This window comes from Paraburkholderia sediminicola (assembly GCF_046026855.1).
Taxonomy (GTDB): domain Bacteria; phylum Pseudomonadota; class Gammaproteobacteria; order Burkholderiales; family Burkholderiaceae; genus Paraburkholderia; species Paraburkholderia sediminicola_A.
Genome location: NZ_JAQQET010000035.1, coordinates 1 through 56,998 on the forward strand (window position 1 = coordinate 1; position 56,998 = coordinate 56,998).

The window sequence follows — 56,998 nt, forward strand, 5'->3', positions numbered from 1 at the left end:
GCGACGCTATCTTCTCGCGAACAACCTCTTTCTTTATTTGGTACCGGCTGATGGCGAACGATCCAAAAATTGCTCCGACCGTCCCAAATGCCTGCGCCCATCCTGCCGCCGAACTGCTGTCAGTCGGCGGAAATCTTACGAGCCACCCCAAACACCCCCCGGCAATAAAAGCCACGGCAAGCAGTGTTCTGGAATTCAAGCGCTCCATCTTCGATCCCCCGTTCCGTGTCCTTGTTGTGCGTGCAATTCTAGCCAATAGTCTGCAATGCTCGCGGTACGTGACCGACACCTCGCCGGTCATTGGTAAATAATCGGTCGGTTTCTTGCCGCTGCAAAACGCACTGTAAAAGTGGAAATAAAGTCCTTGTTCCCGAATTGATTTCCATGTGATATTATTTCCACGTTATCTTTCCATTTGAGCGCGACATGTCCAAGACATTTCTTTACGCCCGCGTGAGTACCGGCGATCAGACGCCAGCGAACCAGATCATGCTTGCTGAAAAGGCGGGGTATGTCGTCGCACCTCGTCACGTGTACGCGGAAACGATCAGTGGTACGGTCGCGGCGATGGAACGTCCGATGTTCGCCAAGCTGGTTGGGAAGCTGGACGAGGGGGACAAACTGGTTGTTTCAAAATTGGACCGACTCGGACGCGGCGCGAGAGATATCGATGCGACGGTCACGATGTTGCGGGATATGAAAGTTGCAGTGATTGTGCTGGACCTGCCGGTAATGGAAGTGACAAGCGCGGCAGGGGATTTGGTTATGCGCATGTTCGCCGCCTTCGCACAGTTCGAACGCGATCAACTGGTCGAGCGTACCTACGCCGGTCTGGCACGCGCAAAGGCGGAAGGGAAGATTGCCGGTCGTCCATTGTCGCTGACGGCAGCGCAGCGGGCAGAAATTAAAGCGAAGCTGGCAGCGGGAGCAACAGCGAGAGGGCTTGCAAAAGAGTATGGGGTGTCGCATCCGACTATCAGCAAGGCCGCAGCGGAAGCCGTCTGAGTTCGGTAGCGTTAGAGTGTTGGTCGCGATCAAACCAGCAATCCAAGCAGGACGGGCTACGTTGATTAGTTGGAGACGAGGGTGATGGGTCGTTCCACCAAGAATCAGAAAAAGCAAGAGCAGGAACGAGCCGTGTTCGAAATGTTCGCTCGCGAATTCGAGTTGCCTGCGGGTGCAATCGTCTACGGCGACAAGCCCGATGTGGTTATTGACGGAACGCGTAAGATCGGCATCGAAATTACGGATTTGTACCTTTCCGATGGTGACGATCCAGACAGCGAGCAGGTGCAGCGACGGCACCGCGACGCAGTACTCCAGCGAGCACAAACATTGCATCGCGAGGCGGGCGGGCGCGCGATAGAGCTTCATTTCGCCTTCGATTTCGAGAAGCCCATACGAAAAATCGGGCCGCTTGCAAAGGCCATCGCGGACCTAGGGCTTCGCGTCGAAAATGAGCCGTCCGGTAGTATCCCCGACTATACGTTTGAACACATTCCGGAACTGAGTTGGGCGTACTGGAACGGTCGAGAATATCCCGACGCCAGATGGCGGGTGACGCAAAGCTATGCCACGCCCTTGCTCTCGTTACCACGCATCGAAAAAGCCATAGCTGACAAGACGGAGCTAGTGAAGAAATACCGCGTCTTCGAGGCGTACTGGTTGCTGATGGTCGTCAATTTTTGGAATCCGGCTTCCGATCAGGATGTTTCTTGGCCGGAAGGAGAAACCGTCCATGCCGGGGCCTTCGAGCGAATATTTCTCTACAGAACGCACTTTGCTCCTTTCGAAGTGCCGACGCGGCGATAATCAGAATAACGTGCCGCCGCGACCGTAAGGGGGATTTGTGACGCCTGAAACTTACAAGGGAATCCTCGTCGAATATGATGCGCTGGTTTCTCATGCCTTCGCGCTTTGCAACCGACTGACTGGTCACGCCATTGATGGGCAGCACTTGGCGTACGTCGATACGATCTTCACGAAGCTGATTTGTCACGGCATCAGCTTGCGACGACTTTCCCCGACGCTCGATGCCAGCGTCCCACAAGAACTTTGGGACTTGCCGTCCGCTTGTGCCGTGGGGCGCTCGTTGATCGAAGCCTACGACGCCTTAGCGTATATCGGCGCGCCGCAAGTTAGCCCGTCCGAACGTGAATTTCGAATCTTGCTCTGGGATGCGCACGACCAAGCACGCCGCCTGACGATGCTCGAAAAAATCGGCTCGGTCGATGCTCGTGTTGATGAGATTCGCCAGAGGTCCGCCGTGCTCTCCGAACAGATCAAATCGCATGATTGCTTCGCGAATGCACCGAAGGACTGGCAAGGGCGCGTGGGTAAAGGCGACCCGTTTCGCCCCATTTACCTTACCCAGAAAGAGCTAAATGTAGCGCACGGGATCGATCACGATTTTTATGTGACTGCCGAAATGTTCCTGTCTCAGTACATACATACGTTTCCGTTCTCGATACATCAACTGATGCATGCGAGGGCAGGAGAGCCGGGCGCAATTCAACTTGCGTCGATGCCGTTGCGATACGCAATGCCGTTCATCGTGAAGGCTATCGACAACATGAATGCTATCTGGCCAGATGCGCAGGGCACGCTGACCGATGATTTAGACCGGCTCATGCGCCAGTGGCGGCATGTCGCGGAGCATGGGGTGAAAGACACGGACCAGTAGGAACGCGTCAGTACTGTCGTTTGCCGCTGCGGAGATATTCCCAGCACGGACAAAGCTGGGCTTATACGGCTGAGTGTGGCACCGCTGTTGACTGGTCGTAACGTAGCTCGGTGTCCGCTCCTGACCAGACTTGGCCTGACACTGGACGAGCGGCCCGACGCGAGTCGTCCAGCTTCTTCGTGAGGAATTGCGTGTGCAGTTCGAGTCTCAGACCGGAGTAGCTAGCTCCCTATGACAGATCAAAACCTTCGAATCCTGCAAGTATGCTACGGCTGACACTTGATACGAATGCCATTGTCGCAATCGAAGAGAACCGCCCTGCTGCTACGGCGATTCGTCAGTTGGTCGATACACATGCACAGGGGCGAATTGACGTCGCACTGGTCGCGATCAGCGCTTCGGAAAGACAACGTTCGGGGGAAATCGAGAACTTCGACACTTTCCGTGAACGTCTTGCACGGCTGAAACTAGATCACCTGTCTTTGCTCAGGCCAATTGCTTACTTCGATCTGACTTTTTGGGATTGGTGTTTGTGGTCGGACGAGACGATGATCGAGCTAGAGACGAAAATCCATAACGTGCTGTTTCCAAATCGAGCATCACTGCCACCGGCAGGCACACCTCAACTTCCACACGATCAACGCCCAGACGAGTACTGGAAATGGCGAAACCGAAAATGTGATGTACTGGCGCTTTGGAGCCACATTTACGCAGGCCGCGACGTGTTCCTAACGAGTGACGGTAACTTCCGCAAGGTGACCAAGCTACCGGCGCTGATAACACTTGGTGCCGGTAGGATCGAAGATCTTGCTGGCGCGAGCGCGCTGATTGCGAACTTTTGAGCGTGCCTTCACTCGCTGATTTCGGTGAACCAAACTCGCGTTGAGGGCTCCGAACGTTGCTTTGCGGTCGAACCCGGTACGACGCGGACCTCGACTGATCGCTGATCACAGCAAATATGCGGCAGGCATAAACCGACTCAATGCGCTTAATCGGACCATGCCACTTCAAAAACGGGCACCAAAAGAGGTGCGGACGTTCGCCGCTGGACTCAAATGACGGAAGGAAGAACGTGCAACATCACACGATCAACGTGACCGACCTAGATATGCTTCACAAGGTCTTTCGCGGTTTCAGAAGCCACGACGGTGTGGGGTACGTGTTCAGGGGACACGCTCAAGCGGCTTGGGAATTGCTTCCGAAGGCCGGTCGGCCGGAATTTTATCTGCCGGATAACAGAGACCTTGGACGGTTCTACGCATGGAGCAAAAGGGCCGTTGCATACAGTTCATTGTCGTCAAGCTATCTCGAACAACTAGCGTTGGCGCAACATCACGGCCTTGCGACACGCCTTCTCGACTGGTCGATGAACCCGCTGGTTGCGTGCTATTTCGCGTGTTCAGACCATGCCGATAAGGACGGCGCGGTTTGGATGTACGAGATGGGTGATGCAATCCTGACCGACGAGAATACTCGCGACACGTTGAAGGAGAGGAAAGGCGTATTCGGATATCTTCCGAAAGCGGTCTTTCCGCGAGTGATCAGTCAGAAGGGTCTGTTCACGGTTCACTGCGATGCAGCGCATGGGATTGACGTAAGGGCATCTCGTCTTGGTGGCGAATGCCCCAATCTGATACAACTTCATATCCCCGCGAACCTGAAGCCTGACATCTTGGACCTCCTTGCCGATTACGGCATTGATCACTCGTATCTGTTTCCTGATCTCGACGGGCTTTCCGCACACGTCAATGCGGATACGGCACGAATCCCGAAGCTCCGTACAGATGACTAGAATCTACAAAGGCCACGCGTTCATGCTGCCTGAAGTTGAGCGTATAAACCTAACGAAACCGGTTTAAATGGGTATTCGAAAGGTTTGCGCCGTGTGGGGTAAAAAGCCAGGAAAACCCGTCAGCAAAGGTGAGGCTCAGGTTTTAAAAGGGTTTTCCAAAGACGAATACCCTTACGGATAGGCGGCCAGCAGACAGAGCCATTTTTGCGCGCAAGTGGCAAAAATCGGTACATATTTTTTGATGCAAAAAGTATATATATGGGTGGGGCGGGAATATCGAAAAATTTCAGGTATCCGGATTCAGCGGCGGATGTTCGTCATGCACGTTGTATTGCGAACATCAGCATCGTAGAAATCTGCGGAACATCCGGCGGTTGCCGACTCGGTCCTGTCACTCGGAGAACTCGAAAGTGGCAGCTTGCGGGATGTATTCGCCGCGCAATTAGTGAGAAACTGCTGCGTCTGCGTCGCTCTCAACGATGGATGCTACGCGCAACAGTTTCTAACTCTCAAGCTATGCCCCAACTGTCGTGCCATGCTGCATCGCAGCGACCGGCTATCGACAGTGACGCACTGAAGCCGATGCTGGCAAGGCGTGGGGTTGATATTCGAACGATGTAGCGAGGGCACTGATTGGCTGATCTCGGGGAAAGCCGGATGGACTGGAAGCAAACGCGGCGGTTCATGCGTCGGTGGCTTTGGTACGCGATTCACGATGCGTTCGCGCAGACATTCGGATGGCTTACGCTGTTCGGGACTTCCTTCGGCGGCTTCCTGCTCGCGAAGCTCAAAGTTCCGGCGACCACAGACCCTATGACAAACAACGTTATCGGAGGGGTCGGCGGCTTTGTGATTGGCGTGTGCGTTTACGCGGTAGTCGGTTTCTTCAAGACCCGGCGGTACATGCAGCCACTTGCACTGGCGATCACGGACGACATGCGGACACCAGATTTCACGTTCAACGATCAGGTGCGCGGGTACAGTGTGGCAACTATCGTGCAGAACCGGTCGGACGTACATTTAAATGGCTGCACCGCGCACGTGATGAACGCCCCGCTGTACGACGGATCGACCGGCCCGCGTTTCGTGGAGAAGTTCGACCTTCCGCCGAAGTCGAAGATGACGGTGTACATCGCCTACTGGTTTTCGCGCGAACTACCTAACCCCGATGACCAAGACATCGGCCTAACGGGTCCTGTTGCCGCTTGCTGGGGTGGCAACGTGTGCCGGGTTCCGGGTAATGGGGCGAATCTTCACATTCGGATTCGTCTGCAGGACGCGGACAGCAAGGACGTTCACTGCCGGGTGTGGATCGATACGGTCGCCCGTAGGCTGAGAGCGGAACAGGTGTCTGACTGATTCAGTTTTGATCCTCATGGCCAATTATTCAAAGAATCTGGCAGAACGGTTCTCGAACCGTGTGCCTAAAATTGGTTACTGCGCGATACGCCGCGAACACGGTCCTTTGACGGCAGATCATGTGCCGCCGAAGAACTGTGGAAACATCAACGACTCTAGCTGTCCTCTGCCTTCGGAGTCGGCGATTGCTCCACGCGGCGATTATTGCGCCGCACAAGTAGAAAACAGCCGCAGAATCCGAACCCCGAAAGGTCCAACACCTTCGGGCTTGAATACAGCCCCTTAGGGGCTTGTCGGTGGCGCGGCGATTGCGCGCGAGCCGGGAAAATACAAGGGGCGCGCACGATCCTATGACTACGCGGCAATCAAGGCATGGCGCGAAGAATAGGGCGCTTCGATAATTTTGACAGCGGAACACTTCGGCATAAGTCCCGCGACAGTTAAGCGGGCGTGTGCGTTGGCATAAGTTACTCAGGCACACCCCATAAAGTATTTTATAGACCATTATTGAATTATAGGGAGTTCATCAAATCCCTTGAATGCCCCGCCAGGCGGGGAGTGCGAATAATATTACAGACTTATAGAAGTACGTTATACGGGGCAACTGCGTACGTTATTCAGCCCGTATGGCGGTCATTAGGGATATCTCTTTGAGGGGCAATGCTTGCCCGAAAAATGTACCGGCACACTTTTTCAAGTGGTTGCCGGTATTTTTTTGCCAAAACCCGGTTTCAGACCTAGAAAAGGCCAATTTATATTTGAGTGAGCGAATCACTCACTTTCCGAAATCGAGGAGTAAATATGTTTCGGAATCAATTGAGCCTGCGTGAGAGCACACGTATCTATGGGGATGAAAGGGCGGCTCACCCTGCCGTGCCGTGTCACGGCTAGTCCCCACCACACATTTATTTGCACGGAAGTAGAAGTATGAACAACGTTATCGAACTAGAAGACACCCCCGCGTGCAGCCACTTCGAACGCAGGGTTTCGGCGTACGACAAGATTGCTAACGCCAGCATGGCATCAGACCGCGAAGAGGCTAAACGCAACAAAGCGCACCAGTCGTTTGACGAAGACGATGAGGAAGACGACATGCCGCGCCCACGCGACCCACAGAAGGCGCGTGAAGCGCTTGGGGTTGTGATGTTCGAAGATATGGGCAGCGACTTCGAAGCGCCTGAGGAACTGATTGAAGGCTTTCTAACCAAGGGTGCGGGTTCGATCCTGTACGGCGATTCGAACAGCGGCAAGACGTTCTTGGCTATTGATATCGCATGTGCCGTGGCGCGGGGTGAACCGTGGATGGATCGGCGCGTAGAACAGGGACTGGTTATCTATGTCGCGTCCGAGTCTCCAGCATCCGTGCGCAGTCGTGTCCAAGCGTACGCCAAGCATCACAAATGCAAGGTCCCCAACCTTGCTATTGTTGAGAAGCCGGTGAATCTGTGGAGCAGCGAAGATGACGCGCGCAACCTGATTGCCGCTATCAAGTCGGTTGAAGCGCAGACCGGGCAGAAGGCCGCGCTGATTATCGGTGACACGTTGGCGCGTATGTCAGCGGGTGCCAACGAAAATTCAGGTGAGGATATGGGGTTGGTCGTTAGCAGATTCGATCTTATTCGAGCTGAGACGGGCGCGCACTTCCTGTTGATCCACCACAGCGGAAAGGATGCAACGAAGGGCGCACGCGGTCACTCATGCCTGCGCGCGGCAATTGATACAGAGGTAGAGGTTCGGGACACGGCAGAAGGGAAATTTGCAACCGTCACCAAGCAACGAGATTTGGCCGGCAAGGGGAATCGTATTGGATTCTCACTGAAGGTCTTGGAAATGGGTAGGAACCAATGGGGGTCGCCTGCCACTTCGTGCGTGGTTGAGCAGGAAGACTGCGTAGCGCCGCTAGGACCGATTAAGAAGGTGAAGGTGAACACGAAGGAAGTCGCCATTCTGGATTTTCTCCAAGGGGAAAACGGGAATGGGGAAAAGGGGAAAACGCGGAGGGAAATTGTTGAGCATCTAGCGGGAACGCTCGCACAGTCCAAGGTCTACGAACTGGTAAGCCGTCTATCAGCAGAAGGGAAAATTGAACTGAAGGACGGGAAGCTATTCCCCGCGAACCCTTACCAGGAGGGCGATTGAGAGATTTCCCTTTTTCCCTTTCCCTTTTCCCCCAAATGAGAATTCCCTTTTTCCCTCTTTTCCCCCTCTCTCTATAGAGGGGGGAAAAGGGGAAAGAATCTGGATGGTGGATAGATGCTTAGGTTTTTACCGAATAATGTTCCGCCTTTCGGGACGGGAATCTGTTCACCGCAAATCACGCAACACACTGGACCTACCTACTATGACTAATCCACAAATCGAAGCACTCAAAGCCAAGCTTGCGCCGCGCCCGTCTGACGAACTCGTTCGCGTGAATATTGAAGTCGCCCCACTACTGCGCGAAGACCTGAAGGCGTATGCGCGGGCGAATAACGCGACCATTGCCAAGGTATTGCGCGCGATGCTTGAACTGCACCTTTACCCCGACAGTGGCTCAGCGAATGCTGGTGCAACGTCAGTAAGCCGATAGCCTCTCAGGATCGAAGCCAAGGCGGTCACACAGACCGTAGAAGCAGCATTCAACAGGTCGCGCGTAAGCAGGAATACTGCGGTAGGGATCGGGGAGCCATAGGCGAAGGGCTGCGTCCATCGAGCGGGTATAGGTTGGTACCAAGGTCATTTTCTCGCTGTCTCCGAATCGGGCGAGGATCACTGATTCGCCATTGCACGTGTCCTTGAAAACTGGATCGCGAAACCCCACATGGGGCGCGATGTATCCGTCAAGACTTGCAGAACCGTTGCCGTCGTTGCGGAAAATCCCTTCGCCAATGACGGCCCCCTTAACTCTTCGGATCACTTCGCGTTCACGTTTGCGCCAGTAGCGTTCCGCACCGCTGTCCATGAGTCGTTCCATCCAGGCTTGGGCACCTCCGCTGAAGGGGTACGCCCACTGCAAATCAATCCCGAGAAGCAAAACCAATGCATTCTTGGACTTTTGCGTTCCTTCGAACCATTCAAACCCGATAGCAAAATCAGCCATCTGGATATGAACCCATTCCTCGAAATGTCCCGCATCTGGAAAAGTGGCGATCAGAGACACCTTGCAGCGAGCAGCCTTCTGGACTTCTACCATTCGGCGTTCGGGGTTCTCGCTATGTCCGATCTTGACGATTCCATGCTCATTTTGCATGACATAAAGAAACAGGCCCCGAGTTGCTGGGAGACGCAGCGAGGCGAGTTCGCTGTTAGCGGTCAGTTCAATCAGGCGCTTCATTGATAGGTGATAACACGCGGGTGTGATTTGCCAAGTGCAGTTCCGTAGTCCCGCTTCATACGGAACTCATTCCTCCTATTGCCCCAGCAGGGCAATGGCAAGCGTGTTGCGCACGCGACTGGCCTAGTCAGTCTTGGTTATCTTTCGCAAGGGGACGAAATGCTCGCCATCATATGCATTGGTGAGGGCGTGGCCGTCGCTCTTTCGAATCCGCATGAAGAAGAGCGTTGGAGACGTGTTGGTTGCTCCCCCGCATTCCGGCGAGTGGTTCTCACGCACGCGCACCTCAAAGCTTTTGCCTTTATCGAACGTATCGAAAAACAGGCATTCGGTTTTGTCCGTGGAGAGCCGGTACCTATTAACCAGCTTGGATGCCCATAATGCTGCGGAGTTGTCGTCTGGCACTGCCAGCGGTTTTGCGCAGGCGGACGCGCAGGTAATCAGCAACGCGATTGCAACCATCCACCTGGTCATTGCGATTGCCCCGTGTCGTATTGGTCAAGATTGTGCGCGCGGATGATCGCATTCAGTTTCGCAGCATAATGCTTGTCGGTCGCATAGCCGTTGTGTTGAAGCGCAACTGCGCACTTGCTGGCACTTCGTTGCGTGTAACAAACCCTGAATTTCGGGTCACCGCTGACCGTCCGCGCGTAATCATCTGCGGCGTCGTCAAAACCCGTGTACGCGCGGAACGTCCCCTGTATCTGTACGGACGTGCCGTTGACGATTTCATGAGTGGTGAACGTCGCTGAACTGCCGTCCGGCGCGTGACCCTTCACGCCGAAATATGCGTTTCCAACTACGCGGCGTCCCCAGTTCGTTTCCAGCGCGGATTGCGCGATCACAATTCCTGCCGGGATGCCATATTGTCGCTGGATCGCTTGTGCCTTGGCAATATGGTCGGCAATAAACGTCGTCACGTAAGCCGGTGAAGGCGCTGCCGCCTTGGCTTTATGGGCATGGTGTTCAGGCATTAGCAATCTCGCTGGAAAACGAATCATACGAAGAATGTAGCAGAGCGTTCGGCCTAACGAAACCACGTTAGAGATTTGAGACGCAGTTAATGCGTGATGAGTGGCTGGGCGCGAGCGGCGGGCGTTTTTATTGGGCCTACGTCAGCGCGAACAAGCGCCGTCTACGATCCATTCTTGCGGTGCGCCATTCGCGGATACGCGCAGATAGATCGTGGAGCGTTCAAAGACCGTGAGCGAATCGCCCTTGTGATAGTGCTTCACGATGTTGCCCGGCCCAGCTTCGTCATACGAGGTGCAGACGTTCGCGGTTACAGGCATCGTTGCGCCTACAGCGACCGCAACAGGTTTCTTAGGGTGCGCGTATTCGTATTCGCGGTTAAGCCGATCTAGGCCCGCCTGTAGCGCGTTGCGGGCATTGTTGGACTTCAATTCTGCTCGGTTGACCTGTCCGAATGGCATCGTGGTTTCAACCGACTCGTACGCCGTCACATGAACGGATGAGCCGTTCGAATCGAGGATAAAGCGGATTCTGTCCACCGGCGTAGTGCTGTACGAATTGCCCAGGAGCAATTGGGCGAGTACGGCTTGTTGGCCTTCCAGTGTCCTGCTGCAAACGACCGTGTTTGAATTCGTGTCCGTCACCATCCCACCAAGCTGGGAGCATCGGCCAATCAACAAATTTTGCACGTCCTGGAGACTTGCGCCTTCGAAAATCGTTTCCGGATAGCCAGACTGGGTATCCGTCATCAATGCTTGCTGTGTGGCGCAGCCAAACAGAAAGGGAAGTGTTGCAATAGCCAGCTTCAGTTTCATGTGTTCCCCGTTTATTGTGGTGGTTTCATTCTGGCACCACGATTTACCATTGTTTGCGGTAGATAGCCAGTAGAACCTTAGTCATGTTCTCAGTGCAGTATCCGAAACGTCCGCAACTCAGGCTGATTAAAATTGCCCCAGGCGGGCAAAGCGTGGTTTTGCGGAAATTTTTTCACCCGACATATAAAGAAGTGATCTCTCGTTGCCGTAATAACGGAAACGACGCCAGGCCGGTTCAGTCAACTTAAAAAAAGCCATAAACCGAGGATCACATAGAAGCTATGAACGACATTACTCCGCAAGCCATTGGGGACCACGCGTTCCATCGCAATCTTCACCAAGCGCAGACCCGCTCTGGATTCGCTGCGTTTTTGCTCTGGTTCTTCCTGGGCAGCTTCGGCGCACATTTGATGTACCTGCGCCGCTGGATCATGCTCATTTTTCACTACTTGATGGCGGTTCTGACCGTGGTGGCGATTGTCATGGTGTTCCGCAATAACAATATCCACAGTCTTGGCGTTGGTCTGGCTGCTTTGTGGATGGCGTTCGTTCCTGTTGGAATCTACAACTTCGGCAGTCTTTGCATCCTGTTCGCGCAGGTGAATTACTGCAACGAAGATTCTGCGCTAAAACTGGCGGGACATAAAACGGAACGCACGCGGATGCCCGAGAGGCTTTTGATCCTTGTGTCGGGTGGCGCACTTGCGATTTTCATTGGAGCGATGTCGACCAGTCCAACTGCGAACTATTCCACATCGTCCACGACTCCGAATGCGACTGTGCCAACGCCTGCGGTACGGCAAGCGAATCCCGAGAGCACTAGCAGCGCGCCTGCTGCGAACGTCGAGCAGGGCAACGTGCAGCCCCAAGCCAATGCGGCGGAAGCATCTTCGCAAGTAGCGACGGTGGCAGATGCCGCGCCAGCACAAGACCAGCAAGCACCGGCACCGACGGAGGCACAATCTACGCAGGCCAGTGCTACTCAACCGGCAGACCCCGCTACGGATTTGAACACAAACCCAAATCAGGTCTACGGAACAAGTTTTGATTGCGGGAAAAGCCATTCGCAGAATGAGTATTTGATTTGCCACACGCCAGCACTCGCTAACGCAGATGTGAAACTCGCGAACTCCGTAACCGCAGCCAAGAACGCAATTGCCGCCCCAGATTTGGATGCTCTTAAGGAAAGGATGCGCGGACAGTGGAATTTCCGGGAGAAGCACTGTAACGATGTCGCCTGTTTGAATGCGTGGTATGCGTATCAGACCAATACGATGGCACTCATTGAGCAAACCCGGAACGTGGCGGCTCGCTTAGATACCCCACAAAACTGATACTTCAAGCAGAATTAACTGGAGGCGAGATGTACACCATATTCCGGCAGGGGCCCACGACGGGAGTCAGTGTAGGGCTTTATGATTTTGAAAGGGATTTCAAAAATATTTGTCGCGAGCACATGCGGGAGAAGCGCGCGCGGGCCTTTGCCTTCATATTTTACAATATGAGCAGCGGGCCAGTCCGGAAGGCTTTAAAGACGGATGGGTTCAAAGTGCTAAATGATGCCTCCGGCAAAGATGTGACCATATACTATTTGCACGAAGGTGCTGAATTCCAGATGAATCAGTTCAATCGGCAATTTCTGCGTGTTCTAAACATCAGGGAGCAGGCTTCGCCTCCATGTATGGCATTTTTCCGCGTGAATGGTGAGAATATTGAAGACGTGGATATAAGGACCATAGAGCCTAGCCTGCTTGATTCACACATAATTGTGCAGCAAATGGAGCAGCACATACGCGACTATATAAAAGCTTTGAATAGAGAAGGCGACCTTACGGGCATAACTCCCGTTCCGCTTCCGGCGTTGTTCAGGCTGATGGGGATGATGAGTCACGCCACTCCGTAATAAGCGAATCTTTGCCGCGCTACGAGCGCCCCGACAATAAGAAACCCCGCCTAGGCGGGGTTTCTTCGTTTGGGAATTATCAGGCAATCAGGAACTGAGTTTCATCCTTGCCTTTGATCCAGGCGGGAGGCCTACCGCGCCCGCTCCAAGTTTGCCCAGTCGCTGGGTCGCGGTATTTGGCCGCAACCGGGCCGCGCGGGCCACTTCTGCCGCGCTGGCCGCGTGCGTGCGTGAACCGGACTTCATCATGCAAGCCGTAATCATCGACAAGTTGTCGAATCTGTTCCAAGACGCCCGCAACTTCTTCTTCCCGCGCTGCCTTGATCTTTTCTTCAAGTGCCGCACGCTGCGCGAGCAGATCGCGGTAATTGGTCGAACTATTTTCAACCAGTCGTCCTGCCGTGCCCTTGTCAAAAAGAGCGTCTGTCTGTTCCACTGCATTCTTCTTGGCGGTTGTCATCATCTTTTCCGGTGGGTGGAAATCAAGGAACCCCGCTACACGGAGTTCGGGGTTTCGGCTGGACACGATCGCTCAAGATTATAGGTACCGGGTTGCCTGCTGTGAATCCGCTGGAAGCCGCCGGTATAGACCTCATAACCCCCTGCACAGAATATCTACAATGCGCAGACCTTCACAGTTACCTGCCTCGCAAAGAATTTGGCCCCGCTCCTGGCAATCAGCTAGGGCGGGGCCTTGTCTTTTGTTCGACTCAATTCACGGTGTTACACGCGCAATACCTACTGCATTCTCGCTAAAGCGGTTTGGCAGTTACTTGCATCGCCACGGTTCATGAGAACAGGGGTGATCATGCCGCCCATGTCGCCGATGATTTTCGCTTTTACGTCGTGAGAGGCACAGTGCTGGGCAACGGCGAGTGCCCCTTTCTCCTTCACCGACTGTCGAAGGCCTGCTCTCAGATGTGCAATGTTTGTCTGCATGCTCTCACGGAGTTTGGCTGCGCCCGCCGGATCATTGTAATCACCCCAATTGGCGAGATCGGCAGTGCATGCCTCCATCGTGCGCGCAAGCTGCTCACATGCCGGAGGTATTTCCTGTCCATCTGCCGCACCACAAAGCGCGGATACAAGGCAGAAAGCGACGGCTACGCGGATCGGATTTTTCGTTCTCGACTGCATATTGTTCCCCGTTTCATTGGTCGGATGTGGTGAACTTGCCTTTCTCGACGTACGTTTTTTCGAGCGCTCGTACGTCGTCCTGCCACGAACCCATAATGAGTGGGTGGTCGCTGTCGGAGCCAGGCCCGAAGCTGTACACGTCGATGCCGTAGCCGTGATTGCCCGGATTCGTAAGCTGGTAGGGTCTGCCCCACGGATCGTTTGGAAGGTGTGTCAGATAGCCGCCTTCCTTCCAGTTGCCAGGAATTGGCTCGATGGTCGGTTTCTCGATTAGTGCCCGCAGCCCTTGCGCTTGCGTCGGATACGCGCCGTTGTCGAGGTGGTAAAGCTTCAACGCGATCATGATGACCGCCACATCTTGTCCAGCGGCGATTCGCTTGATTTGGTACGTCCGATCCTCTTCCGCGGCAGCACCAACGTGTGATGCAGTGGAGTTCACGCAGTTGGGATCAGCTTGCAGTTCGCCGGGATTAGCGCTACAGGCCGCCAGCGCCCTTTGCCGCAGCCCAATATCCTCGGTGAATTCGTTTACGCTGTAGACACGGTCTAAATCAGCGACTTTCGTTGCGGGTTTGCAAGCTGTAAGCGCGACGGCAAGCGGCAGTACCGCGAGTCCCCGGATGATGTTTTTGGTTTTCAATTTGTGTCCTAGTGTGTGCGGGCGTGGGTCACCGTCAGCCCGTTGAAATCGATCCTCTGTCGGCGCTGATACGCACTCGTTTTTACGCGAGGATTTTTACTCGCGCTGTTGGATCAACCGGGCTTCCATTGCGAGCAGTTGCTGCGAGCGCTTTTTGAGGAAGCGAGCGGGCGCACCTGCATAAATCCCCCAAGGCGCAAGACTTTTTGTCACCAGCGACATAGCGCCGATTGAGCTTCCTTCGCCGATGTTGCAGCCAGGCAAGATGACGGAGCCGGACCCAACAATTACGTGCCGACCGAGCCGCACAGGTGCGATTTCGACGTTGAGGAATTCGCGCGGGATCGTCGGGTTCGTGAGGCTTTGGCCGGAGTAGTCGTCGCTCGCGCTGTAGACGCGCACGCCTTGCGACAAGCCCGAGAAATCTTCCAGATCAATGCCGCCTGCTCCCGTCAGGAAGCACATGCCACCGATATGAATGTAGCTGCCGATGCGGATGTATCCGTTTCCGGCCGACAGCACACTTAACCCGTCAATTCGAACGTGGTCACCGATATGAATATTCTGCATCCCGACGATGGTGCAGTTTTTTGCGATCCGGACGTTGCGGCCTATGCTGCCGAATCCGGCAGACGTTAAATCGAAGTCCGTCCAATAGCCCGGATTTAACAGGTCGGAGGGTGGGCCGGAAGCTGCGCCGTGCGCAAGAGATTGTTCGTTCATTGGTCGGTCCGTAGTGGTATCACCGGGCAGCCGAGGTTCCCGAGCCATCCCGGATAAATGTTTTCTAGTTGAATTCAACATAATATGTTGTTAGCAACATTTTAAGATGTTATCTCGTACGGGGCGGTCGAGTCACTATCGATGTCGAAATTTTGTTGTTTTCGACACGGAGTGTTGGTATGAGAGTATCCGCGACACAGGAAGAAGCGTTCGCAAAGCGGATCGGTCAGGCGTTAGCCCGCGCGCGTCTCGATGCGGATATGACGCAGGAACAGGTATCGGAAGCGCTGGGGGTGAATACGGAAACGATCAGTCGGTTTGAACGCGGTCACACCGCGCCGCCACTGTTTCGTTTGTTTGAGCTTGCCGAGGTCTACGGTGTGCCGCCCGAGACATTGATTGCCGGTGGCGAGGGGCGTTCTCTCGATCCGGCCTGTGACGTTACCGCTCTGATGGGAAATCTGTCGCATGGAGATCGAGAATTTGTTCGCGAATGGGTTGCGGCGATGTGCGAGCGTCTTGCAAAGGCCAAGCCGGGACCGACTAAACGATAGCGCCCGCAAACAACCGGGTCGTGAGTGTGGGTCGGCCGACAGGCCCACGCATGGTTGGGTCAAGTTCGGCAGCACGGGGCCACGGCATGGTGGCACCGACCGCCAAATCGATGCACGGTTCAAGCTGCACTGGCGCGTGCGGGGGCGTGATCCTAGAGGGTGTCCACCTTGTGACCAAGTCGTGACCGCGCATATAGTGCGCAGATCGAAGAACCTCTAAATACCTAGCAACAGTCACAGTTTCGAGTTTGACCGGCGCGAAACTATCAGTTAAAAATCAAGAGCTTACGTGCTGCTTCTGAAGCGTGTGTAGGGTAGGCTATCGCAACCGTTTTCATCATCCGAACGCGGGCGTGTTCGAGCGCTACAACGCCCGGCACATCGAGCTTGCACGCAGCGATGCGGACGGCGCGGTGCGGGTCGATGTCAGCCCGGATGTCAGCCCGGATGTCAGCCCGGATCCCGATCCGAACACCGGACCGGAGGGAAGCACGGGAGTCAGTGCGGGGCTGAGCGGCGCAGCACTGACGCTCGAGCGCTATCGCGACACGCAGCGCCGCTACTGGATGGATCGTTGATGGATCGCCGGCCGTACAGATAGAACAAATGCGCCGCTGGATTCGGAGCCGGCACAAAAAGCCAGGCCCGGAGCCCGCGCGTCAAAACAGAACGGAGATAGCCGCAGTTGAAAAACATCATCCACTTCTCGCACGCGAACGGTTTCCCGGCGTCGACGTACCGGACGATCTTCGCCGAACTCGCCGACGACTACGAATTGCGCTCCATCGAGCGCATCGGCCACGACGCGCGTTATCCGGTCACGCAGGACTGGCCGCATCTGGTCGAGCAATTGCTCGACGATGTCGGTCGTACCTACGAGCGGCCGGTATGGTTGGTCGGCCATTCGCTGGGTGGCTATCTGTCACTGATGGCCGCGCTGAAAAAGCCGCAGTGGGTAAAGGGCGTGGTGATGCTCGATTCACCTGTGATCGCCGGTTGGCGCAGCAGCATGTTGCGGGTGTCGCAATGGACCGGACTCGACGAGCGGCTTTCGCCCGCGGCCGCCACCCGCGCGCGGCGCACGCAGTGGGCGAGCCGCGACGAGGCGTGGCGGCACTTTCATTCGAAGCCGGCGTTCGCGCGCTGGGACGAGCGGATGCTGTCCGATTACATCGACTTCGGCATTCCGCAGAGCGCGCCTGACGGCGGCCGGTCGCTCGCTTTCGACCGGCGCACTGAGTACCAGATCTATAAAACCTTGCCGCATACGCTTGGGCCCCGCCTTGCGCGCGGCGCCCCGGTGCCGGTGGGGTTCATTGCCGGCACGCATTCAAAGGAGGTGCGCCAGGCGGGTCTGGACGCCACCCGCCGCGCGACTGGCGGTCATGTGGAATGGATCGAAGGCAGCCATCTGTATCCGATGGAAAAACCGCTCGAAACCGCGCGCGCGGTACAGCGGATGTTGCGCGAACTGGAGCGGGGGGCTTAGGGCCACGGGCTGCGCGGCGCGCGAGTTCATCGGCGCGGCGGGCTGCTTATAAGCGGCACCGCCGTGGCAGCGGTGGCAGCGCGGCCTGCTCAAGCGGTTGGGCGCCGGCGCGAAAACGGTGCATGATCGGCGCACGGCGATTGCCGCCGCCGTAGCGTCGGCGCGTGCAGATGTCGCTCGGATTTTGCTGGGTTGAGACCCTGCTTTACGGTATAATCCGTTTTTCCCGCGAGCATCCAGCGATGACCAAATATGTTTTCGTCACCGGCGGCGTAGTATCTTCCCTCGGCAAGGGTATTGCCGCCGCTTCCCTCGCCGCGATCCTCGAATCGCGCGGTCTTAGAGTCACCCTCCTCAAGCTCGATCCCTACATCAACGTCGACCCCGGCACGATGAGCCCGTTTCAACACGGCGAAGTGTTCGTAACGGAAGACGGAGCGGAGACTGACCTCGACCTCGGCCACTATGAGCGCTTCATCAGCACGAAGATGCGCAAGGCCAACAACTTCACCACAGGCCAGATTTACGAATCGGTGATCCGCAAGGAACGCCGCGGCGATTATCTCGGCAAGACGGTGCAGGTCATTCCGCACATTACCAACGAAATCCAGGCGTTCATCGAACGCGGCGCAGCTTCTGCGACGTGCGGTGAGCCAGATGTCGCGATCGTAGAAGTGGGCGGCACCGTAGGCGACATCGAATCGCTGCCGTTCCTCGAGGCCGCGCGTCAGATGAGCCTGCGCATGGGCCGCAACAGCGCGTGCTTCGTGCACCTTACGCTGGTGCCTTGGGTCGCCACCGCAGGCGAGCTGAAAACCAAACCTACGCAACACAGCGTGCAGAAGCTGCGCGAAATCGGGATCTCGCCGCACGTTCTGCTGTGCCGCGCCGACCGCCCCATTCCGGACGACGAGCGCGCGAAGATTTCGATGTTCTCGAACGTGCCCGAAGACGCGGTGATTTCCGTGTGGGACGCCGACAGCATCTACAAGATTCCGCAGATGCTGCACGACCAGGGTCTGGACGCGATCATTTGCGAAGAGCTCAAGCTCACGCCGAAGCCGGCCGATCTGTCGATGTGGTCGAGCCTCGTCGAGAAGCTCGAGCATCCGCAGCACGAAGTCACAATCGGCATGGTCGGCAAGTATGTCGATCTGACCGAGTCGTACAAGTCGCTGATCGAAGCGCTGCGCCATGCGTCGATGCATACATCGACCAAGGTCAACATTCAGTACATCGATTCGGAAGAGGTCGAGACGCAAGGCGTCGACAGCCTCAAGCATCTCGATGCGGTGCTCGTGCCGGGCGGCTTCGGCCGTCGTGGCACCGAAGGCAAGATCGCCGCGATCCGCTATGCGCGTGAAGCGAAGGTGCCGTATCTGGGCATCTGCCTCGGCATGCAGCTGGCCGTGATCGAATTTGCCCGCGACGTGGTCGGCCTGAAGAATGCGAACAGCACCGAGTTCGATCAGGAAACCGAGAACCGCGTGGTCGCACTGATCACCGAGTGGTACGACCGCGAAGGAAAGGTCGAGAAGCGCACTGAAGAATCGGATCTGGGCGGCACGATGCGCCTCGGTTCGCAACGTTGCCCGATCAAGCCCGGCACGATGGCCGAAGAGATCTATGGCAAGGATGTGAACGAACGCCATCGCCACCGTTATGAAGTCAATAACCGCTTCGTGCCCCAACTCGAAGCCGGTGGCCTTATCATCAGCGCCCGTACCCCGAGTGAAGATCTGCCGGAAATGATGGAATTGCCGCGCAGCATGCACCCGTGGTTCGTCGGCGTGCAGTTCCACCCGGAATTCACGTCCACGCCGCGTGACGGCCATCCGCTGTTCAAGTCGTTCGTCGAAGCGGCGCTTGCGCATCAGCAGTCGCACACGGTGAACGAAGTCGGGGAGAAAGCATGAAACTGGGCGATTTCGAAATCGGGCTCGACAAGCCGTTTTTCCTGATCGCCGGCACCTGTGTCGTCGAATCCGAACAGATGACGATCGACACGGCAGGCCGGCTGAAGGAAATCTGCGCGAAGCTGAACATTCCGTTCATCTACAAATCGTCGTACGACAAGGCCAACCGCAGCAGCGGCAAGTCGTTCCGCGGTCTGGGCATGGACGAAGGCTTGCGCATCCTGTCGGAAGTGAAGCGTCAGCTCGGTTTGCCGGTGCTGACCGACGTACATGCCGAGCACGAGATCGAGCAGGTTGCGTCGGTGGTCGACGTCCTGCAAACGCCTGCTTTCCTGTGTCGTCAAACCGACTTCATCCATGCTTGCGCGCGTTCGGGCAAACCGGTCAACATCAAGAAAGGCCAGTTTCTCGCACCGCACGACATGAAGAACGTGATCGACAAGGCGCGTGATGCGGCGCGTGAAGCAGGTCTCTCGGAAGACCGCTTCATGGCATGCGAACGCGGCGTGTCGTTCGGCTATAACAACCTCGTGTCGGACATGCGTTCGCTTGCGATCATGCGCGAAACCAATGCGCCGGTCGTGTTCGACGCCACCCACTCGGTGCAGTTGCCGGGCGGGCAGGGCACGAGCTCGGGCGGTCAGCGCGAATTCGTGCCGGTGCTGGCGCGTGCCGCAGTGGCAACGGGGGTGGCGGGTCTCTTCATGGAAACCCATCCGAAGCCTTCGGAAGCCAAGTCGGACGGTCCGAACGCGGTGCCGTTGCATCGCATGGCCGATCTGCTCGAAACGCTTGTTACGCTCGATCAGGCCGTCAAGCGCGCGCCGTTCCTCGAAAGCGATTTCAACTGATTCAGGCGTTCGCGGCGTGTCATGATTGGGCTGCACAATGGGCTCAGTCGGTATCATCGGCACGCGGCGAATGCACGCAATGGTCGTCGAAAGCATCGGGGTGTGCGTAGTGTGCTGGGGAGACCAGTGCTCTGCATGGGACCGGATCGACAAAGCGCTAAAGCGCTAACTCCGGATCGACACGCCTGATGCAGTTTCACAGTAAAGAATTCAACGTCATTTCTTGAGGAAACCATGAGTGCTATCGTAGATATCATCGGTCGAGAGATTCTCGATTCGCGAGGCAACCCCACCGTCGAATGCGACGTGCTGCTCGAATCGGGCACGATGGGCCGCGCTGCGGTGCCGTCTGGTGCGTCGACGGGTTCGCGCGAAGCGATCGAACTGCGCGACGGCGAAGCCGGCCGTTACGGCGGCAAGGGCGTGCTGAAGGCCGTCGAGCACATCAACACCGAAATCTCCGAAGCGATCATGGGCCTCGACGCTTCCGAGCAGGCCTTCCTCGACAAGACCCTGCTAGAACTCGACGGCACCGACAACAAGTCGCGCCTCGGCGCGAACGCGATGCTGGCCGTCTCGATGGCCGTCGCCAAGGCTGCTGCTGAAGAAGCCGGTCTGCCGCTGTACCGCTACTTCGGCGGTTCGGGCGCGATGCAACTGCCGGTCCCGATGATGAACATCGTCAACGGCGGCGCGCACGCGAACAACAGCCTGGACATCCAGGAATTCATGATCGTGCCGGTCAGCCAGCCGACCTTCCGCGAAGCACTGCGCTGTGGCGCCGAAGTGTTCCACGCGCTGAAGAAGATCCTGTCGGATCGCGGCATGAGCACGGCAGTGGGCGACGAAGGTGGTTTTGCGCCGAACTTCGGCAGCAACGACGAATGCCTGTCGACCATCCTGCAAGCTATTGAAAAGGCCGGCTACCGCGCCGGTGAAGACGTACTGCTGGCACTCGACTGCGCAGCGAGCGAGTTCTACCACGACGGCAAGTACCAGTTGGCGGGCGAAGGCCTGCAACTGTCGTCGACCGAATTCGCCGATTACCTGGCGAACCTGGCCGACAAGTTCCCGATCGTCTCGATCGAAGACGGCATGCACGAAAGCGATTGGGCCGGCTGGAAGATCCTGACCGACAAGCTCGGCAAGAAGATCCAACTGGTGGGCGACGACCTGTTCGTCACCAACACGCGCATCCTGAAGGAAGGCATCGAGAAGGGCATCGCCAACTCGATCCTGATCAAGATCAACCAGATCGGTACGCTGACGGAAACCTTCGCGGCGATCGAAATGGCGAAGCGCGCCGGCTATACGGCTGTGATCTCGCACCGCTCGGGCGAAACCGAAGATTCGACGATTGCGGATATCGCAGTCGGCTTGAACGCCGGTCAGATCAAGACGGGTTCGCTGTCGCGTTCGGACCGCATCTCGAAGTACAACCAGTTGCTGCGCATCGAAGAAGACCTCGGTGATATCGCCAGCTACCCGGGCAAGTCGGCGTTCTACAATCTGCGCTAATGGCCTGGCTGCCAGCGCCGACCGATGACCCGGTTATCCTTCGTTTCTGATTGACCCCGCAGCCCTGCGTATAGCGCAGGGCTGCGTGTATTTATTGTGCTTACTTCATGCGGCTTGTCACTGCTGTCCTGATCGTTCTACTGGCGCTGATCCAGTACCCGCTCTGGTGGGGACACGGCGGCTGGTTGCGCGTGCACGAGTTGCAGCAGCAACTGGCGCAGCAACTGCAGAAGAACACCGATTCGAAGCTGCGCAATGAGCGTATCCAGGGCGAAGTTCAGGATTTGCAGAACGGTACGGCCGCAGTGGAAGAGCGGGCGCGTTACGAAATGGGCATGGTGAAGGACAGCGAAGTGTTCGTGCAGTTCGTTGCGCCGAACGCGCCGTTGCCGGCTGCAAACACGCCTTCGGTTACCACATCTACGCGCGGTGTGGTGTCGGCGGCGCCGCTGCATATGGTGCCGAATCCGGAGTCGCGCGCGAAGCCGGAGCGCAAGCATGGCGGTAAGGTGGCGAGTGACAAGAAAGCCGCGCACTGAGTTTATTCAGGTTGGTTGAACTCGCAGACGAACGCAAAAACGAATGTAAAAGCTCGCAGGAACATGAAAAAAGCCGCTGATCCACAAGGTCAGCGGCTTTTTTGTTTACCTGTGATGCCAGTCTCTCCGTCTGGTCGCCGTATCGGCATACCTATTGTTCAGGAGTGCCCGCTTCGGCTTACCAGCCCCAATACGGCGAATAGCCTAAGCCGACACCCGTGCCCCAGCCGTGCCCCCAACCGCCACCGTAGTAACTTCCGTACACGCTGACGGGCGGCGAGTAATAACGTGAGTACGCTTGAGCAGCGTTTTCGGCGGCAATGGCCTGATTCTGATCGGACAGCACCTGACGGTCGATCGCATCGTAGCGCTCGCGCTCTTCGGGTGTGAGCGGCCGGGCGGTACTGGCCATGCCCGACTGGTCAGCCGGCAGCCGGCTATAAATCGGCGATGGGCCTGGCGGGTCCATCACGCAACCCGCCAGCGCAGCGCTGCCGCCGACGACCGTCAGCACGGCGACCGTACGCATGCAATGCTTCAACGAAGTAGGGATGTTCATTTTTATCTCCATCGGTCGGATGCCTAAGCAAAACATGCGCAGCGCGCACCCCCCGACGATCCAGCGCAATGATCGACGATAACGCGTCACCCGAGCCCGAAAAGGCAGCGGGCGGCGCGTTATCTTATTGCCGTAATGCCGGCGTAATGAACCGCCGCCTGGCTGCTTCAGTGCCGCTGGTCGGCTGCTGGGGTCACGCCTTGTGAGAGCGCATTAGCGACAAAAAGTTGCGCTACGTCGACCGGATCGAATTCGTACCGTTGATTACAGAATTCGCAATGAATCTCAACGTGGCCGCGCTCTTCGATCACGCTGTCCACTTCCTCACGGCCCAGCATTTTCAACATGGCGCCGACTTTTTCGCGCGAACAACTGCATTCGAAACGCGTCGTGGCCGGCTCGAAATGCTGCACATTCTCCTGCCAGAAGAGACGGCGGAAAATCGTTTCCGGTTCTTCCTTCAACAGTTCGTCTTGCGACATCGTGCCGCCGAGCGTGCAGACGCGCTCCCAGGTGTCCGCGTCCAGGTCGCCCGGATGCGGGACGATACCGCCGTCACCCGGCAGTTTTTGCAGCAGCATGCCGACTGCGCGCTCGGTGTTTGCTGCAAGCCACAGGCGCGTGTCGAGCTGCTCCGAGTGATGCATGTAGTGCTCGAGCACTTCGGACATCGACTTGAGCGGGCCGTCCACACCCGAGAGCGGGACGATACTTTGATACGGCTGCTGGCCGGGCTGCTTGTCACGCGGGTCGAGCGTGATCACGCAGCGGCCATGACCGCTTGCGTTGACCAGTTCGATCATGGAGGTGGTGTCGTCGATCGTATTGGCCGCTTCGCCGGAGAGCTTGGCGGTGGCGCGCATCGACAGGTCGGAGCTGCACTGCACCACCAGCATCTTGGCCGGTCCGTCACCAAAAATCTGCATGACGAGCGTGCCGTCGAACTTGAGGTTCGCCGAAAGCAGCGCGCACGCGGCCATCATCTCGCCCAGAATCGTCCGTACGGGCGCCGGATAGTCCCGGCGCGTCAGCACTTCCTGCCACGTATTGCGCAGCGAAACGATCTCGCCGCGCACGGGCGCCGCGCTGAACATGAATTTTTGCAACTGGTCGCTCACAACTTTTCCTCGGTCGAATGACGCAGCCTGATGCTGCGCCTTGCGCGCCGCGCGCCCGGCTGATTAGCCGATGCGCACGAGCTGCGCCTTGAAATATTCGCGGCGCTCGGCATAACTTGCCGTGCCGCGCTGCATATTGGCGATATCCGTCTCGGTCAGTTCGCGCACCACTTTGGCGGGCGCACCGAGAATCAGCGAATTGTCGGGAAACACTTTGCCTTCCGTGACGATGGCGCCCGCTCCGACCAGACAGTTGCGGCCGATTACCGCACCATTCAAGACCACCGCCTGAATTCCAATCAGCGATCCTTCCTTGATCGTGCAGCCGTGCAGCATGACCTGGTGGCCGATCGTTACATTCGGCTCGATCTTCAGCGGGAAGCCGGGGTCAGTGTGCAGCACCGCGTTTTCCTGGACGTTGCTGCCGGCGCCGAGGGTGATCGGCTCGTTATCGCCGCGAAGCGTCGCGCCGAACCAGACGCTCGAATTTTCCTCGAGCGTCACATTGCCGATAATGTTCGCGGAATCCGCGACGAACACGCTTTCATGGATGGTCGGGGCTGCTTCGCCAAGCTTATAAATTGTCACGGAGTCTCCTCTTGATCGGTCGCTGCGCGCTACGCGGGGTGGCCGGGGCTTCGAAACGGGCTGCAAAGCGGAGCGGCGAAACACCGGAAAACGCCCGAAACGCCTTGATGAGCCGGGTTGTCCCGCCGGCCCTGCGCAACAGGCGCGCTAGATTGTCGAATCGAGTATTGTAAACGGTTGTGTGCTTAGGTCGGTTGGTGTCGGCGCACGCTGTCCGGTGCTCATCGGCCTCAGCGCCCGCCGCGCCCCCCGTCTTGCCTGCTGCCGTGCCCTTTGCGAACCTGGTTGCCATGAATTCCGCTGCTCCGTCCGTTTCTCCCGCTCTGCCCGCTCTGCCGATATCGAATCCTGAGCATTGTTCGAATCGCGCGAATTGTGCGCGCACCGCGGCGCTGGCCGCATTACGCGAATTCGACCCGGCAACCAAGGCAGCCGCGGCCCGCGCGTTATACGCCGCGGCACTCGACGGCAGCCTCGCGTGCCCAGCAGACCTCGAACTCGCCGAGCCGGCCGACCTGCCGGGCCGTCCCGCGCGCCCCGAACTGGTCGATCCGCGCAAACTGAAACGCCGCAGCATGCAATCGCCCGAGGGGCGGGCTGTCTTGCTGCATGCGCTGGCACACATCGAATTCAACGCCATCAATCTCGCGCTCGACGCCGTCTGGCGTTTTGCCGGCATGCCCGCCGCGTTCTACACCGATTGGCTCAAAGTCGCCGCCGAAGAGGCGCATCACTTCTCGCTGCTGGCCGCGCGGCTTGCGGAATTCGGCCATGCGTACGGTGATTTTCCCGCACACGATGGCCTTTGGGACATGTGCGAGCGCACGCGCGCCGACGTGCTGGCGCGCATGGCGTTGGTGCCACGCACCCTCGAAGCGCGTGGCCTCGACGCCTCGCCGCCGATCCGGGCGCGCTTGCAGCAGGCGGGAGACCAGGCATCCGCAGCGATTCTCGACGTGATCCTGCGCGATGAAATCGGCCATGTGCTGATCGGCAACCGGTGGTTCCGTCATCTCTGCGACGCGGGCGGCCTCGATCCGCACGGCACCTACGCGCGCCTCGCCGACCAGTATCACGCACCGAAATTACGCGGTCCGTTCAATTTCGAGGCGCGCCGTGACGCAGGTTTCGACGAAACCGAGCTGGCCGCGCTCGTCGCCCTGGCCGGCCTCAACGCTGAGCCTCCGGCCCCTCCGGCCACGAGCGACTGAAGCCTTCTTCCATAGCCGGACCCCACGCATCGTCCGACTATCTCGTTATAATCGAACGACCATTCTTTTTTCGGGCGAGCCGTTCATGAATACCTCCAAGTCTGAATTCGTCGCCGTGCACGGCATCCGTCTGCATGTGCGGCGCTGGGGCAATCCGGATGCGCCGATGCTGTTCATGCTGCATGGCTGGATGGACGTGGCGGCATCGTTCCAGTTCGTCGTCGATGCATTGGGCGGCGACTGGCAGGTGATCGCGCCCGATATGCGCGGCTTCGGCCTGTCGGACTGGCCGGTCGCCGAGCGCGGCGGCGGCAACTACTGGATTCATGACTATCTCGGCGATCTGGACGCGCTGCTCGATCACTATGCACCGACCGGCGAAGTCAATCTGGTCGGCCACAGCATGGGCGCGAACATAGCCTGCCTGTATGCGGGCGTGCGGCCGGCGCGGGTGCGCTGCGTGGTCGATCTGGAAGGTTTTGGGCTCGCGCCGTCGCACTCGGCGCAAGCGCCTAAGCGGCTCTCCAACTGGCTCGACGAGTTGCGCGATCCGCCCCAATTGAAACGCTACGCGTCGCTGGATGATGTTGCCGCTCGCCTGATCAAGACCAACCCGCGCCTCGATCCTCAGCGCGCGCAGTTCCTCGCGGAACATTGGTCGAAGCCGGACGGAGAAGGGCGCTTCATGCTGCTCGCCGATCCGGCGCACAAACTGCGCGGGCCGACGCTGTACCGCCTCGACGAAGTGATGGCCGTGTGGCGCAAGGCAAGCGCCAAAGTGCTGCACGTCGAAGCCGCCAACTCGCCCACACTCGCACAGATCGCCGGCGAGATTCCGCTCGACGAATTCAAGGCGCGTTTCCAGGCATTTCCGAACTGGCGCGAGAAGGTCATCGATGAAGCGGGACACATGGTGCATCACGACCAACCGGAGCAGGTGGCCGCGCTGATCGAGGGCTTTTGCGCCTGAACCTTGCAAAAAGGTTTCGATGCGAGGCCCGCTATCGCGAGATAGCTCTGCGGCCATTTACTGCGTTGCAGTAAAATGAGTGCAGAACCTTCTCAAGACAAAGATGAACGCCGACCTCCACTGCCATTCCACCGTTTCCGACGGCCAGTTCGCGCCGGCCGATGTCGCGCGCCGCGCGCACGCGGGAGGGGTGACGCTGTGGGCGTTGACCGACCACGACGAACTGGGCGGCCAGCACGAAGCGCGCAGCACCGCTGAGGCGCTTGGCATGGGCTACGTGAGCGGCGTGGAGATCTCGGTGACGTGGGCTTCGCGTACTGTGCACATCGTCGGGCTGGGCGTCGATCCGACCAGCACAACGCTGATCGACGGCCTCGCGCGCACTCGCAACGGCCGCGCGGCGCGCGCCGAAGCAATCGGCGAACAGTTGGCCACGCTCGGCATTCCCGACGCCTATCAAGGCGCGCTCAAATACGTCTCGAACCCCGACATGATTTCGCGCACGCACTTCGCGCGCTTCATGGTCGAAAGCGGCTACGCCAGTTCGACGCAGGACGTGTTCAATCGCTATCTCGGCGACGGCAAGCCCGGCTACGTGTCGCATCGCTGGGCGAAACTGGCGGACGCGGTTGGCTGGATCCAGGCGGCGGGCGGCGAGGCGATCATCGCGCACCCGGGTCGCTATGCGTACTCGCCGGTTGAATTCGACGCGTTTTTCGCTGAATTCATCGACCTCGGCGGCAAGGCGATCGAAGTGGTGACGGGTAGTCACACGCCGGATCAGTACCGCGAATATGCTGACGTCGCGCGCCGCTTCGGCTTCGAGGCCTCGCGCGGTTCTGACTTCCATGCACCCGGCGAAGGCCGCATCGACCTCGGCACGCTGCCGCCACTGCCTTCCGACCTCAAGCCCGTTTGGGAACGCTGGCTGTGATCGCGCCGTGCCACGGCGGCACGATCTGCGCGACAGCCCTCGAACGAGGGCTTGTTTTCGCCCGATCTGCTGTCCGACTTGCCACTTTTCGCCCAACTTCCATCCGCAGCTACCTGTAGCCACCGTTAGTCAAAATGTCCCAATACTTTCGGCTTCATCCGGATAACCCGCAGCCGCGCCTCGTCAAACAGGCCGTGCAGATCATCAATGACGGCGGGGTCGTCGCCTTGCCGACGGATTCGAGCTATGCGCTTGCCTGTCATCTCGACGACAAGGACGCGGTCGAGCGCTTGCGGCGCATTCGCGGGCTCGACGAGAAGGCACTGCTGTCGCTGCTGGTGCGCGATCTATCGGAGTTGTCGAACTTCGCGATGGTCGACAACCGGCAATACCGCCTGATCAAATCGGTCACGCCGGGTCCTTACGTTTTTGTGTTGCAGGCCACCAAAGAGGTGCCGCGCCGCCTGTCGCATCCGTCGCGCAAAACCATCGGCCTGCGGGTACCGGAGCACGCGATCACGCTAGCCATTCTCGAAGAACTCGGCCAGCCGCTGCTCGGCTCCACGCTGATCATGCCGGGCGAAACCCAGCCGCTGAACGATCCGGAAGAAATCCGCGAGCGGCTCGAAAAACAATTGGACCTGGTGATCGACGGCGGCCCGTGCGTATGCGAACCATCCACCGTGATCGATTTGACCGGTGCTGAGCCGGTGCTGGTGCGGGCAGGGCGCGGTTCTCTCGCGCCATTCGGTCTCGAAGAGACAGCATGAGCGAAAGCGGACAGACGCACGCAATCGCGTTGTTACAATAGCGAGTTATGGATTCTTCCCTGATACAAACCATTGCGGTTTACGCGTTGCCAGTGATTTTCGCCATCACGCTGCATGAAGCCGCGCATGGCTACGTCGCGCGCTGGCTCGGCGACAACACCGCATATGTGCTCGGCCGCGTCTCCATCAATCCGATGCGGCATATCGATCCGCTCGGCACGATCGCGATTCCCTTGCTGCTGTACTTCGCCACGAGCGGCGCGTTCATGTTCGGTTACGCGAAGCCTGTGCCGGTCGCCTTTGGCAACCTGCGCAATCCGCGCTGGGGCAGCCTGTGGGTCGCGGCTGCCGGGCCGGCCTGCAATTTTGTGCAGGCGCTGGTGTGGGGCCTGGTTGGTGTCGCGCTCGCGGTGGGGGGCGTCGAAGAGCCCTTCTTCACGCGCATGGCGGCCGCCGGCGTCGGCGTGAACCTGGTGCTCGGCGTGCTCAACCTGTTTCCGCTGCCCCCGCTCGACGGCGGCCGCGTGCTGATGGCGCTGTTGCCGCCGCGGCAATCGATCGCGCTGTCGCGGCTCGAACCGTACGGCTTTTTCATCGTGATGGCGCTGGTCATGACGGGCACGCTTACGCGTTATTGGCTCAGCCCGCTCGTGACGCTCGGCTACGGTGCGATTACCGCAATTCTGACTCCACTTGTTTCGCTTTTCTAAATAACCATGTTCCCAGACCGTATCTTCTCCGGCATGCGGCCCACCGGGTCGCTGCACCTCGGCCACTATCACGGCGTGCTGAAAAACTGGGTACGGCTGCAGTCCGAATACCCGTGTTTCTTCTGCGTAGTCGACTGGCACGCACTGACGACGCACTACGAAACGCCCGAAGTGATCGAAAAGAACGTGTGGGACGTGCTGATCGACTGGCTCGCCTCGGGCATCGATCCGGCGCAGGCTACGCTCTTCATCCAGAGCAAGGTGCCCGAACATGCGGAACTGGCGCTGCTGCTCGGCATGAGCACGCCGCTCGGCTGGCTCGAACGCGTGCCGACCTACAAGGAACAGCAGGAGAAGCTGAAGGACAAGGACTTGTCCACCTACGGCTTCCTCGGCTATCCGGTGCTGATGGCGGCGGACATTCTGCTGTATCGCGGTTCGCTCGTGCCGGTCGGCGAAGACCAGGTGCCGCACGTCGAAATGACGCGAGAAATCGCGCGCCGCTTCAACTACCTGTACGGTCGCGAACCGGGCTTCGAAGAGAAGGCCAACGAAGCCGCGAAGAAGCTGGGCGGCAAGCGCGCCAAGCTTTATCACGAGCTGCGCAACGCCTATCAGCAGGAAGGCGACGACGAAGCACTCGAACAGGCGCGTGCGATGTTGCAGGAATCGCAGAGCCTCTCGATGAGCGACCGCGAGCGTCTGTTCGGCTACCTGGAAGGTTCGCGCAAGATCATTCTGGTCGAGCCGCAGGCCATGCTGACCGAAGCGTCGCGGATGCCGGGTCTCGACGGTCAGAAGATGTCGAAGTCGTACGGCAACACGATCGGCCTGCGCGAAGACGCGGAAACGATCACGAAGAAGGTTCGCACCATGCCGACCGATCCGGCACGCGTGCGCCGCACCGATCCGGGCGATCCGGACAAGTGTCCGGTGTGGCAGTTGCACCAGGTCTACACAGACGAAGCCACGCACGAATGGGCGCAGAAGGGCTGCCGAACTGCGGGAATCGGTTGTCTCGAATGTAAGCAGCCGGTGATCGAAGGCATTCTGCGCGAGCAGCAGCCGATGCTGGAGCGCGCGCAAAAATACATGGACGATCCGTCGCTGCTGCGCGCAATCGTCGCCGACGGCTGCGACAAGGCCCGCAGGTTCGCCACGGAAACGATGCGTGACGTGCGCGAGGCGATGGGCCTGTCGTACAACTGATCGCCGCGCCGAAGCGATGAGCACTCCCGTTGCTGCCATGCCGAACGGTTCCTCGCACGGAAACGGCGAACCGTCGTGCTGGGTGCGCCACTGGGCGCATCTGGTCGAGGCGGGCGGCGCAGTGCTTGATGTGGCGTCGGGGGCAGGCCGGCATGCGCGGTTCTTCGCGTCGCTGGGCCATTCAGTGACCGCGCTCGACCGCGATGCGGCTGCGCTGAATGCCATGCGTGACGAGCGACTCGTCACCACGCTCCAGGCCGATATCGAAGGCGCAGCATGGCCGGTGCCCGCCGACGTGAAATTCGCCGGGATCGTGGTCACGAACTACCTGCACCGGCCGCTATTTCCGCAGTTGTTACGCTCACTCGCGCCTGGCGGCGTACTGGTTTACGAGACCTTCGCGCAAGGCAACGAAAGGGTCGGCAAACCGTCTAACCCGGCGTTTTTGCTTGCACCCGGCGAGCTGCTCGAGGTGGTGCGCGGCCACCTCCGCGTGGTCGCATTTCAAGACGGATTTCTCGCGCAGCCGCGCCCGGCTTACGTCCAGCGGATATGCGCAATTAAGGAGGCGGATCGCTCAGCCGAGCCTGCAGATGCGGCACCCCCGCGTTGTTACGAGCTGGCTGGCTAATCCGCTACAATCGCGGTTTACCTGATCAAATTCATGGCGTTTCATGACTAACGGCAATCAAAGCAGCACTGGCGGCGTTCAGATTCGCGGCAGCATCCCTGCCATCATTACTCCGATGCTCGAAGACGGCGGCCTCGATCTGCCGGCGTTTCGCAAACTGATCGACTGGCACATTGCAGAGGGCACGAACGCGCTGGTCGTGGTGGGTACGAGCGGCGAGTCGGCCACGCTGACGGTCGAAGAACACGTGCTGATGGTCAAAACCGCGGTCGAGCACACAGCGGGCCGGATTCCGGTGATCGCGGGCTCGGGCGGCAACTCCACCGCTGAGGCCATCGAGCTCACGCAGCGGGCCAAAGAGGTCGGCGCGGACGCCACGCTGCAGGTCGTGCCGTACTACAACAAGCCGACCCAGGAAGGCATCTATCGTCACTTCACGAAGATCGCTGAAACCGTCGATCTGCCGGTGATCCTGTACAACGTGCCGGGCCGTACGGTCGCGGACATGAGCAACGAAACAATTCTGCGTTGCGCGCAGGTGCCGGGCATCATCGGGGTGAAGGAAGCGACGGGCAACATCGATCGCGCCGCACACCTGATCAAGTCGGCCCCCGCGCATTTTGGCATCTACAGCGGTGACGATCCTACGGCGATCGCGCTGATGCTGCTTGGCGGCCACGGCAATATTTCGGTCACCGCGAACGTCGCGCCGCGCGCAATGAGCGATCTGTGCAAAGCCGCACTTGCCGCGGATGCGAAGACCGCTCGTGAGATTCACCTGAAACTCCTGTCGCTGCATAAGAACATGTTCATCGAATCCAATCCGATTCCGGCGAAATGGGCGTTGCAGCAACTGGGTCGTGTGCAGGGCGGAATCCGCCTGCCGCTCACGCCGCTCGACGCGCAATACCACGAAGTGGTGCGCGGCGCGCTGCGCGAAGCGGGCCTGCTGGGCTAAGCGGGCTCAACCCGGCACGCCCAGCGCTAACGAAAGCCTGTTACCGGCACTCCCTTAACCGACGTCGATCCAGCCCACGTTCCCGGCACTCAGAACCAGGCACCGCGTTCCAGCATCACGAAGGACCTCATGAAACGTTCCGCACTTTCCCTCCACGCAACCCGCATGGCGGCGCTGGCGCTTGCCCTGGTGACGCTCGCCGGCTGTGACTCGCTGAACGACTGGTTTGCTTCCGACCGCGTCAACTACAAGGGCGCGGGCAGCGCGCCGCCGCTCGCCGTTCCGGGCGATCTGACCACCACGCCGACCGATCAGCGCTACGTTGCGCCGCCGGCCAATCTGGCGCTGGGCGGCTCGCCGCAACGCGCGATTACCGCAGCGGGTAACGCCACCGAAGGCCAGCCGAATGCGCAAGACCCGCTGGGTATGCACATTGAGCGTGACGGCGATCGTCGCTGGCTGGTAGTCGACGGCCGCACGCCGGAACAACTGTGGCCGCAGTTGCAGGAGTTCTGGCAGGAAAACGGCTTCGCACTGAAAACCGATGCGCCGGCCACCGGCATCATGACCACCGACTGGGCTGAAAACCGCGCCAATATTCCGGACGACTGGTTCCGCCGCACGGTCGGCAAGGTGATCGACTTCGCGTACTCATCGGGCACCCGTGACAGCTTCCGCACGCTCGTTTCGCGCGGTCCGGCTGGCGCTACAGACATCTCGATCACGCATAGCGCGATGGAAGAAATGCTGACAGGCCAGGACAAGACGTCGTCGCGCTGGGAAGAGCGTCCGCGCGATCCGGCGCTGGAAGCGTTGTTCCTGACCAAGCTGATGCAGAAGTTCGGCCTGACCGACGCGCAATCCAGGCAACTCCTGACCGACGCGCGCCCGGCCAGTGCTCCGGCCACGATCGACCAGAGCGCGGGCGCATCAACGCTCGACTTGCAGGAATCGTTCGACCGCGCCTGGCTGCGCGTGGGTCTCGCGCTTGACCGCACCAACTTCACCGTCGACAACCGCGATCGTTCGAAGGGTATCTACTACGTGCGTTACGCGGACTCGATGCAGGAGTTGAAGAAGGAAGGGCTCTTCGGCAAGCTGTTCTACAGCGGTAATTCGTCGAAGAAGCCGGGTCAGGAATTCCTGGTCAATGTGCGCTCGAAGGGCGACACCGTGACGCAGGTGGCGGTGCTGGACGCGAACGGGCAAGTGGATAACTCGTCCGACGCGCAACGCATCGTGACGCTGTTGCACGCACAACTGAACTAAGCGGGCTGTGCGCTTCGCCAGTCTCGGCAGCGGCAGTGAGGGCAATGCCATGCTGGTGGAAGCGCAAAGCGGCGCGACCACCACCCGCGTTCTGCTTGATTGCGGCTTTTCGGCCAAGGAAGTCGAGCGGCGTTTAACGCGGCTCGGAGCGGGCGTCGAAGGTCTCGACGCTATTCTGATTACGCATGAACACAGCGATCACATTGGCAGCGCGCTGACGCTGGCGCGCAAGTGGTCGATTCCGTTGTATATGAGCTGGGGCACCGCCCGTGCGGTGGGTGCTGACGAGGCCGACGTCGACCTGCAGGTGCTATGGGGCGACGAAGCGGTGGCGATCGGCGACCTCAGCATTCTCCCTTATACCGTTCCGCACGACGCCCGCGAGCCGCTGCAATACGTGCTGTCCAACGGGGCAAGCCGACTTGGCGTGCTGACCGATGTTGGCACCTCCACGCCGCACATCAGCGCGGTGCTGAGCGGCTGCGACGCGCTGGTGCTCGAATGCAATCACGATGTGCGGATGTTGGCGGGAAGCCGGTATCCGCAATCGCTGAAGGCGCGCATCGGTGGCAATCATGGGCATCTGAACAACGAAGCCGCGGCTGAAATCCTGGCCTCGCTCGACCGTTCGCGCTTGCGCCATCTGGTGGCCGCCCATCTGAGCCAGCAGAACAACTCGCCGGAACTGGCGCGGGCTGCCATGGCGGGTGTGCTGGGTGCAGCGCCGACCGAAGTGGTGGTCGCTTCTCAGGATGAAGGCTTCGCCTGGCTGAGCTTGTGAGCCATCCCTGATTACCTGGTATTTCTGCGTGCAGCTGCGACCGGCGGCCGGGCGCAACGGCGATGCAATGAAAAAAGCCCATGACGATTGCTCGCCATGGGCTTTTTCCTTCAAGGCCGGCGTTTCGGGCGCCGCGCCTTGCGTCAGACTTAATTGCGGTTGCCGCCGAAGATGCCGAGCAGCGCGAGCAGGTTGACGAATACGTTGTACAGATCCAGATAGATGGCGAGGGTAGCGGTGATGTAGTTCGTCTCGCCGCCGTTCACGACGCGCTGGACGTCGAACAGCATATAGGCCGAGAAGATCACGATTGCCAGCACCGACACCGTCAGCATTAACGCCGGCAGGTGCAGGAATACGTTCGCGACCGAAGCCAGCAGCAGCACGACCACGCCCATGAACAGCCACTTGCCGAGACCTGAGAAGTCGCGCTTGCTGACCGTGGCGATCGTTGCCATGGACGCGAAGATCACACCAGTGCCACCGAAGGCGAGCATGATCAGCGACGGGCCGTTCGAAAAACCGAGCACGAAGCTCAGGATGCGCGACAGCATCAGGCCCATGAAGAACGTGAAGCCAAGCAGCACGAACACGCCGATGGCGCTGTCTTTAGTTTTCTGGATAGCAAACATGAAGCCGAAGGCGATCGCGAAGAACGCCAGCATGCTCATGCCAGGGCTGGTGGCGGCGAATAGCGAGAAACCGGTTGCCACGCCCACCCACGCGCCGAGCACTGTCGGGATCATTGACAGTGCCAGCAGCCAATAGGTGTTCCGCAGCACGCGGTTGCGTGTTTCGACCGTGCTGACGGCGCCATTGCGGCCAAAGCTATACGGATGATCGTTCATGGTCTCTCCTTACCTCAGAAGCGTGTTGCGTAATGGTGGTGTAGCGGGTTGTGCTGCGCCGGGCGGGATTTTTTGGCGCCAGTCGCAGCGTGTCCATCCCTAAGATTGATGCGGTGGCACAGAGTTTCAATGCCTGGAAAATGTCCACACGCCTACGCTACCAGCATTCAGAAACTCCTGCTTGGAGTCTTTCAATACTGTAAGGGTTCAATCGCAATCATACACGGGAACATGCTACAATAGCGGATTCATTTGAATCTGTAACCTCTTAATTTTTTGGAGTTTTTATGGCGATCGAACGCACCCTGTCGATTATCAAGCCGGACGCAGTGGCCAAGAACGTGATCGGTCAGATCTACAGCCGTTTCGAAAACGCTGGCCTGAAGATCGTGGCTTCGCGCATGGTTCACCTGTCGCGCGCTGACGCGGAGAAGTTCTACGCTGTGCACGCTGCCCGCCCGTTCTTCAAGGACCTGGTCGATTTCATGATCTCGGGCCCGGTAGTCGTGCAGGCGCTGGAAGGCGAAAACGCGATCCTGAAGCACCGCGACCTGATGGGCGCGACGGATCCGAAGAAGGCAGAAAAGGGCACGATTCGCGCTGATTTCGCCGACAGCATTGACGCTAACGCGGTGCACGGTTCGGACGCCGCTGAAACGGCTGCCGTTGAAATTGCGTTCTTCTTCCCGCAAGTGAACGTCTATTCGCGTTAAGCGGATTCGGGCAGGTTTGAGCGGGTTTCGTGCGCAGCCGTTGGATTTGTCGCACGAATCCGCACGAACAGTTCGGCAAAGTAGTAAGGTAAAGCAGCAGGAATGGGCGCGAACGGCATTGCGTTCATGCAGCTTGTTGCATGAATGTAGTCTCGCACTGAAATGGCAGGATTCGATATGACGAGCAGTTCCACCGTCAACCTTCTCGACCTCGACGCCCAAGGGCTTGTCGCCTACTGCGACAGTCTGGGCGAGAAGCCGTTTCGCGCCAAGCAATTGCAGCGCTGGATCCACCAATACAATGCTGCCGACTTCGACGGCATGACCGATCTGGCTAAGTCCTTGCGCGAAAAGCTCAAAGGGCGCGCAACAATCACGATGCCGGGCATCGTCAGTGACAATATTTCGACCGACGGCACACGCAAGTGGCTGATCGACGTCGGCAACAGCAACGCAGTTGAAACCGTCTACATCCCCGAGGAAACGCGCGGCACACTGTGCGTGTCGTCGCAGGCCGGGTGTGCGGTCAACTGCCGGTTCTGTTCGACCGGCAAACAGGGTTTCTCCCGTAATCTCACCACCGGCGAAATCATCGGCCAGCTGCGAATGGCCGAGTTCGCGCTGCGCGCGACGCGCGGCACGGACGGTGGGCGCGCCACGGGCGGGGACGGCAAGGGCGAGCGCGTCGTCACGAACGTCGTGATGATGGGCATGGGCGAGCCGCTGCTCAACTACGACGCGGTCGTGCCCGCCATGCGTCTCATGCTGGACGACAACGCATACGGCCTATCGCGCCGGCGCGTCACGCTGTCCACCTCGGGCGTGGTGCCGATGATGGACCGGCTCGGCGCCGATCTGCCGGTGGCGCTCGCGGTATCGTTGCATGCGCCGAGCGACCCGCTGCGCGACATGCTGGTGCCGCTGAACAAGAAATATCCGCTGCGCGAATTGATGGCCGCCTGCCAGCGCTATCTGAAAGTTGCGCCGCGCGATTTCATTACGTTTGAATATTGCATGCTCGACGGCGTGAACGACAGTGAAGCGCAAGCGCGGGAATTGCTGGCCGTTACGCGCGACGTGCCGTGCAAGTTCAACCTGATTCCGTTCAATCCGTTCCCCGAGTCGGGCCTCATCCGCTCGAAACCGGAGCAGATCAAGCGGTTTGCACAAGTGTTGATGGACGCAGGCGTCGTCACCACGGTGCGTAAAACACGCGGCGATGATATCGACGCTGCCTGCGGTCAGTTGGCGGGTGCGGTGAAAGATCGCACGCGCCTCGCTGAGCGCACCGGGAAGGCGGCGAAAGTTATCGAGGTTCGCGCCGTGTAATCGTGCGGGGGCAGGGCGCGAGCGTTCGGAGGAAGACACCCGCGCGCGAAAACGCTCTGTGCCATCCGCGATTGAAAAGAAAGTTTGCAGAAGCGATCGGAAGCGGCACACAAGGCCGCGCATTTTGTTATAAACGGTCTGCGATTCGGGTGTGAGGCTTAGGTCCATCCGGGTCGCACAAGTGAAAAAGAATCGACGCGAAAGGATTTGGGATGAGTGAGCCGCAGCACCCGCAGCCGCAGGACACAGACGCAAACGAAGGCCATCCGGCGCCGGTCGCGCGGGCGGTGGTGCAGCCTGTTGTGCAGCCGGACCTGACGGGTCTGGACTCGTTGGCAGCGGTTGGCGCGCGCTTGACCCAATTGCGTGAATCGAAGGGCTGGACGATCGAAGATGTCTCGGCGCGCCTGAAGGTATCCGTCGCCAAGTTGCGTGCGCTCGAATCGGGTGACATCAGCCATTTGCCGGACACGACCTTCGCGCTCGGCGTGGTGCGAAGCTATGCGAAAATGCTCGGCGCCGATCCTACGCCGTTCACGCAGGCTTTGCGTCGCGAGAAGGGTGTGCCTGCGCCGGATCTGTCAATGCCGGCTTCGTCCGGCAAGGATTTGCCGCGCGGCCGCGTATCGCTGTCGCTTGGCGGCAGCGGGCAAAAGAGCCGCTCATGGTTATGGGGCATTGCGGCGGTGGTCGTCGCCGTGATCGCGCTCGGCATGTGGCATACCAATGGCGGCGAGTCGTCGGCATGGCTCGCACGGTTGAAGGCGAGCGCCAACGGCGCCGCGGGTGGCGCGACCGGAGCATCGGGCGCGGTGGCGCAAGGTCAGGCGACAGGTTCCGAGGCAGCGGCAGAAGACGCTGCTTCCGCGCCGGAAACGCAGGCCGCGGCGGATAACGCAGCGTCGGCTACGCCGATGCCCGCGCCGCTGGCGACCGGTACGGCGCCTTCTTCCGCGCCGGCTGTCACGGCAGCAGCGGTCGCGCCGAAGGCCGGTCCGCAGGCCCAGGCCGCGATGCAAGGCGCGAGCGCGCCGGTTGTCGCCGCGATAGGCGCGCCGGACACGGCAACGGCGGCGCCGGCTGCAGGTGAGGCGATTGTCGCGTTGCGCGTGACGCAAGATAGCTGGTTCAGCGTGCGTAGCAAGGACGGCAAGGAGGTGTTCTCCGGCCTTGTGCGTGCGGGCGATACGAAGGAAGTGACGGGCGCGGCTCCTTTCAAGGTCACGGTCGGCAACAAGGCGGGTCTCGAGTCGCTTACGCTCGATGGCCAGCCAGTCGATCCGTCGAAATATTCGGCAGCCAAGGGCAATGTTGCGCGCTTCGCATTGCCTTGATAGATACGGTATGCGTCGCGGCCAACCGGGTCGCGGCGCTTTTTCAATTCAGGCGCTACGTCTTTGTGTAGCGCATGCGGCGTAAATGGGTTTTTCGATGCAATCCGAAGCTCAATCCCAATCCAGTAGCAAGATCGTTTCAAATGAGCCGGTGTTCGGCGGCCACGCGGCGCGGCGCAAGTCGCACGCGGTCGACGTTCGCTGGGGCGGCCAGCTTGTCACCATCGGTGGCGATGCGCCGGTGCGCGTGCAGTCGATGACCAACACCGACACCGCGGACGCGATCGGCACGGCGATCCAGATCAAGGAACTTGCGCAAGCCGGTTCGGAACTGGTGCGTATCACGGTCAACACGCCGGAAGCGGCAGCAGCCGTGCCGGCTGTTCGCGAGCAGCTCGACCGCATGGGCGTTTCGGTGCCGCTGGTCGGCGATTTTCATTACAACGGCCATTTGCTGCTGCGCGATTACCCCGCGTGTGCGGAGTCGCTGTCGAAGTACCGGATCAATCCGGGCAATGTCGGCCACGGCGCGAAGCGCGACACGCAGTTCGCACAAATGATCGAAGCGGCGGTGAAGTACGACAAGCCGGTGCGGATCGGCGTCAACTGGGGCAGCCTCGACCAGGATCTGCTCGCGAAAATGATGGACGAAAACGCGGCGCGCTCCACGCCGTGGGAAGCGCAGAGTGTGATGTACGAAGCGCTGATTCAGTCGGCGATCGGCTCGGCTGAGCGTGCGGTCGAAATCGGCCTCCCGCGCAACAAGATCATTCTGTCGTGCAAGGTCAGCGGCGTGCAGGATCTGATCGCTGTCTATGGCGAGCTGGCGCGCCGTTGCGAATTTGCGCTGCATCTCGGCTTGACCGAAGCAGGCATGGGTTCGAAGGGCATCGTGGCGTCGACCGCCGCGTTGTCGGTGCTGCTGCAGCAAGGCATTGGCGACACGATCCGTATCTCGCTGACGCCGGAACCGGGTGGCCCGCGGACGGGCGAAGTGATCGTCGGTCAGGAAATTCTGCAGACCATGGGCCTGCGTTCGTTCACGCCAATGGTGATCGCGTGCCCGGGTTGCGGCCGCACCACCAGCACGTTGTTCCAGGAACTGGCATCGCAAATCCAGACCTATCTGCGCACGCAGATGCCGATGTGGCGCGATCAGTATCCTGGCGTCGAGAAGATGCACGTTGCGGTGATGGGCTGCATTGTCAACGGTCCGGGCGAATCGAAGCAGGCGAATATCGGCATCAGCTTGCCGGGTTCGGGCGAGAATCCGGCTGCGCCAGTGTTCATCGACGGCGAGAAGGTCAAGACGCTGCGCGGCGATAACATTGCGCAAGAATTCCAGCAAATCGTGAGTGATTACGTCGAGCGCCGCTATGGCCGCGCCGAAGCACTCAACTAAAAACCGTCAATCGAAGACAGATGACTGAACAGAAGAAAAAGCTCGAAAAGTTGTCCGGCGTGAAGGGCATGAACGACATCCTTCCGCAGGAAGCCGGGTTGTGGGAATTTTTTGAAGCGACCGTCAAGTCGATGCTGCGTTCGTACGGATACCAGAATATCCGTACGCCGATCATCGAGCATACGCAGTTGTTCAAGCGCGGTATCGGTGAGGTGACCGATATCGTTGAGAAAGAAATGTACAGTTTCACCGACGCGTTGAACGGCGAAAATCTGACGATGCGCCCGGAAAACACGGCGGCTGTCGTGCGCGCGACGATCGAGCACAACATGTTGTACGACGGTCCGAAGCGGCTGTGGTACATCGGTCCGATGTTCCGTCACGAGCGCCCGCAGCGCGGCCGTTATCGGCAGTTCCATCAGGTCGGTGTGGAAGCTTTGGGCTTCGCCGGTCCGGATACCGACGCTGAAATCATCATGATGTGCCAGCGTTTGTGGGACGACCTCGGCTTGATCGGTATCAAGCTCGAACTTAATTCGCTGGGTCTCGTAGAAGAACGCGCGGCGCACCGCGTCGAGTTGATCGCTTACCTCGAAAAGCACATGGACGTGCTCGACGAAGAGGCGAAGCGCCGTCTGTACACGAACCCGCTGCGCGTGCTCGATACGAAGAATCCGGCGATGCAGGAAGTCGCGCAGAACGCGCCCAGGCTGATCGATTTTCTCGGCGAAGAGTCGCGCGCGCACTTCGAAGGCCTGCAGCGCATTCTGAAGGCGAACAACATTCCGTTCACGATCAATCCGCGTCTCGTGCGCGGTCTCGATTATTACAATCTGACCGTGTTCGAATGGGTGACCGACAAGCTTGGCGCGCAAGGCACGGTCGCGGCAGGCGGCCGTTACGACCCGCTGATCGAACAGCTCGGTGGTAAGCCGACGGGCGCTTGTGGCTGGGCAATGGGCGTTGAGCGTATCCTCGAGTTGCTGAAAGAAGAACAACTCGTGCCGGAAGACGAAGGTTGCGACGTGTACGTGGTCCATCAGGGCGACGCCGCACGCGAACAAGCCTTTATCATCGCAGAGCGTTTGCGCGATACGGGTCTCGACGTGATTCTGCATTGCAGCGCGGACGGCCAGACGGCGAGCTTCAAGTCGCAGATGAAGCGTGCTGACTCGAGCGGCGCGGCATTCGCGGTGATTCTCGGCGAAGACGAGATCGCCAACGGCACGGTCGGCGTCAAGCCGCTGCGCGACGCAGGCGCTAACGGCGGTAAAAACGAGCAACATAACGTGCCCGCCGAAGACTTGACCGAATTTCTAATCAATGCGATGGTTGCAACCGCCGAAGACGGCGACGACTGATCGCGATGTCGTCGGGCCCCCTGGCTCGACACGCACACGTATCAAGAAAGAGGAAATCGCCGGGCGATGAGTTACCACGACGAACAAGAATCGATTGAAAGTCTGAAGGCATGGTGGACACAGTGGGGCAATGCCGCCACGTGGATTGTGCTGGTGGCATTGGTCGCTGCAGCGGGCTGGAACGGCTGGAATTTCTGGCAGCGGCGCCAGGCGGCGGAAGCCGCCGTGCTGTATGACCAGGTGCAGCAAGCGGTGGCATCGGGCGACAAGGCGAAGATCATGCGTGTCGCCGCCGATATGGAAGACAAGTTCAGCCGCACCGCGTATGCGCAGATGACCGCGCTGGGCGCTGCCAAGGCGCTGTACGCCGCAGGCGACGAAGCCGCCGCGAAGGCCCAGTTGCAATGGACCATCGATCACGCGAAAGACGACGAGTTCAAGCAGATCGCCAGGTTACGTCTGGCTTCGCTGCTGCTCGACGACAAAGCGTACGATCAGGGCCTCGCACTGCTCGCCGAACCGCAGTCCGATGCGTTCAAGGGCATTGTGGCGAACGGCCGCGGTGACCTGCTTGCTGCTCAAGGCAAGCGTGACGATGCGCGCGCGGCCTACAAGCTCGCGCTTGACTCGCTGTCGAAAAACGATAGCTCGGCTCGCCAGTTGATACAGTTCAAGCTGGACGCGCTGGGCGGCTAATCGCCGCATGCAGTGCGCCGCATGTAACGACCAACCGGTCTCCTTTAATTAATTTCCTGAATGCTTCGTCCACCGATGAATCTGCTGAAACGTTACGCTGTGCCCGTTGCCTGTGCGATGACCGTCCTCACCATGGCGGCTTGCTCATCCGCGAAAGACGAGCGCCGCGTGCCGACGCCGCTCACCGAGTTCAAACCCGTGCTCGACGTGCAGCAGGCGTGGAAGACAAGCGTGGGCAAGGCGGGTCGCTACCTGTTTTCGCCGGTCGCCGTCGGCAACGCGGTGTACGCGGCCGGCGCGAACGGCTCGGTTGCGAAGATTGACGCGCAGACCGGCAAAGACATCTGGCGCGTCAAGCTGCATGACGATCTGTCCGCGGGTGTCGGCAGCGACGGCACGCTCGCGGCGGTCGGCGGCCTGAAGGGCGATGTCTACGTGCTCGGCGCGGACGGCAAGCAATTGTGGACTGCCAAGGCGCCTGGCGAAATCATCTCGCCGCCGCTGGTCGGCAACGGCCTCGTGGTCGTGCGCACGGTCGACGGTCAGATCGTCGCGTTCAATGCGCAAACTGGCGAGCAGAAGTGGAATTACCGCAACCGCGCGGTGCCGCTCAATCTGCGCGTCTCGTCGGGCATGACGTTCGCGGGCGACGCGGCTGTGCTTGCAGGTTTCCCGGGTGGTGCGTTCGCCGCGATCAACGTGCAGACCGGCGACAACTACTGGCAAACGCCGGTGTCGTATCCGAAGGGCGTGACGGAAGTGGAGCGCATCAATGACGTGACGGGGCCGCCCACGCTGGTCGGGTCGGAAACCTGCGCGGTGACGTTCCAGGGTCAGATTGGCTGCTTCGATGCGAACTCGGGCCGTGCGCTGTGGGAAAAAGCGTTCTCGAGCACGAGCGGCCTGGCGCAGGATGACCGCGCCGTGGTGGCGGCCGACGACTGGTCGGTGGTGTCTGCGTTTGACGTCAGCAATGGCGCACCGCTGTGGAAGAACGACAAGCTGAAGAATCGCGATCTCGGCGTCCCGTTCATCCTGGGTCACGCCGCCGTGCTGGGCGACTATCAGGGTTACGTGCATTTTCTGTCGCGCGACGACGGCACACTCGTGGCCCGTGTGAAGACCGACGGCACCCCGATTACCGCAGCGCCGGTGCTGGCCGGCGAGACGCTGGTTGTGCAGACGCACGACGGCGACCTGTACGGCTACCGCCCGCGCTAATCGCGTAGGCCATAATAGGTAGTCAAGCGTGCAGGCCGGCTTTGCCGGCCGCACGCGTTTTTGTAGTGCAATAGAGTAACCAGAAATATTCCGCCGGACTGGCTGGTCCGGCGAGTCGGATCAGAAACGGCCCATGTGGCCATCGGTGGCTGCTTGCGGCGCCACCTTCGACGCCAATCCTGGTCGATACCGCAGAGAATCGTATCGAGCTGGCGTGCGAGCCGTTGAGCAAGAAAGACTGAACCTGGCGGCCCATAGGCGCCGCCCCATACAGCCAAACCCCCGTCCGCCCGGGTGCGCATATTGACAGCACATCCGGGGCTGGCCGAATTCGTGATAATTTTCGTCAAACGCTGCCGTGTAGCGGCCGCATGGCGTCGCTACGCGGGCGGTCGATTTCGATCCCGCGTTTCACCGTGAACAACATCTGATGAAACCCGTTATTGCCCTGGTTGGGCGCCCCAATGTGGGGAAATCCACGCTATTCAACCGCCTCACGCGTACGCGTGATGCGCTGGTTGCCGACCTGCCCGGTCTCACCCGCGATCGCCACTACGGCGAGGGGCGCGCCGGTGACCGGCCGTATCTGGTCGTCGATACCGGCGGCTTCGAGCCGGTCGCGAAAGAAGGCATCCTGCACGAGATGGCGCGTCAAACCCGCCAGGCGGTCGAGGAATCGGATGTCGTCGTGTTCATCGTCGACGGCCGCAACGGTCTCGCGCCGCAAGACAAGACGATCGCCGACTATCTGCGCAAGGTCGGCCGGCCGATCTTCCTCGTCGTCAACAAGGCGGAGGGGATGAAGTACGGCATGGTGGCCGCTGATTTCTACGAACTCGGTCTCGGCGACCCACGCGCGATTTCCGCCGCGCACGGTGACGGCGTCACCGAAATGATCAATGAGGCGCTCGAAGTCGCGTACGCCGGGCAGCCGGAAGAAAGCGACGAGGAAAAAGAAACGCGCGGTGTGAAGATCGCGATCGTCGGCCGGCCGAACGTCGGCAAGTCGACCTTGATCAATGCGCTGGTGGGCGAAGAGCGCGTGATCGCGTTCGACATGCCCGGCACCACGCGCGATTCGATCTATGTCGACTTTGAACGGCAGGGCAAGCCGTACACACTGATCGACACGGCCGGTTTGCGTCGCCGTGGCAAGGTGTTCGAAGCGATCGAGAAATTCTCGGTGGTGAAAACGCTGCAGTCGATCTCGGACGCGAATGTCGTGATTCTGCTGCTCGACGCACAGCAGGACATCTCGGAACAGGATGCCCACATCGCCGGCTTCGTGGTGGAGCAGGGCCGCGCGCTGGTGGTGGGCGTGAACAAATGGGACGGTCTCGATCCGCATGTGCGCGAGCGCACCAAGGCAGACCTCGAGCGCAAACTAAAATTTCTCGACTTCGCCAAATTCCATTTCATTTCCGCTGCGGAAAAAACCGGAATCGGCCCGCTGATGCGCTCGGTCGACGACGCCTACGCCGCGGCTATGGCCAAGCTGCCGACGCCGAAGCTCACGCGTGCGCTGATCGAGGCAGTGGAATTCCAGCAGCCGCGCCGACGCGGTCCGGTGCGCCCGAAACTGCGTTACGCGCACCAGGGCGGACAGAACCCGCCGATCATCGTGATTCACGGTAACGCGCTCGATGCGATCACCGAAACGTACAAACGCTACCTCGAAAACCGCTTCCGGGAAACTTTCAAGCTGATCGGGACTCCATTGCGCATAGAGTTCAGATCGTCGACGAACCCTTACGCGGACAAAGGCTAAACCCAGGCTGAAACCCGCGTGTGTGTTGGGTTTGGCCGTCAGGCCCGCCCTCTCGCGCAAAAATGAAAATCGGCTATAGTGTAGCGGTTGACGGCGGATCTCTTTTTCTTCGTCGTCAATTTAGTCAACCTGCAAAAAAATACGGAGTTTGCTATGAGCAACAAAGGGCAATTGTTACAAGACCCGTTTTTGAACGCACTGCGTAAAGAGCATGTGCCGGTGTCGATCTACTTGGTCAACGGCATCAAGCTTCAAGGGAACATCGAATCGTTCGACCAGTACGTCGTGTTGCTCCGGAATACGGTCACCCAGATGGTCTACAAGCACGCAATTTCTACTGTCGTGCCGGCCCGCCCGGTGAATTTCCACCCGGATTCCGAACAGTCCTAACCCCCGTCCGCGGCCGGCGTAGCGTCGCCCGTTGGCGATTACTCCCGGCCGCCTCATTTTGATACCCTCCAATTTGATCAATGCAGCGCTTGTCGGCATCGACTTCGGTAAGATCGATTTCGAAGCCAGCCTCGAAGAACTCAGCCTGCTCGCGCAAAGCGCGGGCGCGAATCCCTTAGTCACCCTCACGGGGCGCCGGTCCAGTCCCGATGCCAAGATGTTCGTCGGCAGCGGCAAGGCCGAGGAATTGCGTCTTGCCTGTGAGACGAACGACATCGAACTCGTCATTTTCAATCACGCTCTGGCACCTGCGCAGCAGCGCAATCTGGAGCAGGCGCTTAATCGCCGCGTGATTGATCGCACCAGTCTCATTCTCGATATTTTTGCGCAACGCGCCCGCAGCCATGAAGGCAAGCTGCAGGTGGAGCTCGCGCAGTTGCAGTACTTATCGACGCGACTAATCCGCGCATGGACCCACCTTGAACGCCAGAAAGGCGGTATTGGTTTGCGTGGTCCTGGCGAAACGCAGCTCGAAACCGACCGCCGTTTGATCGGCGAGCGCATCAAGGCGCTCAAGACCAAGCTCGAAAAGCTGCGCCGTCAGCACGGCACGCAGCGCCGCGCGCGCAGCCGTAACCAGACCATGTCCGTATCGCTCGTCGGCTACACGAACGCGGGCAAATCCACACTTTTCAATGCGCTGACGAAGGCCCAGGCCTACGCCGCCGACCAGCTGTTCGCTACGCTGGATACGACGTCCCGCCGTGTCTATCTCGGCGACGAAGCAGGCCAGGTGGTGGTATCCGATACGGTGGGTTTCATCCGCGAATTGCCTCACCAACTGGTGGCGGCTTTCCGCGCCACGCTCGAGGAAACCATCCACGCCGACCTGCTGCTGCATGTGGTCGACGCGTCGAGCGCCGTACGCCTCGATCAGATCGATCAGGTCAACGAGGTGTTGCACGCAATCGGTGCGGACACGATCCGCCAGGTGCTGGTGTTCAACAAGATCGACGCTGTGCCTGAGTTGGCGGCCCGTGGCGACGCGGTCGAGCGGGATGAGTATGGTAATATTTCGCGCGTCTTTTTGAGCGCGCGCACGGGGCAAGGGCTGGATACATTGCGCGCTGCCATCGCTGAAATCGCTACTGCCGAACCTCTCTCCGACACGCTGGGCGATCTGTCGGAAGAAGACCGGTCGGCAGCGCCACGCGAGGACCATAAGGTCTCAGAACTCGGGCACTGACCCGCTCCAATTGCACTGACCCGCTGTCTACTCTGGTGAACGAACACAGGTGAACGATTACAACGAGCGGAGTATCTGGCTGCGCATGCGCGCCATGCTTTCACTGAACGATCCGCGTTGGGGCCGGGGCGACGGCAATGGCGACCGCCAACGACCCAACGAACCCAAGCGTCCGCCGACCAAAGACGGTGAAGGTCCGCCCGATCTCGACGAGATGTGGCGCGATTTCAACCGCCGTTTGAGCCGGGTGTTCGGCCGCAAGGGCGGCGGTGCGGGCGGTGGTGGGCGTCCGGACAACGGTCGCGGCGCGCGCATCGGCGTGGGCATCGTGATCGGCGTGTTGATCGCGATCTACCTCGGCAGCGGCGTGTTCGTCGTGCAAGATGGTCAGGCCGGCGTCGTGATGCAGTTCGGCAAGTATCGCTACACAGCGGGGCAGGGTGTGCATTGGCGCCTGCCGTATCCGTTCGAAGCCCATGAGCTCGTCAATATCGGCCAGATCCGCCAGGTGGAGATCGGCCGTAACAACGTGGTGCGTCTCGCCAACGTGAAGGACGCGTCGATGCTCACGCACGACGCCGATATCGTCGACGTGCGCTTTGCCGTGCAGTACCAGGTGAGCAAGCCGACGGATTATCTCTTCCGCAGTGTCGATCCCGATCAGAGTGTGATGCAGGCTGCGCAGGCGGCGGTGCGCAGCATCGTCGGTGCGCGCAGCGCCAACGACGTCCTCTATCAGGATCGCGAAACAATTCGCCAGCAGCTGATGGCGTCGATTCAGCAATCTCTGGATGAATACCAGTCCGGTCTCGCCGTGACCGGTGTAACGATCCAGGGTGTGCAGGTGCCCGATCAGGTGCAAGCCGCTTTCGACAATGCCGCCAAAGTGCGGCAGGACAACGAGCGCGCGAAGCGCGAAGCGCAGGCTTATGCTGCCGAGTTGCTGCCGCGTGCGCAAGCCGACGTCGCGAGCCAGATCGACGCTGCGAAAACGTATAGCGACAAGACCGTGGCCCAGGCGCAAGGCGATGCTGAGCGCTTCAAGCAGGTCTACGCGCAGTACTCGAAAGCGCCCGCGGTGATTCGCGAGCGCATGTACCTGGAAACCATGCAGCAGATCTATTCGAATACGACCAAGGTGTTTGTGGACAGCAAGAGCGGCAACAACGTGTTGTATCTGCCGCTCGACAAGCTGGTCGAGCAGACTCGCCAGCGCGTTGCTGACGCTGCTGCGGCCGCTTCCGGCGCTGCCGTTGCGTCGGGCGCTGCTGTGCCGCAAGCCGCGAGCAGCGCTGTCGCACCGGCTGCCGCAGCACCGGCTGCCGCTGCTTCCGCGCCCGCCGCGGTCGCGACGCCTGCCAGCCAGGCGGCAGCCAGCAGCGACGCACTGCGTTCACGCGACTCCTTCCGCAGCCGTATGCGCGAAGACGACGTTCAATAAGGAGCGCACATCATGAACAAGATCATCGCGCTCGTCGTTGCCTTAGTCATCGTGCTGTTCGCCGCATCGTCGATGGTATTCGTGGTCGATCAGCGGCACCTGGCCGTGCTGTCGTCGCATGGCGACACTGCGCCCACTTTGCTCGGCCCCGGCCTGCACGTGAAGCTGCCGCCGCCATTGCAAACGGTCACGCTGGTCGATAACCGTATCCAGTCGCTCGATGCGCCGGATGAAGATCGCTATGTCACGTCGGATAAAACCGATCTGCTGGCCAACCCGGTCATCAAATACCGTGTGACCGATCCGCTGAAGCTGCTCGCCGAAACCAGGGGTGACGTGCAAAGCCTGTCGGACCGCCTGGCGTTGCTGTCACGCAGTGCGCTCGGCGACGCGTTCGGCAAGGTCACGCTGACCGACGCGCTTGCGAAGCAACAAGCCGTTGCCGACGAAGCACGCGGCACGATGGATAAAGCTGCGGCGTCGCTGGGCGTTTCCGTGCTCGACGTGCAGCTTACGCGTGTCGACTTCCCGGCAGCGATGGCCGACTCGGTCTACAAGCGGATGATCGCCACACGCGAGCAGGCCGCGGCCGACGAACGTGCGAAGGGCACGGCCGAGGCCGACCAGATCAAGGCAGATGCTGTTGGCCAGCAACAGGCGATTCTCGCGGACGGTTATCGTCAGGCGCAGACCATCAAGGGCGAGGGCGATGCCAAGGCAGCGGAAATCGCCGCCGAAGCGTACGGCAGCGACCCGCAGTTCTACCAGTTTTATCAAAGCATGCAGGCGTACAAGAACACCTTCAAGCCAGGCGACGTGATCGTGGTCGACCCGAGCAGCGAGTTCTTCCGCTTCATGCGTAGCCCGACCGGCGGCACCGCCCCGGACGCTCCCGCGGTACCGCGCAAACACTGATAACCGGAACGCCGCGGCATCCGCATCGCGGCCCCTTCATTCGCATGGACATAGCCGGCTCGTTACTGCTCGCGATCGCATTGATGCTGATTATCGAAGGGATGTTCCCCTTCGTTTTTCCGAGCGCCTGGCGCGACACGTTCCGTAAAATAGCGGAACGGCCCCCGCATCAGATTCGCGTCGGCGGGCTGCTCGTGATGGTGCTCGGGCTGATCCTGCTGTTTATCGTGACTTGAAGGCGCGCTGTACAGCGCCCGCCGTTGCGCTGGCGACATGCGCGGCAACAGCGAGCGCCCCGGCGCGCCCCGGGTTTGGCTGAGGGGCTGCAGAGCGCAGTTCCAGTGCCTGCGATAGCCGCCAGAATAGAGCTGTCGCCCGCCATTCACACTCACTTACCGGCGCACCCAGTCGCCGTGTTCAACGTCGTAGGACTGTATCGATGTCGACCTGGTTACTTCCCGAGAATATCGCCGACGTGCTGCCGTCGGAAGCCCGCAAGATTGAAGAGTTGCGGCGCCATTTGCTGGACCGTTTCCGCTCGTACGGCTACGAGATGGTGATGCCGCCGCTGCTCGAGTACATCGAGTCGCTGCTCACCGGGGGCGGGCACGATCTGGATCTGCGCACTTTCAAGCTCGTCGATCAGCTGTCCGGGCGCACGCTCGGTTTGCGCGCCGACATTACGCCGCAGGTCGCGCGTATCGATGCGCACCTGCTCAACCGGCAGGGCGTGACGCGTCTTTGTTATGCAGGCAACGTGGCGCATACGCGTCCGCGCGGTCTGCACGCCACGCGTGAGCAAATCCAGATCGGCGCAGAAATCTACGGCCACGCCGGTCTCGAAGCGGATCTGGAAATCCAGCAGTTGATGCTCGACGCGCTGCGTCTGGCCGGCCTCGCGAAAGTGCGGCTCGATTTATGCCATGCAGGGGTACTCGCTGCGCTGATCGAAGCGGAGCCTGCCGCGGCCGAACTGGGTCAATCGCTCTACGATGCATTGGCCGGCAAGGATGTGCCGCGCCTCGTCGAGCTGACCGCCAATCTCACGCCGGTCACGCGCGACGCGTTGCGCTCGCTCCCCACGCTCTACGGCGACGCGTCGGTGCTCGACGAAGCCCGTGCACGCCTGCCGAACGCACAGGCTATCGCCCGCGCGCTCGACGACCTTGCGTTCCTCGCAAGCCAGGTGGACGGCGCCGAAGTGATGATCGACCTGGCCGATTTGCGTGGCTACGCTTACCACAGCGGCGTGATGTTCTCCGCGTATGTCGACGGTGTGCCGAATGCGGTTGCGCGCGGCGGCCGTTACGACCACGTCGGTCAGGCCTACGGCCGCGCACGCGCGGCCACCGGCTTCTCGCTCGACCTGCGCGAGGTCGCTCGCATATCACCCGTCGAGGCGCGCAGCAGCGCGATTCTCGCGCCGTGGCAGCACGACGACGCGCTGCGTGTCAGCGTCGCCGCATTGCGTGACGCCGGAGAAGTTGTGATCCAGGCGCTGCCTGGCCACGAACACGATCTGGACGAATTCGCCTGCGACCGCGTGTTGGTCGAGCGCAACGGCGTGTGGGTCGTCGAACCCCGTTCCTGAGCGTGACTCGATGACCGCCTGAGGGACGTCCCAAGGGCATTTCAGAAGGCGTCCAAAGCGTCGCCGGACCTGGCGCGGCCACTCGCCGCGCTATTTTCGATATACCCACCATAACGTGCATACCATTGAGCGGAAACGGAAAAATTCGGAAGGTTCCGCGAACATAGGTAGAATACGTTTTTAACCAGCTTACGAAACAACATGTCTGCCAGCGCAGTGAATGTGAACCCCGGGCGTAACGTCGTCGTCGTGGGGACCCAGTGGGGTGATGAAGGCAAGGGCAAGATCGTCGACTGGCTGACGGACCACGCTCAAGGCGTCGTTCGCTTTCAGGGCGGTCACAATGCCGGTCACACGCTTATCATCGGCGGCAAGAAAACCATCTTGCGTCTGATTCCGTCGGGCATCATGCATCCCGGCGTCGCGTGCTACATCGGGAATGGCGTCGTGTTGTCGCCGGAAGCGCTGTTCAAGGAAATTGGCGAGCTCGAAGCCGCCGGGGTCGACGTTCAGAATCGCCTCTTCATTTCCGAAGCCACCACGTTGATCCTGCCGTACCACATTGCCATCGACCAGGGCCGCGAAGCGCGCCGTGGTGCGAGCAAGATTGGCACGACCGGCCGCGGCATCGGCCCGGCCTACGAAGACAAGGTGGCGCGCCGTGGTTTGCGCGTACAGGACCTGTTCGAGCCGGAAAGCTTCGCCGAGCGTCTGCGTGAAAACCTCGACTATCACAACTTCGTGCTGACGCAATATCTGGGCGTCGCCGCAGTCGACTTCCAGCAAACGCTCGACACGATGCTGAGCTATGCCGACCGTCTGAAGCCGATGGTGACCGACGTGTCGCGTCGTCTGTACGACGAAAACGCAGCCGGCAACAATCTGCTGTTCGAAGGTGCGCAAGGCACGCTGCTCGACATCGACCACGGCACCTATCCGTTCGTCACGTCGAGCAACTGCGTGGCCGGTGCAGCCACGGCGGGTGCGGGTGTCGGTCCGCAAAAGCTGAACTACATTCTCGGCATCACCAAGGCATATTGCACGCGTGTCGGTTCGGGCCCGTTCCCGAGCGAACTGTACGACGCGGATAACGCCGCGCGTCAGGAACCGATCGGCCTGGAACTCGCCAAGGTCGGCAAGGAATTCGGCTCGGTTACCGGCCGTCCGCGCCGCACCGGCTGGCTCGACGCCGCCGCGCTGCGCCGCTCGATCCAGATCAATGGCGTGTCGGGCCTGTGCATGACCAAGCTCGACGTGCTCGACGGCCTCGACGAAGTGAAGCTGTGCATCGGCTACACGGTCGACGGCAAGAATGTCGACCTGCTGCCGCGTGGCGCATCGGAAGTCGCGCGTTGCGTGCCGGTGTACGAAACCTTCGCGGGCTGGAAGGAAAGCACCGTCGGCATCACGGAATGGGACAAGCTGCCGGCCAGCGCGCGTGCGTATCTGACGCGTGTGCAGGAAGTCGCGGGTATTCCGATCGACATGGTGTCGACCGGTCCGGATCGCGACGAAACGATTCTGCTCCGTCATCCGTTCAAGGTTTAAGCCATGGTTCAAGGTGTACCCATGATTGCGATGAAAGATCCGCGCAACGATGACAAGAACCTGTGGGTCGGCTGGGACGAGTATCACCGGCTGATCGAACTGCTGGCGTTGGCCGTGCATGAATCCGGTTGGAAGTTCGACAAGATCCTGTGTCTCGCGCGTGGCGGTTTGCGCGTCGGCGACCAGCTCTCGCGCATTTACGATCTGCCGCTGGCGATTCTCGCCACCAGTTCATACCGCGAAGCGGCCGGTATGGAGCAGGGCGAACTCGACATCGCGCAATACATCACGATGACGCGCGGTGAGCTGCACGGTAACGTGCTGCTGGTCGACGACCTGGTCGATTCAGGTGTGACGCTGGCACGCGTACAGCAGCATTTGAAGGAACGTTATCCGGCGATCACGGCTGTGCGGTCGGCTGTGCTCTGGTACAAGGGCTGCTCGAAAGTGACGCCCGACTACCACGTGCAGTATCTGCCCACCAATCCGTGGATTCACCAGCCGTTTGAGGAGTGGGACACGGTTCGTCCGCACAACCTCGGCGCGTGGATCAAGCGTGGTACGCAGCAGGAGCAGGGATCGTCGGGCACGTGATGCACGCTACGACGCCGTACTTATTGCGTCGTAACCATTGCAGTGTCTGCAGAACGGAGCCCATTGGGCTCCGTTTTTTTGTGCCTCGAATGTGTCAGGCAGACTTGCCCAAATCGCAGTGCTACACTTCGCGGACCATCCACGTGGTGTATCCACAACAAGCCGGGCGGCGCTAGGCGGGCAGTTTAGAATAGCGGTCGTTTTTTCCGCTCAGGGAACGGATTTCCTCGCGTTTATGACAGATAACAATCACGTGCACAAACAGCCTCTGCCTTCCCTCGCGATTGCCGCGATCGGAGTGGTCTTCGGCGATATCGGCACGAGCCCGTTGTACTCGCTGAAAGAAGCATTCAGCCCGTCACATGGTATTCCGCTGACCGATCAATCGATTCTGGGCGTGATCTCGCTGCTGTTCTGGGCGATCGTGATCGTGGTCGGCATCAAGTACGTATTGTTCGTGATGCGCGCCGACAACAACGGCGAAGGCGGTGTTCTCGCGCTGATGGCGCTGGCGCTGCGTTCTCTCGACCAGAAGTCGAAAATGGCCGGTTTGCTGATGATGCTCGGCATCTTCGGCGCCTGTATGTTCTATGGCGACGCGGTGATTACACCCGCCATTTCGGTAATCTCCGCGGTCGAAGGTCTTGAAATCGCGGCACCCCATCTGTCCCACCTGGTGTTGCCGCTCACGATGGTAATCCTTGTGCTGCTGTTCTGGATTCAGCGGCACGGCACGGCCACCGTCGGTCGCCTGTTCGGTCCGATCATGGTGCTGTGGTTCCTGGTGCTCGCAGCGCTGGGTCTGTGGCACATTCTGCAATCGCCGAACGTGATCCGCGCACTGAACCCCTATTACGCCTACACCTTCATGGCCGCGCACGTATTGCAGGCTTACGTGGTGCTCGGCTCGGTCGTGCTGGTGCTGACCGGCGCCGAAGCGCTGTACGCCGACATGGGCCACTTTGGCGCCAAGCCGATTCGGATGGCCTGGTACTGCCTCGTGATGCCTTCGCTGGTACTGAACTATTTCGGCCAGGGCGCGCTGCTGATGCATGATCCGAAGGCGATCGAAAACCCGTTCTTCCTGCTCGCACCGGATTGGGCGTTGCTGCCCCTCGTGGTGCTGTCGACAGTGGCGACGGTGATCGCCTCGCAGGCGGTGATTTCCGGCGCCTATTCGCTGACGAGCCAGGCGATCCAGCTCGGCTACGTGCCGCGCATGAAGATCCTGCACACGTCGGAACTGGCGATCGGCCAGATTTATGTACCGGTGGTGAACTGGATGCTGCTGTTCATCATTCTGTGCATCGTGATCGCGTTCAAGAGTTCGGATAACCTCGCCGCTGCTTACGGCATCGCGGTGACTGCCACCATGGTGATCACCACGATCCTCGCCTGCGTCGTGATGGTCAAGGTGTGGAACTGGAACAAGTTCCTCGTGGCGATGATCATCGGTGTGTTCATGGCGGTCGACTTAGGCTTTTTCGGCGCCAATCTGCTCAAGGTTGCGGAAGGTGGCTGGCTGCCGCTTGGCATCGGCGCGCTCCTGTTCTTTTTGCTGATGACCTGGTTCAAGGGCAGGATGATCGTCAAGGAGCGCACGGCCGCGGACGGTATTCCGCTTATGCCGTTCCTGCAAGGTTTGCTCGCGCATCCGCCGCATCGCGTGTCGGGTACCGCGATTTATCTGACGGGCAGCGATACGCTCGTGCCGGTGAGCTTGCTGCACAACCTGAAGCACAACAAGGTGCTGCACGAGCGCACCATTTTCCTGACCTTCGTGACGCTCGATATCCCGTATGTTAAGGATGCTGACCGCGTGACGGTAAAGGATCTCGACGGTGGCCTGTACCTCGTCAAGGCGGCGTACGGTTTCAACGAAACGCCTGACGTGAAGGCGGTGCTGCTCGAGGTGGGCCGCACGCACGACATGACCTTCGAGATCATGGACACGTCGTTCTTCCTCGCACGCGAAACGGTGGTGCCAACGCAGTTGCCGGGCATGTCGGTATGGCGCGAACGTGTGTTCGCATGGATGCATCAGAACGCCGCGAAACCGACCGATTTCTTCAGCATCCCGGCCAATCGGGTCGTGGAGTTGGGCACGAAGATCGAGATTTGAGGGCGGACTCAGGTTCGGAGGCGCCCGCGGCAAGCGATAAAAAAGCCCACGCAATTGCGTGGGCTTTTTTTGCCACTCAGTCTCGTAAGCGTCAGCGCGTGAGTGAATCACGCGCTGACGACCCCGCTTACTTCTGCTTGAGCTTTGCGAATGCAGCGGCCATTGCGCCGCCTGCTTCCGGTTCACGCGAGCGCTGTTGCTGCGCACCGCGTCCACCGCCGCCGGAGCGGCCGCGATCCTGCTGGGCGCCGCCACCGCTACGCGGTGCTGCTGCCGCGCCGAACTCGTCGTCCAGACGCATGGTGAGCGCGATACGCTGGCGCTTCACGTCGACTTCCAGCACCTTCACCTTGACGATCTGGCCGGCTTTGACGACTTCGTGCGGGTCTTTGATGAACTTGGTCGACATGGCCGACACGTGCACCAGACCGTCCTGGTGCACGCCGATGTCGATGAACGCGCCAAAGGCCGCCACGTTCGTCACGACGCCTTCGAGCACCATGCCCGGAATCAGATCGCTGACCTTCTCGACGCCTTCACGGAAGGTCGCGGTCTTGAACTCGGGGCGCGGGTCGCGGCCCGGCTTTTCGAGTTCCAGCAGAATATCGCGCACGGTCGGCAGGCCGAAACGTTCGTCGACGAATTCCGCCGGCGACAGGCCGCGCAGCGCGTCGCGATTGCCGAGCACTTCGCCGACATGCTTGCTGATCTTCGCGAGCATGCGTTCCACGACCGGATACGCTTCAGGGTGAACCGACGAACGATCGAGCGGGTTTTCACCGTTGTTGATGCGCAGGAACCCGGCGGCCTGTTCGAAGGTTTTGTCGCCCAGGCGCGGCACCTTGCGTAGATGCTCGCGCGACGGGAACGGGCCGTTCGCATCGCGATAGTCGACAATGTTGCGAGCCAGCGTGGCGTTCAGACCCGACACGCGCGCCAGCAACGCAATCGATGCCGTATTGGCATCCACACCGACCGCGTTCACGCAATCCTCGACCACTGCGTCGAGCGAGCGGGCCAGTTCGCGCTGATTCACGTCGTGCTGGTATTGGCCGACGCCGATCGCCTTCGGGTCGATCTTCACCAGTTCCGCGAGCGGATCCTGCAGACGGCGCGCAATCGATACGGCGCCGCGCAGCGACACGTCCATGTCCGGGAATTCCTTCGCCGCGAGTTCAGAAGCCGAGTACACCGACGCGCCGGCTTCGGACACGACGATTTTCTGCATCTTGAACTCCGGATGACGCGCGATCAGCTCGCTCGCCAGCTTGTCCGTTTCGCGCGACGCCGTGCCGTTGCCGATGCTGATCAACTCCGCTTGCGTCTGTGCACAGATGCGCGCGAGCTTGGCGAGCGAGCCGTCCCAGTCGCGGCGCGGCTCGTGCGGATAAATCACGTCGGTGGCGAGCACCTTGCCGGTCCGATCGACCACCGCGACTTTCACACCGGTGCGCATACCCGGATCGAGACCGATTACGGCCTTCGGGCCCGCCGGCGCGGCCAGCAGCAAGTCCTTCAGGTTGCGCGCGAACACGCGAATCGCTTCGTGTTCGGCTTCGTCGCGCAGATTGGTGAGCAGTTCGTTTTCGATGTGCGGCTGCACCTTCACGCGCCAGCACCAGCGGCACACGTCCGAGAGCCACTTGTCGCCCGGGCGGTTCTGATTGGCGATACCGAAGTGGCGGGCGATCAACGCTTCGCCCGGATGCGGCACCTGCGCGTCGAGTTCTTCGCCGAGGCCCAGCTTGACCATCAGCACGCCCGCATTGCGGCCGCGGAACAGGGCCAGCGCGCGATGCGACGGCACCGTCCTGATGGTTTCCGCGTAGTCGTAGTAGTCGCGGAATTTCTCTTCTTCCGCGTTTTCCTTGCCTTCGACCACTTTCGACGACACCACGCCCTGGTTGAACAGGTAGTCGCGCAGCTTGCCGAGCAGATCCGCGGTTTCGCCGAACTGTTCGGAGAGGATGTCGCGCGCGCCGTCGAGCGCGGCCTTGATGTCGGCGACACCTTTCTCGGCGTCGACGTAGGCAGCGGCTTCGGTTTGCGGATCGAGCAGGGGATTGGCCAGCAACGCGTCGGCGAGCGGCTGCAGGCCGGCTTCGCGGGCGATCTGCGCGCGCGTGCGGCGCTTGGGCTTGTACGGGAGATACAGGTCTTCCAGCACCTGCTTGCTGTCGGCGCCTTCGATCGCGGCACGCAGCTCGTCGGTGAGCTTGCCCTGTTCGTCGATGCTCGCGATGATCGTGGCACGCCGGTCTTCCAGCTCGCGCAGGTACAGCAGGCGTTCCTCGAGATTACGCAGTTGCGTGTCGTCGAGATTGTCGGTCACTTCCTTCCGGTAGCGGGCGATGAACGGAACAGTCGCTCCTTCGTCGAGAAGTTGCACCGCGGCCGCGACCTGGCGCGGCTGGACGGACAGTTCGGCGGCGATGCGCTGTACGATCTTGAGTGCTACGGTTTCCGTCATAAGGTCTTGGTGTTCCTGCTACTCAATCAAAGGTCGCGCGGTAACGGCACACGTTGGGCACGTCGACCCACGCTGGGTGTGCGCGCTGCGACCAGGT

At 60.0% G+C, this 56,998-nt stretch carries 56 protein-coding genes and 4 pseudogenes; 46 read left to right on the forward strand and 14 right to left on the reverse strand.

Going from position 1 to position 56,998, the window contains the following annotated elements; genetic code table 11:
• The 10 genes and pseudogenes from PQR40_RS30580 to PQR40_RS30625 form a co-directional block, all read left to right on the forward strand.
• On the forward strand, nt 1-311 hold a 311-nt coding region (locus tag PQR40_RS30580; RefSeq protein WP_408510528.1), incomplete at its 5' end, for a hypothetical protein.
• 115 nt (nt 312-426) lie between these two features.
• A complete protein-coding gene (locus tag PQR40_RS30585; RefSeq protein WP_408510529.1) occupies nt 427-1,005 on the forward strand; it encodes a recombinase family protein in 579 nt (192 codons plus the stop codon).
• A gap of 84 nt (nt 1,006-1,089) precedes the next feature.
• Nucleotides 1,090-1,812: a hypothetical protein gene (locus tag PQR40_RS30590; protein ID WP_408510530.1), complete on the forward strand. Its 723-nt coding sequence runs from the start codon at nt 1,090-1,092 to the stop codon at nt 1,810-1,812.
• 37 nt (nt 1,813-1,849) lie between these two features.
• Nucleotides 1,850-2,683, forward strand: a complete 834-nt coding sequence (locus PQR40_RS30595) for a hypothetical protein (protein ID WP_408510531.1) — start codon at nt 1,850-1,852, stop codon at nt 2,681-2,683.
• A 263-nt stretch (nt 2,684-2,946) separates the two neighbouring features.
• Nucleotides 2,947-3,525 carry a hypothetical protein gene (locus PQR40_RS30600; RefSeq protein ID WP_408510532.1) on the forward strand — a complete coding sequence of 193 codons (579 nt, stop codon included), beginning with the start codon at nt 2,947-2,949 and terminating at the stop codon, nt 3,523-3,525.
• A 230-nt stretch (nt 3,526-3,755) separates the two neighbouring features.
• Nucleotides 3,756-4,475: an FRG domain-containing protein gene (locus tag PQR40_RS30605; protein ID WP_408510533.1), complete on the forward strand. Its 720-nt coding sequence runs from the start codon at nt 3,756-3,758 to the stop codon at nt 4,473-4,475.
• 657 nt (nt 4,476-5,132) lie between these two features.
• The gene (locus PQR40_RS30610; RefSeq protein ID WP_408510534.1) at nt 5,133-5,834 is read left to right on the forward strand and encodes a hypothetical protein; all 702 of its coding nucleotides are present in this window, start codon (nt 5,133-5,135) and stop codon (nt 5,832-5,834) included.
• Nucleotides 5,835-6,132: 298 nt separating this feature from the next.
• Nucleotides 6,133-6,300, forward strand: a pseudogene (locus tag PQR40_RS30615) (recombinase family protein); the annotation flags it as partial.
• Nucleotides 6,301-6,761: 461 nt separating this feature from the next.
• Nucleotides 6,762-7,973, forward strand: coding sequence for a helicase RepA family protein (locus tag PQR40_RS30620; RefSeq protein WP_408510535.1), 1,212 nt, complete (start codon nt 6,762-6,764; stop codon nt 7,971-7,973).
• Nucleotides 7,974-8,175: 202 nt separating this feature from the next.
• Complete coding sequence (locus PQR40_RS30625; protein ID WP_408510536.1) at nt 8,176-8,403, forward strand: hypothetical protein; 228 nt, start codon at nt 8,176-8,178, stop codon at nt 8,401-8,403.
• Here the strand turns inward: PQR40_RS30625 and PQR40_RS30630 are convergent.
• The 4 genes from PQR40_RS30630 to PQR40_RS30645 all read right to left on the reverse strand — a co-directional run bounded on the left by PQR40_RS30630 (nt 8,389) and on the right by PQR40_RS30645 (nt 10,934).
• Nucleotides 8,389-9,147 carry a GIY-YIG nuclease family protein gene (locus PQR40_RS30630; RefSeq protein ID WP_408510537.1) on the reverse strand — a complete coding sequence of 253 codons (759 nt, stop codon included), beginning with the start codon at nt 9,145-9,147 and terminating at the stop codon, nt 8,389-8,391. The two genes, PQR40_RS30625 and PQR40_RS30630, sit on opposite strands and share 15 nt — an antisense overlap.
• Before the next feature lie 123 nt (nt 9,148-9,270).
• The gene (locus tag PQR40_RS30635) at nt 9,271-9,609 is read right to left on the reverse strand and encodes a hypothetical protein (RefSeq protein WP_408510538.1); all 339 of its coding nucleotides are present in this window, start codon (nt 9,607-9,609) and stop codon (nt 9,271-9,273) included.
• A gap of 8 nt (nt 9,610-9,617) precedes the next feature.
• Nucleotides 9,618-10,148, reverse strand: a complete 531-nt coding sequence (locus tag PQR40_RS30640; protein WP_408510539.1) for a glycoside hydrolase family 73 protein — start codon at nt 10,146-10,148, stop codon at nt 9,618-9,620.
• Nucleotides 10,149-10,262: 114 nt separating this feature from the next.
• Entirely contained in the window at nt 10,263-10,934 is a 672-nt protein-coding gene (locus PQR40_RS30645; RefSeq protein WP_408510540.1) for a hypothetical protein, read from the reverse strand.
• 281 nt (nt 10,935-11,215) lie between these two features.
• Between PQR40_RS30645 and PQR40_RS30650 the strand changes: the two genes are divergently transcribed.
• Nucleotides 11,216-12,268, forward strand: coding sequence for a hypothetical protein (locus PQR40_RS30650; RefSeq protein ID WP_408510541.1), 1,053 nt, complete (start codon nt 11,216-11,218; stop codon nt 12,266-12,268).
• 29 nt (nt 12,269-12,297) lie between these two features.
• Nucleotides 12,298-12,837 (forward strand): hypothetical protein, encoded by a 540-nt coding sequence (locus tag PQR40_RS30655; protein ID WP_408510542.1) that lies wholly within the window; start codon nt 12,298-12,300, stop codon nt 12,835-12,837.
• Between the two features lie 79 nt (nt 12,838-12,916).
• Here PQR40_RS30655 and PQR40_RS30660 read toward each other — a convergent pair whose 3' ends face one another.
• From PQR40_RS30660 to PQR40_RS30680, 5 genes and pseudogenes are all read right to left on the reverse strand, one after another.
• Entirely contained in the window at nt 12,917-13,228 is a 312-nt protein-coding gene (locus tag PQR40_RS30660) for an H-NS histone family protein (protein WP_408510551.1), read from the reverse strand.
• A gap of 347 nt (nt 13,229-13,575) precedes the next feature.
• A complete protein-coding gene (locus PQR40_RS30665; RefSeq protein WP_408510543.1) occupies nt 13,576-13,974 on the reverse strand; it encodes a hypothetical protein in 399 nt (132 codons plus the stop codon).
• 79 nt (nt 13,975-14,053) lie between these two features.
• Nucleotides 14,054-14,368 (reverse strand): annotated as a pseudogene (gene gspG, locus PQR40_RS30670) (type II secretion system major pseudopilin GspG); the annotation flags it as partial.
• Between the two features lie 48 nt (nt 14,369-14,416).
• A pseudogene (locus PQR40_RS30675) lies at nt 14,417-14,614 on the reverse strand (EexN family lipoprotein); the annotation flags it as partial.
• A 96-nt stretch (nt 14,615-14,710) separates the two neighbouring features.
• Nucleotides 14,711-15,337: an acyltransferase gene (locus tag PQR40_RS30680; protein WP_408510544.1), complete on the reverse strand. Its 627-nt coding sequence runs from the start codon at nt 15,335-15,337 to the stop codon at nt 14,711-14,713.
• A gap of 179 nt (nt 15,338-15,516) precedes the next feature.
• Here PQR40_RS30680 and PQR40_RS30685 point away from each other — a divergent pair, with 179 nt between their 5' ends.
• From PQR40_RS30685 to ftsB, 7 genes and pseudogenes are all read left to right on the forward strand, one after another.
• Entirely contained in the window at nt 15,517-15,891 is a 375-nt protein-coding gene (locus tag PQR40_RS30685; RefSeq protein ID WP_408510545.1) for a helix-turn-helix domain-containing protein, read from the forward strand.
• A 311-nt stretch (nt 15,892-16,202) separates the two neighbouring features.
• Nucleotides 16,203-16,469 (forward strand): annotated as a pseudogene (locus PQR40_RS30690) (hypothetical protein); the annotation flags it as partial.
• A 107-nt stretch (nt 16,470-16,576) separates the two neighbouring features.
• Entirely contained in the window at nt 16,577-17,380 is an 804-nt protein-coding gene (locus PQR40_RS30695) for an alpha/beta fold hydrolase (protein WP_408227226.1), read from the forward strand.
• A gap of 242 nt (nt 17,381-17,622) precedes the next feature.
• Nucleotides 17,623-19,296: a CTP synthase gene (gene pyrG, locus PQR40_RS30700; protein ID WP_408510546.1), complete on the forward strand. Its 1,674-nt coding sequence runs from the start codon at nt 17,623-17,625 to the stop codon at nt 19,294-19,296.
• A complete protein-coding gene (gene kdsA / locus PQR40_RS30705; RefSeq protein ID WP_097389693.1) occupies nt 19,293-20,147 on the forward strand; it encodes a 3-deoxy-8-phosphooctulonate synthase in 855 nt (284 codons plus the stop codon). The genes pyrG and kdsA overlap by 4 nt, the downstream gene beginning before the upstream one ends.
• Before the next feature lie 234 nt (nt 20,148-20,381).
• On the forward strand, nt 20,382-21,665 hold the full coding sequence (gene eno / locus PQR40_RS30710; protein WP_097389692.1) for a phosphopyruvate hydratase: 1,284 nt from the start codon (nt 20,382-20,384) through the stop codon (nt 21,663-21,665).
• A 107-nt stretch (nt 21,666-21,772) separates the two neighbouring features.
• Nucleotides 21,773-22,204, forward strand: a complete 432-nt coding sequence (gene ftsB, locus PQR40_RS30715) for a cell division protein FtsB (RefSeq protein WP_408390159.1) — start codon at nt 21,773-21,775, stop codon at nt 22,202-22,204.
• Between the two features lie 178 nt (nt 22,205-22,382).
• Here the strand turns inward: ftsB and PQR40_RS30720 are convergent, their stop codons facing one another.
• The 3 genes from PQR40_RS30720 to PQR40_RS30730 form a co-directional block, all read right to left on the reverse strand.
• Nucleotides 22,383-22,763, reverse strand: coding sequence for a hypothetical protein (locus PQR40_RS30720; RefSeq protein WP_408227217.1), 381 nt, complete (start codon nt 22,761-22,763; stop codon nt 22,383-22,385).
• Nucleotides 22,764-22,930: 167 nt separating this feature from the next.
• Nucleotides 22,931-23,881, reverse strand: a complete 951-nt coding sequence (hslO, locus tag PQR40_RS30725; RefSeq protein WP_408227214.1) for an Hsp33 family molecular chaperone HslO — start codon at nt 23,879-23,881, stop codon at nt 22,931-22,933.
• Between the two features lie 63 nt (nt 23,882-23,944).
• On the reverse strand, nt 23,945-24,469 hold the full coding sequence (locus PQR40_RS30730) for a gamma carbonic anhydrase family protein (protein WP_408210041.1): 525 nt from the start codon (nt 24,467-24,469) through the stop codon (nt 23,945-23,947).
• 290 nt (nt 24,470-24,759) lie between these two features.
• Here PQR40_RS30730 and PQR40_RS30735 point away from each other — a divergent pair, with 290 nt between their 5' ends.
• From PQR40_RS30735 to PQR40_RS30780, 10 genes are all read left to right on the forward strand, one after another.
• A complete protein-coding gene (locus PQR40_RS30735) occupies nt 24,760-25,680 on the forward strand; it encodes a ferritin-like domain-containing protein (protein ID WP_408227211.1) in 921 nt (306 codons plus the stop codon).
• A gap of 85 nt (nt 25,681-25,765) precedes the next feature.
• Nucleotides 25,766-26,650 carry an alpha/beta fold hydrolase gene (locus tag PQR40_RS30740; RefSeq protein ID WP_408227208.1) on the forward strand — a complete coding sequence of 295 codons (885 nt, stop codon included), beginning with the start codon at nt 25,766-25,768 and terminating at the stop codon, nt 26,648-26,650.
• Nucleotides 26,651-26,753: 103 nt separating this feature from the next.
• Nucleotides 26,754-27,584 (forward strand): 3',5'-nucleoside bisphosphate phosphatase, encoded by an 831-nt coding sequence (locus PQR40_RS30745; RefSeq protein WP_408227205.1) that lies wholly within the window; start codon nt 26,754-26,756, stop codon nt 27,582-27,584.
• 134 nt (nt 27,585-27,718) lie between these two features.
• The gene (locus PQR40_RS30750; RefSeq protein ID WP_054038207.1) at nt 27,719-28,354 is read left to right on the forward strand and encodes an L-threonylcarbamoyladenylate synthase; all 636 of its coding nucleotides are present in this window, start codon (nt 27,719-27,721) and stop codon (nt 28,352-28,354) included.
• 47 nt (nt 28,355-28,401) lie between these two features.
• Complete coding sequence (locus tag PQR40_RS30755; RefSeq protein ID WP_408227201.1) at nt 28,402-29,064, forward strand: site-2 protease family protein; 663 nt, start codon at nt 28,402-28,404, stop codon at nt 29,062-29,064.
• 6 nt (nt 29,065-29,070) lie between these two features.
• Nucleotides 29,071-30,273, forward strand: a complete 1,203-nt coding sequence (locus PQR40_RS30760; RefSeq protein ID WP_408227198.1) for a tryptophan--tRNA ligase — start codon at nt 29,071-29,073, stop codon at nt 30,271-30,273.
• A 16-nt stretch (nt 30,274-30,289) separates the two neighbouring features.
• Complete coding sequence (locus PQR40_RS30765) at nt 30,290-30,904, forward strand: class I SAM-dependent methyltransferase (protein ID WP_408227195.1); 615 nt, start codon at nt 30,290-30,292, stop codon at nt 30,902-30,904.
• Nucleotides 30,905-30,947: 43 nt separating this feature from the next.
• Nucleotides 30,948-31,862 carry a 4-hydroxy-tetrahydrodipicolinate synthase gene (gene dapA, locus PQR40_RS30770; RefSeq protein ID WP_408333354.1) on the forward strand — a complete coding sequence of 305 codons (915 nt, stop codon included), beginning with the start codon at nt 30,948-30,950 and terminating at the stop codon, nt 31,860-31,862.
• Between the two features lie 129 nt (nt 31,863-31,991).
• Complete coding sequence (locus PQR40_RS30775) at nt 31,992-33,131, forward strand: outer membrane protein assembly factor BamC (RefSeq protein ID WP_408227189.1); 1,140 nt, start codon at nt 31,992-31,994, stop codon at nt 33,129-33,131.
• Between the two features lie 7 nt (nt 33,132-33,138).
• Complete coding sequence (locus PQR40_RS30780) at nt 33,139-33,912, forward strand: MBL fold metallo-hydrolase (protein WP_408510547.1); 774 nt, start codon at nt 33,139-33,141, stop codon at nt 33,910-33,912.
• 149 nt (nt 33,913-34,061) lie between these two features.
• On the opposite strand, the gene PQR40_RS30785 is transcribed toward PQR40_RS30780, so the two are convergent.
• The gene (locus PQR40_RS30785; RefSeq protein WP_169483940.1) at nt 34,062-34,760 is read right to left on the reverse strand and encodes a Bax inhibitor-1/YccA family protein; all 699 of its coding nucleotides are present in this window, start codon (nt 34,758-34,760) and stop codon (nt 34,062-34,064) included.
• Between the two features lie 287 nt (nt 34,761-35,047).
• On the opposite strand from PQR40_RS30785, the gene ndk reads away from it, so the two are divergent.
• From ndk to PQR40_RS30870, 17 genes are all read left to right on the forward strand, one after another.
• Nucleotides 35,048-35,473 carry a nucleoside-diphosphate kinase gene (gene ndk, locus PQR40_RS30790; protein ID WP_012433533.1) on the forward strand — a complete coding sequence of 142 codons (426 nt, stop codon included), beginning with the start codon at nt 35,048-35,050 and terminating at the stop codon, nt 35,471-35,473.
• A gap of 177 nt (nt 35,474-35,650) precedes the next feature.
• A complete protein-coding gene (gene rlmN, locus PQR40_RS30795) occupies nt 35,651-36,802 on the forward strand; it encodes a dual-specificity RNA methyltransferase RlmN (protein WP_121112351.1) in 1,152 nt (383 codons plus the stop codon).
• A 212-nt stretch (nt 36,803-37,014) separates the two neighbouring features.
• Nucleotides 37,015-38,136 carry a helix-turn-helix domain-containing protein gene (locus PQR40_RS30800; RefSeq protein ID WP_408390178.1) on the forward strand — a complete coding sequence of 374 codons (1,122 nt, stop codon included), beginning with the start codon at nt 37,015-37,017 and terminating at the stop codon, nt 38,134-38,136.
• Nucleotides 38,137-38,221: 85 nt separating this feature from the next.
• Nucleotides 38,222-39,538, forward strand: a complete 1,317-nt coding sequence (gene ispG, locus PQR40_RS30805; RefSeq protein ID WP_408333348.1) for a flavodoxin-dependent (E)-4-hydroxy-3-methylbut-2-enyl-diphosphate synthase — start codon at nt 38,222-38,224, stop codon at nt 39,536-39,538.
• 20 nt (nt 39,539-39,558) lie between these two features.
• The gene (gene hisS / locus PQR40_RS30810; RefSeq protein WP_408227177.1) at nt 39,559-40,899 is read left to right on the forward strand and encodes a histidine--tRNA ligase; all 1,341 of its coding nucleotides are present in this window, start codon (nt 39,559-39,561) and stop codon (nt 40,897-40,899) included.
• A gap of 66 nt (nt 40,900-40,965) precedes the next feature.
• A complete protein-coding gene (locus PQR40_RS30815; protein ID WP_408227174.1) occupies nt 40,966-41,595 on the forward strand; it encodes a YfgM family protein in 630 nt (209 codons plus the stop codon).
• Nucleotides 41,596-41,670: 75 nt separating this feature from the next.
• The gene (gene bamB / locus PQR40_RS30820; RefSeq protein ID WP_408227171.1) at nt 41,671-42,816 is read left to right on the forward strand and encodes an outer membrane protein assembly factor BamB; all 1,146 of its coding nucleotides are present in this window, start codon (nt 41,671-41,673) and stop codon (nt 42,814-42,816) included.
• Nucleotides 42,817-43,246: 430 nt separating this feature from the next.
• Entirely contained in the window at nt 43,247-44,584 is a 1,338-nt protein-coding gene (gene der / locus PQR40_RS30825; RefSeq protein WP_408227168.1) for a ribosome biogenesis GTPase Der, read from the forward strand.
• A 153-nt stretch (nt 44,585-44,737) separates the two neighbouring features.
• A complete protein-coding gene (hfq, locus tag PQR40_RS30830; RefSeq protein ID WP_006051315.1) occupies nt 44,738-44,974 on the forward strand; it encodes an RNA chaperone Hfq in 237 nt (78 codons plus the stop codon).
• A 58-nt stretch (nt 44,975-45,032) separates the two neighbouring features.
• Nucleotides 45,033-46,220 carry a GTPase HflX gene (hflX, locus tag PQR40_RS30835; RefSeq protein WP_408510548.1) on the forward strand — a complete coding sequence of 396 codons (1,188 nt, stop codon included), beginning with the start codon at nt 45,033-45,035 and terminating at the stop codon, nt 46,218-46,220.
• Between the two features lie 49 nt (nt 46,221-46,269).
• Nucleotides 46,270-47,661, forward strand: a complete 1,392-nt coding sequence (gene hflK / locus PQR40_RS30840) for an FtsH protease activity modulator HflK (protein WP_408390186.1) — start codon at nt 46,270-46,272, stop codon at nt 47,659-47,661.
• A 12-nt stretch (nt 47,662-47,673) separates the two neighbouring features.
• On the forward strand, nt 47,674-48,576 hold the full coding sequence (gene hflC / locus PQR40_RS30845) for a protease modulator HflC (RefSeq protein ID WP_408227159.1): 903 nt from the start codon (nt 47,674-47,676) through the stop codon (nt 48,574-48,576).
• 44 nt (nt 48,577-48,620) lie between these two features.
• Nucleotides 48,621-48,812, forward strand: coding sequence for a DUF2065 domain-containing protein (locus PQR40_RS30850; RefSeq protein ID WP_120343674.1), 192 nt, complete (start codon nt 48,621-48,623; stop codon nt 48,810-48,812).
• Between the two features lie 203 nt (nt 48,813-49,015).
• Nucleotides 49,016-50,167 carry an ATP phosphoribosyltransferase regulatory subunit gene (locus PQR40_RS30855; protein WP_408227156.1) on the forward strand — a complete coding sequence of 384 codons (1,152 nt, stop codon included), beginning with the start codon at nt 49,016-49,018 and terminating at the stop codon, nt 50,165-50,167.
• Nucleotides 50,168-50,368: 201 nt separating this feature from the next.
• On the forward strand, nt 50,369-51,715 hold the full coding sequence (locus tag PQR40_RS30860) for an adenylosuccinate synthase (RefSeq protein ID WP_408227153.1): 1,347 nt from the start codon (nt 50,369-50,371) through the stop codon (nt 51,713-51,715).
• A gap of 3 nt (nt 51,716-51,718) precedes the next feature.
• Nucleotides 51,719-52,309: a phosphoribosyltransferase gene (locus tag PQR40_RS30865; protein WP_408227150.1), complete on the forward strand. Its 591-nt coding sequence runs from the start codon at nt 51,719-51,721 to the stop codon at nt 52,307-52,309.
• Between the two features lie 235 nt (nt 52,310-52,544).
• The gene (locus PQR40_RS30870) at nt 52,545-54,431 is read left to right on the forward strand and encodes a potassium transporter Kup (protein ID WP_408227147.1); all 1,887 of its coding nucleotides are present in this window, start codon (nt 52,545-52,547) and stop codon (nt 54,429-54,431) included.
• Between the two features lie 127 nt (nt 54,432-54,558).
• On the opposite strand, the gene PQR40_RS30875 is transcribed toward PQR40_RS30870, so the two are convergent.
• A complete protein-coding gene (locus tag PQR40_RS30875) occupies nt 54,559-56,901 on the reverse strand; it encodes a Tex family protein (protein ID WP_408227144.1) in 2,343 nt (780 codons plus the stop codon).
• Between the last annotated feature and the right edge of the window lie 97 nt (nt 56,902-56,998).

Excerpts from the sequence above, each read along its gene's own strand:
- PQR40_RS30585 (WP_408510529.1), top strand. The coding sequence starts at position 427 with ATGTCCAAGACATTTCTTTACGCCCGCGTGAGTACCGGCGATCAGACG.
- PQR40_RS30590 (WP_408510530.1), top strand. The coding sequence starts at position 1,090 with ATGGGTCGTTCCACCAAGAATCAGAAAAAGCAAGAGCAGGAACGAGCC.
- PQR40_RS30600 (WP_408510532.1), top strand. The coding sequence starts at position 2,947 with ATGCTACGGCTGACACTTGATACGAATGCCATTGTCGCAATCGAAGAG.
- PQR40_RS30610 (WP_408510534.1), top strand. The coding sequence starts at position 5,133 with ATGGACTGGAAGCAAACGCGGCGGTTCATGCGTCGGTGGCTTTGGTAC.
- PQR40_RS30620 (WP_408510535.1), top strand. The coding sequence starts at position 6,762 with ATGAACAACGTTATCGAACTAGAAGACACCCCCGCGTGCAGCCACTTC.
- PQR40_RS30625 (WP_408510536.1), top strand. The coding sequence starts at position 8,176 with ATGACTAATCCACAAATCGAAGCACTCAAAGCCAAGCTTGCGCCGCGC.
- PQR40_RS30630 (WP_408510537.1), bottom strand. The coding sequence starts at position 9,147 with ATGAAGCGCCTGATTGAACTGACCGCTAACAGCGAACTCGCCTCGCTG.
- PQR40_RS30635 (WP_408510538.1), bottom strand. The coding sequence starts at position 9,609 with ATGGTTGCAATCGCGTTGCTGATTACCTGCGCGTCCGCCTGCGCAAAA.
- PQR40_RS30640 (WP_408510539.1), bottom strand. The coding sequence starts at position 10,148 with ATGATTCGTTTTCCAGCGAGATTGCTAATGCCTGAACACCATGCCCAT.
- PQR40_RS30645 (WP_408510540.1), bottom strand. The coding sequence starts at position 10,934 with ATGAAACTGAAGCTGGCTATTGCAACACTTCCCTTTCTGTTTGGCTGC.
- PQR40_RS30650 (WP_408510541.1), top strand. The coding sequence starts at position 11,216 with ATGAACGACATTACTCCGCAAGCCATTGGGGACCACGCGTTCCATCGC.
- PQR40_RS30655 (WP_408510542.1), top strand. The coding sequence starts at position 12,298 with ATGTACACCATATTCCGGCAGGGGCCCACGACGGGAGTCAGTGTAGGG.
- PQR40_RS30665 (WP_408510543.1), bottom strand. The coding sequence starts at position 13,974 with ATGCAGTCGAGAACGAAAAATCCGATCCGCGTAGCCGTCGCTTTCTGC.
- PQR40_RS30680 (WP_408510544.1), bottom strand. The coding sequence starts at position 15,337 with ATGAACGAACAATCTCTTGCGCACGGCGCAGCTTCCGGCCCACCCTCC.
- PQR40_RS30685 (WP_408510545.1), top strand. The coding sequence starts at position 15,517 with ATGAGAGTATCCGCGACACAGGAAGAAGCGTTCGCAAAGCGGATCGGT.
- pyrG (WP_408510546.1), top strand. The coding sequence starts at position 17,623 with ATGACCAAATATGTTTTCGTCACCGGCGGCGTAGTATCTTCCCTCGGC.
- kdsA (WP_097389693.1), top strand. The coding sequence starts at position 19,293 with ATGAAACTGGGCGATTTCGAAATCGGGCTCGACAAGCCGTTTTTCCTG.
- eno (WP_097389692.1), top strand. The coding sequence starts at position 20,382 with ATGAGTGCTATCGTAGATATCATCGGTCGAGAGATTCTCGATTCGCGA.
- ftsB (WP_408390159.1), top strand. The coding sequence starts at position 21,773 with ATGCGGCTTGTCACTGCTGTCCTGATCGTTCTACTGGCGCTGATCCAG.
- PQR40_RS30720 (WP_408227217.1), bottom strand. The coding sequence starts at position 22,763 with ATGAACATCCCTACTTCGTTGAAGCATTGCATGCGTACGGTCGCCGTG.
- PQR40_RS30735 (WP_408227211.1), top strand. The coding sequence starts at position 24,760 with ATGAATTCCGCTGCTCCGTCCGTTTCTCCCGCTCTGCCCGCTCTGCCG.
- PQR40_RS30740 (WP_408227208.1), top strand. The coding sequence starts at position 25,766 with ATGAATACCTCCAAGTCTGAATTCGTCGCCGTGCACGGCATCCGTCTG.
- PQR40_RS30745 (WP_408227205.1), top strand. The coding sequence starts at position 26,754 with ATGAACGCCGACCTCCACTGCCATTCCACCGTTTCCGACGGCCAGTTC.
- PQR40_RS30750 (WP_054038207.1), top strand. The coding sequence starts at position 27,719 with ATGTCCCAATACTTTCGGCTTCATCCGGATAACCCGCAGCCGCGCCTC.
- PQR40_RS30755 (WP_408227201.1), top strand. The coding sequence starts at position 28,402 with ATGGATTCTTCCCTGATACAAACCATTGCGGTTTACGCGTTGCCAGTG.
- PQR40_RS30760 (WP_408227198.1), top strand. The coding sequence starts at position 29,071 with ATGTTCCCAGACCGTATCTTCTCCGGCATGCGGCCCACCGGGTCGCTG.
- PQR40_RS30765 (WP_408227195.1), top strand. The coding sequence starts at position 30,290 with ATGAGCACTCCCGTTGCTGCCATGCCGAACGGTTCCTCGCACGGAAAC.
- dapA (WP_408333354.1), top strand. The coding sequence starts at position 30,948 with ATGACTAACGGCAATCAAAGCAGCACTGGCGGCGTTCAGATTCGCGGC.
- PQR40_RS30775 (WP_408227189.1), top strand. The coding sequence starts at position 31,992 with ATGAAACGTTCCGCACTTTCCCTCCACGCAACCCGCATGGCGGCGCTG.
- PQR40_RS30785 (WP_169483940.1), bottom strand. The coding sequence starts at position 34,760 with ATGAACGATCATCCGTATAGCTTTGGCCGCAATGGCGCCGTCAGCACG.
- ndk (WP_012433533.1), top strand. The coding sequence starts at position 35,048 with ATGGCGATCGAACGCACCCTGTCGATTATCAAGCCGGACGCAGTGGCC.
- rlmN (WP_121112351.1), top strand. The coding sequence starts at position 35,651 with ATGACGAGCAGTTCCACCGTCAACCTTCTCGACCTCGACGCCCAAGGG.
- PQR40_RS30800 (WP_408390178.1), top strand. The coding sequence starts at position 37,015 with ATGAGTGAGCCGCAGCACCCGCAGCCGCAGGACACAGACGCAAACGAA.
- ispG (WP_408333348.1), top strand. The coding sequence starts at position 38,222 with ATGGGTTTTTCGATGCAATCCGAAGCTCAATCCCAATCCAGTAGCAAG.
- hisS (WP_408227177.1), top strand. The coding sequence starts at position 39,559 with ATGACTGAACAGAAGAAAAAGCTCGAAAAGTTGTCCGGCGTGAAGGGC.
- PQR40_RS30815 (WP_408227174.1), top strand. The coding sequence starts at position 40,966 with ATGAGTTACCACGACGAACAAGAATCGATTGAAAGTCTGAAGGCATGG.
- bamB (WP_408227171.1), top strand. The coding sequence starts at position 41,671 with ATGAATCTGCTGAAACGTTACGCTGTGCCCGTTGCCTGTGCGATGACC.
- der (WP_408227168.1), top strand. The coding sequence starts at position 43,247 with ATGAAACCCGTTATTGCCCTGGTTGGGCGCCCCAATGTGGGGAAATCC.
- hfq (WP_006051315.1), top strand. The coding sequence starts at position 44,738 with ATGAGCAACAAAGGGCAATTGTTACAAGACCCGTTTTTGAACGCACTG.
- hflC (WP_408227159.1), top strand. The coding sequence starts at position 47,674 with ATGAACAAGATCATCGCGCTCGTCGTTGCCTTAGTCATCGTGCTGTTC.
- PQR40_RS30850 (WP_120343674.1), top strand. The coding sequence starts at position 48,621 with ATGGACATAGCCGGCTCGTTACTGCTCGCGATCGCATTGATGCTGATT.
- PQR40_RS30855 (WP_408227156.1), top strand. The coding sequence starts at position 49,016 with ATGTCGACCTGGTTACTTCCCGAGAATATCGCCGACGTGCTGCCGTCG.
- PQR40_RS30860 (WP_408227153.1), top strand. The coding sequence starts at position 50,369 with ATGTCTGCCAGCGCAGTGAATGTGAACCCCGGGCGTAACGTCGTCGTC.
- PQR40_RS30865 (WP_408227150.1), top strand. The coding sequence starts at position 51,719 with ATGGTTCAAGGTGTACCCATGATTGCGATGAAAGATCCGCGCAACGAT.
- PQR40_RS30870 (WP_408227147.1), top strand. The coding sequence starts at position 52,545 with ATGACAGATAACAATCACGTGCACAAACAGCCTCTGCCTTCCCTCGCG.
- PQR40_RS30875 (WP_408227144.1), bottom strand. The coding sequence starts at position 56,901 with ATGACGGAAACCGTAGCACTCAAGATCGTACAGCGCATCGCCGCCGAA.